The sequence below is a fragment of the Nocardia sp. 348MFTsu5.1 genome, assembly GCF_000383535.1.
GTDB lineage: Bacteria > Actinomycetota > Actinomycetes > Mycobacteriales > Mycobacteriaceae > Williamsia > Williamsia faeni.
In genome coordinates, this window is record NZ_KB911511.1 from 1 (window position 1) to 57,671 (window position 57,671).

The window sequence follows — 57,671 nt, forward strand, 5'->3', positions numbered from 1 at the left end:
GGGATCTGGGTCGCCGCAGCGGTCATCGCTGCAGTGAATTGTCCCTGATCCCGAGCTTTGATCCAACGTCTGACCGTGTTGTGCCCAAGGCTGTTCTCCCGCAGCAACCGCGTCTTGGCACCCCGCTCGACGGCCTGATCCCAGGCCTGCAAAAACTCGATCTTATAAGCGACGGTCATGGACCGCCTGCCCGTTGTGGTACGACCCACTGGCTCACTGAGCATCACATACTCCGATTCCCCACACCGGTCACCAGGTGTCTCACAAACATCCTGGCAACCGGCGTATTTGTGGCTCGTCTTCGTATTTCTGGCTCGCCTGCTGGGTGGGGCTGGGGTCAGGGGGTGGGCGCCGGTGCTGCGGGCGGTGCTTCTTCTGTTGCCGGGGCCGGGGTCACCGATTCAGGGGCCGCCGAAGGGGGTGGCACCGGTACGGTCGAGGCACCGTTTTTGTCGGCCTCGGTGGCAAGTCTGGCCTTCACCGAATCATCGGTCAGGATATCGATGTTCGAGACCAGCCACTTGTCCCCGGACTTCTCCATCGAATACTCCAGCCGACTGGCCTCGATCGACACCAGATCCTTGCCACCCTTGGTGACGGACTGATTCATGAAGATCAGGATCAGCGCTGTGTCCTGGGTGGAGTTGACCACCCCGGCCTCCTGGATGGTCACCTCAGATTTGACCTGCTGATCTTTCACCGCGACAACAAGATTCGCGTTGGTGATGATCTCGTCGTATTCCTTCTGCGCCGCGCCGGTGAGCAGTGTTTTCGTCTGCTCCACCTGCTGCGCGACGTTGTCCGGCTCATACCCGAACATCATTGTCGCCGCATGTGTTCCGGCTTCGAGCGACTCACCCCGGGCATCTTCGGTCAGCTTGGTGTCGCGGTAGTGCAGACCGGTAATTGTCGTGATGACCACGCCGGCAACAAGAATCACAACGGTCAGCACAGAGACCGTCCACCACCAGAATTTTCTCGACATGTCTACGTCACCCACTCGAAGTTGGTCAGCTTGAGTTGCCCGTTGATCCGGGTGATCTCGAGCTTCCAGCGGAAGGTTTGCAACACGGTTTGCTGCTCGGCGACGTTGGGCTGGTTCATCTCCCAGCTCGACACCAGGATCACCGTTCCGGCATTGGGATCACTTTCGGTGACGGCCTCCGAGATGACGGTTCCCTTGGTGGAGACGTTCTCGGACTTGATCATGTTGACCGTCTGCGCCATCGACTGACTGGTCTGCTCCATGGCCTTGCCGCTGGTGCTGTCCTGAAAGGTCTTGATGGCGCCGTCGATGTTCTCTGCGTTCAGAGTTGTCAGGTTGGTGATCATCTGACTCGCGAACGCCGAATACTCGGCGCGTTGGTCGTTGGTCTCGTCGATCTCGTTGGTCCCCTTGATGAACAAGACGGAGGCGACGACCATGCCCGAGATCAGGCCGATGGCGACGACCGCCGCCAGGACGACGCCCAGTCCACGCAGGTTGCCCCGCGTGCGGGGCGAACGACTCGTATCTGCCGGATCCTTGTCCCCCGCGCTGCCCCGACGTTTCCTCTTCCTGCGCAGATCCGTCGTGCGCCCACCACCGCGCCGATCGCGATAAGACACCCCGCGCGACACCGACGCCGTTCCGAACGACTGCACCGCGGTGTCGGAGTCGATCCCGCCGGTTTCGCCGGCGTCGGACGCGGCGATCTCCGGTTCGGCCTTGTCGAGCGTCACCGGTGGATCCACCGGCGCGACAGCGGTCGCCTTCGCCTTCGGCTTGCGGCCCAGCGGAGCCGACTTCACCGGTGTGCCGGCGGCTTTGCGGGCCTTGCCACTCGGTGCGCTGATACTCGCCGACGACTCGGACGCCGGGGCGGCGACTTCTTGCGGTGGGCCCGCCGGGCGGCTGGCCCGGCGACGTTGCGGTTTCTGTGGTGTCGGTTTCTGGTCGGTTGGTGTCTGGGCCGTCACTGAACGGTCCCCGTGATCAGGCTCTGCCATTGACTCTTGTCTTTCCTCTTTTCCCCGCTACCACCTGTACCAGATGTCCCGGACGACGCCGCGGTTCCGGCGTTGTAGGTCTTGCCGTCCGGACCGATGTAGTCACCACTGACAGGGTCGTAGCTGGTGGCGTAGACGGCGGGACTGCCGTCGTCCGCGCCGGGTGTGCCGGACGTCAAAAAGCCTTGTGGCAGATCAACTCCCGGAAGCCCGTTCGGGAAGGGCACGTTCTCGCCGATCGGCACGTAGCCGGTTCGGCATTCGGCCGGGGTCGAAGCCCGGCGGCCCGGTATCTCCACGCACGGGAAGTTGCGGGTTCCGCGGACCGCGACATTGGAGTCCTGCGGCACGCGGCACAACAAACCGGGTGGAAGATCGCGAGGGGTCTGTACATCCGCACCACGATCCGGTGTGAAGGGCATGAAGCCGACGGTGCAGGTGCCCGGATCCTGGAACCCCAGCGCGAAGTCGACGTTGGCACCTTTGCGGTAGTCCTCGCTGTTGAGTGCGGTGATCAACGAAGCGATCAGGCGGGGGTAGATCACCACAATCTGTTGCAGGTTGGGATGGTAGATCGCCAACGTCCGGGAAACGGTGTTGAGATTGGAAAACAGTAACGGCAGTGACTGATTCATCGAGGCGAATAGTTCTTGGCTCTGCTGCGCGACCCCCGGCCCCTTGTCCAGAATCCCCTGAATCTGAGGGTCGTTGGCCCGGAGCTGATCGGTGACCTGGGACAGATTTGCCGTCCACGCGCGGATGTCACCGACCGTGGCCGTCTGCGTCTCGAGCAGTGGAGCCGCCTGGTCGATGAGCTTGACGATGGCCTCGGAGTTCTCGTTGGCGTCCCCCACGAGGAGGGTCATCGAATCGAGAAGTCGTTGCAGATCTTCACCGGTGCCGTTGAACGCGTTGAACGCCTCGTTCATCAGTCGGCGCAATTTCGTGTCCTGAATCTCTGTGAGCAGCGCATCGGCCTGATCGAGCAGTGTCCCGACCTCGACGGGTACCGTCCCGTTCTCGACCACCGCCCCGTCTTCCAGATTGCCGGTGGATGGCGTCTCGGGGTCGGGTGTGAACTCGACGTACTGCTCACCGACGGCGGAGACGCTGCGGACGGCAGCCGTCGAATTGTTCGGGATCTCGGTGTCACTGTTGATCGACAGGGTTGCCACGACACCGGTTTCGGTCAGTGCCACCGACTGGACCTTGCCGACATCCACACCCCGGTAGCTGACATTGCCGTTCTGATAGAGACCGCCGGTACTGGGCAGACCCACCTTGACCGTGTACTCACCGATCCCGACCATGCTGGGAACCCGGATATAGAAGACGGCCACGGCGACGATCGAGATGACCGTGATGATGGAGAAGATGATCAACTGCATGCGGACAAACGGTGTGATGCTCATGAGCCTCCCTCCGCGTTCGGCATCGGTGAGGGCAGACCGTTGTCGACCGGTACCTCGGAGGTCAGCGGACCGGTGAACGGATCGCTGCCATGGCCGGCTGCTCCGGCCGGAGCCCCGAGCATTCCTTCGGGGCCGTAGAGCTGACTCGGCCCGCCGAGGCTGGCCAGCGCACCACGCTGCAGACGCCCGAACGTCAGGTCGAGGTTGATCTCACCGTTGAGGTAGTCGCCGCGGACAACCTGCGGGATGACCTCCTCGGCGAACGGGAACGTCAGCAGGATGCCCAGCGACTGGGTCAGGGCCGGCCCGGTGGACTGCAATTGGTCGAGCACCGGGACCAGATTGCTGACAATCACCGTGATGTCTTCCGAATTCGCTTGCAGAATGTCATCGGTGGTGCGGCTCAGGGTGCTCAGCGACGCCAGAGCGTTGGTGAACTGAACCCGTTGATCCACCAGCAATGTCAGGATCTTCGGGGCGTCGGCCAGCGCCTTCTCCACCACCGGCGTCTGCGCGTTGATGTTCGCGGTCAACCGGTCCAGCCCTTCCATGGCGAGAATGATGTTGTCCCGCTGCCCGTTCAGCTCGGCGACCAACGTGTTGAGGCGCGGAATCAACTTTTGCAGCACGTCTTCGCGCCCGGCCATCGAGTTGTTGAGCTCGGTGACGATGTCGCCGACCTGGGCCAGTCCACCGCCGTTGAGGACCACCGACAGGGAGCTGAGTACCTGCTCGGTGGTCGGGTAGGTGCACTCGGACACCTGTTGTGCGGAGTTGATATCGGGGATCGGCTCCTGGTTCTGCGGCTCCACGATGTTCGACTGCTCCGGACAGCTGGCGGCCGGGATCTCATCGCCCGGCTGCAGGGTGCCCGCATCGGCGTTCTCCGGCTGAACGATCTCCAGATGTAGCGAACCCAGCACGCTGGTCATCCCGACCATCACATGCGAGCCGACCGGAACCTGTGTTCCCTCGTTCAGCCGCAGCGTCAACTGTGCTTTCCAGTCCTTCACCGAGATGGTGCCGACGCTGCCCACGGTGGCGTCGTCGATCATCACGGGAGCGTTCTGAACCAGGTTGGCGGCGTTGGGAATTGTGGTTGTCAGTTCGTAGGATCCGGAACCTGTCCCGTCGGCGCCGGGTATCGGCATCGAGTTGAGTCCGTCGAATCCACAACCTGACGCCACCAGCGCGGTACTGACTGCGGCAACCCCGATCATGTTGCGGGCAAAGGCCTTTCGACTCCACGTTTCGCTCATCAGCCCTCGCCTCCGAACGGCACCAGCAGCTGTGCCAAACCAGGGTTGGCGTACTTGGACCGGGTCGCGGCGTCCTGATCGCGAATACCCTGCTGCGCCCGCGCTTTCACATCCGCATTCTGGTACGTGATCTGGTCCGGCGTGGCGATGATGCCCGACACCGGATTGGTCAGGAACGGCGGATAGTTCATACCGATCGTCCCGAAGATCGGGCCCAGGACGTCAACGCATTGTTCGACGAGGTCTTCCTGTTTCGGCCGGGCGGCGCCCGCCATCGTGCCACAGAGGAGGCTGACCAGGTTGCCGCCCATACCGAGACCGAAGATGCCCGACAACGAACCTTGCAACGGGTTGTAGATGTTGTAGAAGTTCGACAGCTGGGTCGGACCCGAATGCAGCAGGCCGCGAATCTGTTCGTCTTTCTGGGCAAGCACATTGGTGGCATCGGCAAGCTGCGCGACCGAGTCACTGAGCGTTGCCCCGTTGGTGTTGATGAACGTCTGGACGTCGCTCAGCGCCGTGTCCAGGTTGGTCAACGCACCGCCCAGACTGTCGGTGTTGTCGGCCAGGACCTGACTCACCGACGCGATCCGACCATTGAACTGCACCAGTTGCTCGTGGCTCTGCGAGAGCGCCTCGGTCAGTGTCTGAAGGTTGCGGATCGACCGGAAGAGGTTGTCGCGGTTGCCCGCGAGCGTGGTGGTGACATCCGACAGCTGCTGGATGGACTGACGGATCGCGGTGCCGTTGCCGTTGAGGTTCTCATCGAAGACGTCGACCGCGCGCGCCACCGATCCGGGGTCGGCGCCCTTCGGCCCGACTGCCTCGGACAGCCGGCTCAGCTCTGCCTTGATCTCATCCCACTCCACGGGAACAGCCGTGCGCTCCGTGGGGATGTCCCCTCCACCGCCGAGGGTCGGACCCCCTTCATAGACCGGGGTCAACTGGACAAACCGTCCCGACACCAAGGACTGCGCGACCACGATCGCCTGGACATCGTCGGGCAGCTTCCGGTCGCGATCGACCTTCAGTTCGACCCGGACATCGTTGTCCCGCGGGGTGATCGACCCCACCGAGCCGACGTTGACCCCCAGGATCGTCACCGCGTCACCCTCATACAGTGCATTCACGCTCGGGAAGTACGCGGTGTAGGTCTTGTAGTTGACCTTCTGATAGCCGTAGTAGACGGCTCCGATCGCAACCACGGCCACGACGATGATCGCGATGGCCTGCCAGAACCTCTTGCCCAATTTTCCCATCGCCATCACCCGGTCGGTCCGCTCGGATACGAAGGAGCCGGCGCCGGCACGTTCGAGTCGGGTGAGTGCTCCATGTCGGGGCGCACGATGATCGTCGGTGGGATCTTGAACGCGTACTTGGTGAACGCCTCGAAGGCTTCTGGATACTTCTGCTGGAAGACCCGCATGAAAATCGCGGTGTAGTCACCGAACGTGGTGAGACCGACCAGCGACGAGAAGTACGGCCCGCTGGAGACCGCTTCACCCAACACGTTGGCGTAGGGCCCGAGTTCGTCCAGGGTCACCGCGAGATTCTCCTGGTTGTCCTGCAGAATCGCGAGCACTCCGTTCAGCTGTTCGAGCACTGGTGTGAGCTGCGCATTGTTGTTGTCGATGAACAGGCTGATCTGCGCGGTGACGGCTTCGGTACCGGTGATCAACTGCCCCAGCGCGACCCGGCGGGCCTGGACCTCCCCGAGCAGGGAGTTCGCGTCGACGAGCAAGGTGTTGATCTGTCCGCTGCGCCTCGCCACCACATCGGTGACGCTGCCCGCGCGGTTGAGCAATTGTGACAATGACTCGTCACGATCAGCAATCGCCTTGGACAACCGGGCCACCCCGTCGACGGCGGACCGGACCGAGTCCGGCGTGTGGGAGAAGGTGTCCGACAAGGTGTTGAGCGCGGCGTTGAGCTGATCGGTGTCGGTTTGCTCAATCGTGTCGGTGGCGCCTTCGAGGGCGTCGGTCAGCGAGTAAGGCGCCACGGTCCGCTCCACCGTGTCCCCTGGCATCAGCTTTCCGGTGCCCTCGGGAACAAGTGTCAGATTGCGGCGGCCCAGAACGGTCTCCGTCTTGATGATGGCCGTGCTGGCGTCGCCGACGCGGACCGTGTCGGCCATGTTGAACGTGACCTTCGCCTTGGTGCCGTTGTCGGTGTCAGCCAGCGAGATGCCCTGAACAGTACCGACATTCACGCCTGCGACAACCACGATGTCACCAGTGGCAAGACCGCCGGCATCGTCAAAGAGTGCGGTGTAGACGCTGCCGTTCGACAGGAACGGGAGCTTGTCCATCTGCAGGGCCACGATGACCACCAGTGCGGCGATCACCACACCGATGAAACCCACTCGGGCACGGTCGGGTTCGCCGCGCTTCTTCCGCCTGGCCTCCTCGGCTTGGTCGCTCGCGGTTCGCTCACCTTTGAACAGTGCAGCCATCACAGCGGATTACACCTCCCTCCGGGGTTGGTGTTCGGTCCGGTGGCATCAACAGACCGCCAGATGATCTCCTGCCCGTCGGGGCCGGTGAAGATCAGGTTGACCTGGCAGAGCCAGATCTGCAGCCAGGCACCGTAACTGCCGAGATTGGACAGGGCCTTGAAATCGGACGGCAGACGGCCGAGCAGGCCACGTACGTAGGCCTCACTTTTGAGTACCTCTTGTGACACCTGCCCGGTGGCAGTGATGAGCGACTGCAGATCGGACTGGTTCTCGGACAGTACGCCATTGAGGTCGTTGGTCAGTTCGGAGGTGTTGGTGATGGCTTCACCGATCACGCTTCGCTGCGAATCGAGTCCCGAAATCAGCTTCTGCAGCTGATCGAGCGACGTGTCCAACCCTTCGTCATCGGCCTCGATTGTGCCCAATGTGGTGTTCAGGTTGTCGATGACCTCCCCGATCAGCTGATCGCGATCGGCCAGTGAATCCGTGAAAGTCGCCGTGTTCTCGAGCAATTCGTTCAACGCCGGACCCTGCCCCTGGAACACCTTGACCAGGGACGCGGAGAGTTCGTTGACCTCTTTCGGATCGAGTGTCCGGAACAGCGGCTTGAAACCACCGAGGAGGTTGTCGAGATCCAGCGCCGGTTCCGTCTGCGTGACGGGAATCGATCCGTCGTCCTTCAACAGCTCGGCCGGGTCACCCGTGCCCTCTTGTAGTTCGAGATACCGGTCGCCGGTGAGGTTCTCGTAGCGGATCAGCGCCTTCACCGAGGAAGGTAGCCGGTACTTCTCATTCACGTCGAACTCGACGACGGCCTTGTTGTCGGGGTTCAGTCCCACTGAACCGACTTTGCCGACCTCGACGCCGGCGATACGAACCTTGCTGCCGGACTTCAATTGCGAGGCGCTGGTGAATGTTGCCTTGTAGCCGTAGCTCGAACCACTGCGGTACTGGCTGAAAACGACCACCAGGACGACGAAAATCAGCAGCATCACCACGGCGAACGACCCGAGTTTGATGACGGTGGCGCGAAACGCGCGCTCTCTGGATACTGCCATCTCACACCTCCCGTTCCCTACCTGTTGACGGCTGCAAGCCTGTTGCCGATCGACTGATGAACCGGTGTTCCTTATCCACGCGGCACCGGACCGAACATCACATCAAAAATTTTGGACGGATCGAGCTTGGCGGTGGTTCTCGGCTGATACGGAACCGCCGCGTTGTCACCGACGTAGAAACCGGCGTGCTCACGCGAACTCGGATCGCTGAGCCCGTACTCACAGGTGGGTGGGCCGTCCATGTTCACCCTCGGCAGATCCTCGGGGTAGCGATACGGCTCCTTGCCGGGAAGCACGCCCGCATTGAGGTGCACCCGGGCGTCATCGATACCGAACACCGGCAGCGCCTTCTGTCCGGCACTTGCGGTGGCCGTGATGAAGCAGGCCAGACCCGGGGCCTGATAGCCGAGCAGTGTTGCGGTCGGGTTCAGATTCGCCAGAGTCGAGATGATGTCGGCCTTCGCCGGTGCGATGACACCGTTGATGGTGTCGGCCATCCCGGTCACGTTCACGAGCAGCGCGTCGAGATCGGAGGAGTTGTCCACCAACGTATTACCGGTGACTGTGAAGTTGTCGACGATCCTCAGCAGGTCGGGCATCACGTCGGCGTAGACATTGGTGACCTCCGCTGTCCCCTCGATGTCCCGGCCGAGTTCGTCGAGATGCGGTTCGACCTTGCCCAGCAGCTCCGACAGATCGGCGAAACCCTGACCGATCTGATCACCACGGCCGGCCAACGCGGTGTCGATCGCACTGATCGTGGCGTTGAGCTTTTCGGGCTGGACCGCGGCCAGCACGTCGACCAGACGCTGATAAATCGTGTTCAGTTCGACCTCGACGTGATCGGCCGCGATCGTCGACCCGCTGTGCAGCGTCTGGTCGCTGGGATCCTCGGGGATCTCGAGGTTGACCGACTTGGCGCCGAAAACGGTGTTCGACTTGATTTCTGCGTTGACGTTGGCCGGGACGTACTCGAGCTGGTCCGGATTCATGTCCAGCACCAGCGTCACACCGTCCGACGACTCGGTGATCTCACCGACGCGACCGACCACGACACCACGCAACCGGACCTTGGCGTCCGGACTCATCACCAGGCCGGCCCGATCGGCGGTCAGTGTCACCGGCACGGTGGAAGCGAAGGAGCCAAGGAACTGCAGGGATGCCAGCGCACACGCCAATATCAGCGACAGCACCAACACGGTGGCCGCGATCTTCTTCGCCCAAGCGGGGCGTTCGGTTTTCTGTGACATGACCTACCCCGAGAGGTTGAACTTTCCGTCGACGCCGTAAATGGCCAGTGAGAGCAGCAGTGTGATCACGACAACCACCACCAGCGAGGCTCGCACCGCGTTGCCGACGGCGATACCCACACCAACCGGGCCACCCGAGGCGTTGTACCCGTAGTAGGTGTGGATCATCATGACCGCCACCGCCATACAGATCGCCTGCACAAACGACCACAGGATGTCGGTGGGGATGAGGAACGTCGAGAAGTAGTGGTCGTACACACCCGGCGACTGGCCGTAGAGGAAGGTCGTCGCGAAACGACTGGCCAGGAACGAGGCCACCGACGCGAGTGAGTACAGCGGAATGATCGCGATCAGACCGGCCACGATCCGGGTGCTGACGAGATAGGGAATGGACTTGATCGCCATCGCCTCGAGCGCGTCGATCTCTTCACTGACGCGCATTGCGCCGAGCTGTGCCGTCGCACCGGCGCCGATCGTTGCCGCCAAGCCGATTCCGGCGATGACCGGCACCGCGATTCGGACGTTGATGAATGCCGCGAAAAATCCGGTGAGCGATTCGACACCGATGTTCGACAGCGAGCTGTAGCCCTGAACGGCGATGGTGCCGCCGGTGAAGAGCGTGAGGAAACCGACCACGACCACGGTGCCGCCGATGACGGCGAGCGCTCCCGAGCCCATGCTGATCTCGGCGATCAGCCGCAGCGTTTCCTTCTTGTACGCCCGCATCGCGCGGGGGATGTTGATGAGGCTGTCCCAGTAGAAGAATGCCTGGTCGCCGATGCCGTCCCAGCCGGAATTGGCACGTCTCAACGCGTTGCGCGTTGCGCGTAGCCGGACTGTGTGAGGAAGGATCATCTGCGCTTACCCTGCAGTCGCTTTGAGGCCGACCGCGGTGACCACAACATTCACGACGAACAGCGCCATGAACGAATAGACCACGGTCTCGTTGACGGCATCGCCGACGCCCTTGGCGCCACCGGCCACGTGCAGACCGCGATAGCAGCCGACCAGGCCCGCGGCGAGGCCGAACAGTGCGGCCTTCACCATCGAGATCATCAATTCGGGAAAGCCGGTCAGCAGAGTCAGGTTTGAGATGAAGGCGCCCGGGTTCACGTCCTGCAGGTACACCGAGAACACGAAGCCACCACCGATACCGATGGTGCACACCAGGCTGTTGAGGAGGATCGCGACGAGGGTCGAGGCGATGACGCGGGGTACGACGAGGCGGTGGATGGGATCGATGCCGAGGACCTGCAAGGCGTCGATCTCTTCACGGATGGTGCGGGCACCGAGGTCGGCACAGATGGCGGTTGCTCCGGCACCGGCGACGATCAGCACCGTGACGATCGGGCCGATCTGGGTGATGGTGCCCAACGCGGCGCCGGCGCCCGAGAGGTCCTGGGCACCGAGCTCGCGCAGCAGGATGTTGAGCGTGAAGCTGACGAGGACTGTGAACGGGATGGCGACCAGGACGGTCGGGACCATCGACACCCGCGCGATCGCCCACGACTGTTCGATCGTCTCTCGCCACTGAAACGGCGCCCGGAAGAGCTCGCGTGCGGCGCTGACGCTCATGGCGACAAAATCTCCGACGCTCTCAAACGGGCCTGCCAGTCTGCGGTTCACCAACTCTCCTTCAGCAAAAGATTTCCCCCGGACCCGACTGAGCTGTCTGATCATAACGTGTTCTAGTTGTGAATTTGGCGATTCCCACTACTTGCCAACAGGAACTTTCCACTTGAGACGTCCCCCTTGCAAGTTCCATATTGGAACACGTTCTACCTATGGCCATGCCACCTCGCTCCCCAACGGAGGCCTGCCAGTTTGACCGCGAACCTATCACACGTCCAGTTCACAAAATGGGTGTAATCGACATGGACACACAGGTGTCGAAATCGTTATCCGAACAGGGCTTTACCAGCAGAAAACGTGTCGGCGGGATCGCGGCCGACGAAGTATTCGGCCAGGCTCTTGGTGAGGTCGCCGCGATCCCAGGCATCACCGCCGGCAACGAAGTCCTGCTCCACCGTCGGCGGCGCCATCAACGTGACCTTGGGTCCGTAGACCACGAACACCTGTCCGTTCACGCCATCGGACTCCGGGCCCGCCAGGAACTGCACCAGGGTGACGACGTGATCGGTGGACAGCGGATCAACCGCTCCCTCGGGGGCATCCCCGAAGGTGCCCTCGGTCATCGCCGTCCGGGCCCGCGGGCAGATCGCGTTCGAACGCACACCATAGGCGGCCAGGCCGCGTGCGGCGGTCAACGTCAACGAGGTGATCCCCGCCTTGGCCGCGCCATAATTCGCCTGACCCACCGGACCGGACAGCCCCGCCTCGCTGGACGTGTTGATCAACCGGCCGAACACCGGCCCGCCGGCGGCCTTCGACTGCGACCGCCAGTACGCCGCCGCGTTCCGGCACATCAGGAAATGTCCGCGCAGATGAACCCGGATCACCAGGTCCCAGTCGTCGTCGGACATGTTGAAAAGCATCTTGTCGCGGACCAGGCCCGCGTTGTTCATCACCACATGCAGTCCGCCGTGTTGTTCGGTCGCGACTCGCATGATCTCGGTGGTGGTGGCCGCGTCGGAGATGTCGCCGGCCACGGGCACACCCACACCGCCGGCAGCCTCGATCTCGGCGAGCACATCGCTACGGTCGAGCGCACCGGCGAGGTCGTTGACGATCACCGTGGCGCCGAGGGCACCCAGTCCGATCGCCTCCGCCCGGCCGAGTCCCGCTCCGGCACCGGTAACCACTGCCACCCGGCCTGCCAGGTCGGCCCCGGCCCCCGGATCTTGCTCGACATTCGAATTCGCGCCCACAGATCCTCCACTCGATGTCACCAAACCGGCAAGGCCTGGGGCCCACGCCGGGTGCGTCGAGTCCAATGTAGAACGTGTTCTCGATTTGGGGCAACTATCGGGTCTGCGAACTCAGGTTCCGATATCCGGTGCGCCAGACTCGGCACACCGGATATCGCACGTCACTCCTCGACGGACAATGCCGACTTGGGGCAACTGCTGACCACCTGACGCATCTCCTCGCGCCGCTCTTCAGGAACGTCCTCTTTCAATATGACCAGGTAGTCGTCGTCATCGAGATCGAAGACATCCGGTGCCATGCCCACGCAGACACCGTTGGACTCACACAGGTCGAAATCAGCCTTGATCTTCATCGCCACGAGCTTCCTTCCCTTGCCGCCTGAGCGGCCCCAGTATTGACGGACACCAACCAACACGTTAGAACGTGTTATAGAAGGGCTGCGACCGGAACCCCGGACATGACCCCGTCAAGCCACCCGAAACCCTGGAGCACCGATGCGCATCGCTTACACGGACCAGCAGCAAGAGCTACGGCGCGAACTCCGGGCGTACTTCTCCCATTTGATCACGCCGGAACGCCGATTGGCACTGTCTTCCACCAGTGGAGAGGTCGGCGAAGGCAACGTCTATCGCGAGGTCGTGAGTCAGATGGGCCGCGACGGCTGGCTCGCACTCGGCTGGCCGAAAGAGTACGGCGGCCAGGAGCGGTCGATGATGGATCAGCTGATCTTCACCGACGAGGCAGCCATCGCCGGAGCACCCGTCCCGTTCCTCACGATCAACTCGGTGGCGCCGACGATCATGCATTTCGGCACCGAGGCGCAGAAGGCAAAGTACTTGCCCGCCATCGCATCCGGTGACGTCCACTTCGCGATCGGCTATTCCGAACCGGGTGCCGGCACCGACCTGGCGTCGCTGCGGACCTCCGCGGTCCGCGACGGCGACGACTTCGTCATCAACGGCCAGAAGATGTGGACCAGTCTGATCCAGTACGCCGACTACATCTGGCTTGCCTGCCGCACCGATCAGGAGGCGAAGAAACACAAGGGCATCTCGATGCTGATCGTGCCCACCGACGTCGAGGGCTTCTCGTATACGCCGGTGCACACGATGTCGAGCGTCGACACCAGCGCCACCTACTACCAGGACGTACGGGTGCCGGCCGATTCGTTGGTGGGTGAATTGAACGGCGGCTGGCCACTGGTCACCAACCAGCTCAACAACGAACGCGTCTCGCTGTGTAGCGCCGCTCCGATCCAGACCGCATTGCGCGAAACGATCGAGTGGGCCCAGAACACCAAGGATGCCCGCGGTGGGCGGGTCATCGATTCCGAATGGGTCCAGATGAATCTGGCCAAGGTCCACGCCAAGGTCGAGTTCCTGAAGTTGATCAACTGGAACATCGCGTCTGAGGCGACCGGCGGTGGATCACCGTCGCCTGCCGATGCATCGGCGACCAAGGTGTTCGGCACCGAGTTCGCCACCGAGGCCTACCGGCTCCTGATGGAGGTTCTCGGACCGGCGGCCACCCTGCGGCCGGGCAGCCCGGGCGTCCACCTGCGGGGCCGTCTCGAACGCTTTCACCGATCATCGCTGATCCTGACCTTCGGCGGCGGTACCAACGAAGTCCAGCGGGACATCATCGCGATGCTCGCCCTGGGCCAACCCCCCGCCCGCCGCTGACTCGAGGACAAGGAACAACACCATGGATTTCCATCGCAGCGAGCAGAGCGCAGACCTGGCCGGTCTCACCCGCGACATCGCCACCAAGCTGGTCACCCGAGAACGACTCGAGACACTGGAACACCGTGGCAGCGCGCCCGGTGCCCACCAGGGCGACTTCGACCCTGACCTGTGGGCCCAGCTGGCCACGTCAGGACTACTTGCCCTCGAACTCGAGGACGGCCTGACCGTCCTCGACAACACCGCTGTCGCAGAGGAATTGGGCCGGGTTCTGGCACTCGTCCCCTTCGGTCCGGTCGCCTTCGCTGCGGTCCCGGCCATCGCCCGCTTCGGCACCGACACGATCAAGGAGCGCTGGCTCCAGGGGTTGTCCGACGGCACCTCGATCATCACCGTCGGTCTCGACGAGGACATCGCCGACGACCCGCTGGCCCCGGTTGCAAGCGCCACCGTCGACAACGACACGTGGACACTGGCCGGCGCGAAACTGAATGTGCCGTATGCCGAATACGCCGACGCCATCATCGTGAACGTCGCGGGTCCGCAGGGTGTGGCGGTGTTCATCGTGCCGACCGATCGCGAAGGTCTGACCATCACCCCGACCCTGTCGACGGGTCAGGGTCCCGGAGCCTTCGTCGAACTCGACGGTGTCCGCGTCACCGCCGACGACCAGCTCGGTGAGGTCGGGGCACCGGTGACCGAGTTCCTGCGCGACCGGATGACCCTCGCCCTGTGTGCCGAACAGACCGGCATCCTCGAACGCGCACTGGAACTGACCGCCGAATACGGCCGTGAGCGTGAACAATTCGACCGCAAGATCGGTTCGTTCCAGGCCGTCGCGCAGCGCCTGGCCGACGCGTACATCGACGTCCGGGGTCTCAAACTCACCACGTTGCAGGCGGCCTGGCTGCTGTCCGAAGGCCTCGACGCGGGCAAAGAACTGGCCACCGCGAAGTTCTGGGCGGCCGACGCCGGCCACCGGGTAGCGCATACCGCTGTCCACATCCACGGCGGCGTGGGCATCGACGTCGATCATCCGATTCATCGATACTTCCTGCGGGCCAAGCAGAACGAGTTCAACCTGGGGTCGGCACCGGTGCAGTTGCGGCGGATCGGTGCGGCCCTTGCCGCCGAACCCGCCTGAGGTGATGAGTACGCCGAATCATGGCCTTCCGGCACCGGGGACGGTCGGCGCCTTGCTGGCACCGCTCCGCGAGACGACCGACTCCGGTCTCTACTTCGAAGACGAGTTCGTTTGCTGGCGTGACCATCTGAGGTTGTCGGCCACGCGGGCGGCGGCGCTGCGCGGGCTGATCGATCCGGACCGTCCGCGGCATGTGGCACTGCTGCTCGAGAACATCCCCGAGTTCAGCTATCTGCTGGGGGCAGCCGTTCTGGGTGAGCTCGTCGTGGTCGGTCTGAACCCGACGCGCCGCGGTGCGGCTCTGGCAGCCGATATCGCCACCGCTGATTGCCAGGTCGTGATCGTCGAGAATTCCACGGCACATCTCCTCGACGACATCGACGAGACTGACGTCGAGTTCTTCAACGTCGATGACCCGGGCTGGGAGCAGCTGCTCGCCCCGTACATCGATGTGGACCCCGAGTTCGGGTGCGGGGACCCCGAAGCGCTGCTGATGCTGATCTTCACATCCGGCACCAGTGGCGACCCGAAGGCAGTCCAGTGCAGTCACCGAAAGCTCGCGGCGAGCGGGACGATGCTGTCGAAGCGGTTCGACCTGGGTCCCGAAGACGTTGTGTACCTGTCGATGCCGATGTTCCACTCCAACGCGATCATCGCCGGATGGATGGTGGCGGTCGCGGGCGGTTCATCGGTGGCCCTGCGCAGGAAGTTCTCGGCGGGCGCCTTCATCGATGACATCCGCCGATACCGTGCCACGTACGCAAACTATGTCGGCAAGCCGTTGTCGTATGTGCTGGCCACCCCGGCCCGTCCCGATGACACCGACAATCCACTGCGGATCCTGTACGGAAACGAGGCGTCCGCGGCTGACATCGCCGCCACCACAACCCGATTCGATGTCCGGGTGGTCGACGGCTTCGGTTCCACCGAGGGTGGTGTCGCCATTGCCCGGACCCCGGATACGCCGCCGGAGGCACTCGGTCCGCTGGTCCCACCGAATCAGGTACGCAATCCCGAAACCGGTGAGGTCTGCGCCGTCGCCCGCTTCGACAGGTCCGGGCGGCTCGTCAACGCCGACGAGGCCGTCGGGGAAATAGTCAACAGTTCCGGCGGTGGCCTGTTCACCGGCTACTACCGCAATCCGCAGGCCGACGCCGAACGGATGCGGGGCGGCATCTACCACAGCGGCGACCTCGGCTACGTCGACGACCGCGGATACGTGTATTTTGCCGGGCGCCTGGGTGATTGGGTTCGGGTCGACGGCGAGAACATGGGCACCGGACCCATCGAGCGAGTGCTGTTGCGGCACCCGTCGATCACGATGGCGGCGGTCTACGGCGTCCGCGCCGATGTCGGCGACGAATTGGCCGCGGCTCTCGTCGCCCCCGACCTGAGCGCCGAACAGCTGACGAGTTTCCTGGCCGCACAACCGGATCTGGGACCCAAGCAGTGGCCCACTTCCATCCGGGTGGTCGACGACCTCCCCCGAACCGACACGTTCAAGATCCTCAAACGCACCCTGGCCGCTGATACCACCAACCCGACCTGGGTCCGCCCCGGCCGCACTCTGGAATACGTCCCCGCCCCCAGCGTCCCCTGACTGCCCGAACCCGATGATGTGCCCTTATTGCGTTGCCCACCTGGGCTTTTGTTCGCAAGAAGGGCACATCATCGGGTTTGGGGGGTCAGCTTCGGTTGACCCGGGCCAGATATTTGGCGCGTTCGGTTTCGTCGAACTCCATGAACATGGTGTCGAAGGCGAAGTATTTGCCGTACAGGTTCTTCATGAACCGCGGCGTCACCATCCAGCCGAGGACGGACATGCTCTGACGCGGGACCACCACGCGGTCACGGTTCAGCTCGATGCTCCGGACGATCTCGCGCGCAACGTCATCGGGCTCGATGGGCGGCATCATCTTGGTGGTCTGGAGCCCGTCGATGAGTCCGGTCTTGGTGAAGTTCGGCATCACCGCGAGAACGCGCACACCGCTGGGCTTCAGTTCCCCGTCCAGCGCCTCTGAAAACGCGATCACGCCGGCCTTGGCGGCACTGTAGATGCTCAGTCCGGGAAGGGGAACGAGTCCGGCGACCGACGAGACGTTCAGGATCTGACCGGAACCCCGGGCCACCATGCGCCGGGCGGCAAGTCGAGTGCCCCGCACCACCGCGAGCAGATCGATCTCGAAGTTGCGGGCGATGACCGCATCGGAGAAGTCGAGGAACGGACCGGTCGGCATGATCCCCGCGTTGTTGATCAGCACGTCGAACTTGCCGAACTCGGCGTCGACGCGATCGAGGAAGGCAGCAAAGGATTCGTCGCTGGTGACGTCGAGCGGATAGCCTTCGCACCCCAGATTGGCCGCTGCCTTGGCAACAACCTCTTCGTCGATGTCACCGAGCACCACCTTCGCGCCCTTGCCGTGCAGCTTGGCCGCCGTGGCCAGCCCGATACCGCGTGCACCACCGGTGATCACAATGACCTTGTCCTGCAACGAGATCGCGGTACCCCTGCGGCTCCGAACCATTGCTCTGAAGTTTCCAGGCGTCCCCATTTGATCCCTCACTTCATCTGCTTGCGGCCACGATCGATGACCGCTTCACGCGCCTGCGCCACCGAGGCCGGATCGAACTGGGCCATCCAGGCGGCGGAATGCGTTGCCTCGACGTCGAGTTCCGGTCCGAGCCCCTGCTGCTGGGCCTCACGATAGGAGGTGAGCAATGCAGAGACGGCCTTCGTGTTGTTGCCGCCGATGTCGGCGGCCAGAGCCAGCGCTGTCGGCAGGAGTTCTTCGTGGGCGACGACCTCGGTCACCAAACCGACCCGCAGTGCGGTCTGGGCATCAACGAAGTTGCCGCTCATACTCATCCGCCGGGCAAAGCCCCAACCGACCGCGGCCGGCAGACGTCCGGTCAGACCCCAGGCCGGGACCATCCCCACGCGCGCATGGGTGTCGGCGAAGCGGGCCCGATCCGAGGCGATGAGAAAGTCACAAGCCAGGGCGAGTTCCAGACCGCCGGTGACCGTGGCCCCGTTGATGGCACCGATGACAGGTTTTCTCAGCGGGATCCAGGGGTAGCCGGTGGGCGGACCCGCGACGCTGATGTCGTCCCAGCCACCTTCTGAACCGAGCGCTTTCAGGTCGACACCGGCCGAGAAAGCCGGGTCCGAACCGGTCAGCACCACCGCACCCACCGAATCGTCGGCGTCCGCCTCCGCCAGTGCGGCACGCAGCTGCGTGATGACCGCTCTGGTCAAGGCATTCCGTGCTTCCGGACGATGGAGTGTGACCACTGCGGTGGCACCCGCGTCGGTCTCGATCCGCGCCCTGAGCACCACATCTTCACGATCGGTCATACCCCGTACCTCCTACGCCCCGAAATCCCCCGACGGCTGTGACCATATCTGATCACAGCCGTCGGCAAAAAGGGTTGACGGGTCCCTATCGGGCCTTCTGCATCCGCTCCACGGCCACGTCGTACTCACTGACCAGGTCGTCGATCAGGTCCGCGGTGGGAGTGATGGCATTCATCCGCCCGACGATCTGCCCGGCCGGCATCGCCACGACCCCCGGATCGTCGGCAGCCGAGATCCGGGCATGGGCCTCGGCTACCAGGATGTTCTGCAACGGCATCGGCAACGCCTCGGGAGCGCCGGGGGCGTCCCACGCATCGGTCCACTTGGTCTTGAGCAGCCGGGCCGGCTTACCCGAATAGATCCGTCGCCGTACGGTGTCCCGCGAGGTGGCGTTCAGGATCGCCTGCTGTATCACCGACGGACCGGCACCCCGGACCCCGAGCTGGTATTCGGCGGCGGTAAGCCAGTAGGTACCCATCCAGACCCCGCTCGTGCCCATGGCCAGTGCGGCAGCGATCTGACGACCGCTGCCGACCCCTCCGGCCGCCAGCACATGCGCGGAATCCCCCACCGCATCAACAATTTCCGGCCACAGGATCATCGACGTGACCTCACCGGTGTGACCGCCGGCCTCGTAACCCTGCGCGATCACCAGGTCCACACCGGCGGCAACATGGCGCAGCGCATGTTCTTTGGCGCCGGCCAAGGCCGCGACTTTCACCCCGTGCGAGTGGACGTTGGCGATCACGTCATCCGGCGGCGAACCGAGCGCATTGGCGATGAGTTTGATCTGCCCGTACTTGTCGGCGTGGGTCATCGACACATCGACGTGGGATCGGGCCACCGAATGCAGCCATCCCAGAACGCCGGCGTTGACACGATCGCCGTCGGGCAGCGGCGGAACGCCGAGATCGTCGAGGGTGCGCTCGACGAATGCACGGTGTTCCGGCGGGATCATCGCGTCGAGGTCGATCTGCGAGCCCTCGGTCGGGATCTTCGCGGGCATCACCACATCCACGCCGAACGGTTTGCCGTCGGTGTTCTCGCGCATCCAGTCGAGGGTGGCGTCGAGTTCCTCCGCCTCGTTGAACCGGACGCAGCCCAGGACACCGAGACCACCGGCCCGGCTGATCGCCGCGGCCACATGCTCGGAGGGGGTGAACCCGAATATCGGGTATTGGATTCCGAACTCGTCGGACAGTGAAGTACGCACTGGCGTCAGGCCTTTCGTGAGCTGGTTGTCAGGTTTTCATCGGCGGGCCGGGAAGCCGCGATCTCTGCGCCCCATCGGTAATTCGGTTTGCCCGCCGGCGAGCGCTTGATCTCGTCGACAAACCACACCGACCGCGGGCACTTGTAGCCGGCGATGTCGCGGCGGGCCACCTCATTGATGTCGGCGAGTAGCGGACGGGCTCCGTCGCGGGTGGCGATCACGGCGGCAACCCGCTGGCCGTACCGCTCGTCGGGGACTCCGACCACCACGGTGTCGAAGACATCCGGGTGTCCTTTGAGCGCGGACTCGACCTCTTCGGGGTGGATCTTCTCGCCACCGGAGTTGATGCACACCGACCCGCGGCCGAGCATGGTCACGGTGCCGTCGTCCTCGACCCGCGCCTGGTCACCGGGGATCGAGTAACGAATTCCGTTGAACTCCCTGAAGGTTTTGTCGGTCTTGACCGGATCGTTGTAGTACCGCAGCGGGATGTTACCGGTCCGGGCCAGGATGCCCACCTCACCGGAACCGGGTTCGATGATCGAACCATCCTCGCGCAGAACAACTGTGGATCGATCCTTGTTGACCCGCGGGCCGCCGCCGGTATGCGCGGCGCCCTTGGAGATCACGCCCATGCCCGAGAAGCCCGTCTCCGACGAACCGATGGCGTCGATGATGACCGCGTTCGGGAACTTCTCGACGAACTGGTCTTTCACGCTGGCCGAGAACAACGCGGCGGAGGACGCCACCGAGTACACCGAACCGAGGTCGTAGTCCTTCTCCTGCAATGCGTCGATCATCGGGCGCCCCATGGCATCTCCGGTGATGAAGATGACGTTCACCTGGTGCCGCTCGACGATCTCCCAGGTCTGATGAGCACCGAACTCGGGATAGACGATGGCCTTGCCCCCGGCGAACAGTGCCTGGAACACCGCCCATTGCGAGCCGCCGTGGATGAACGGGGGAATCGGGAACCGAACCAGCTGACCGCCTTCGGCACCGCTCTTGGCGAGCTGCCACTCATCGGACAGGGGTTCCCCGGTGTTGAAGTCGATGCCACCACCGAGGACCCGGAACACGTCCTCCTGCCGCCACACCACACCTTTCGGGTTCCCGGTGGTGCCGCCGGTGTAGAGCATGTAGACGTCGTCATCGGAGCGCGGCCCGAAGTCGCGCTGGGTGCCGCCGTCGGCGACCGCCTCTTCGTAGGGCACCCCGTTGATACCGGCGAAGTCCAGATCCGAGCCGTCCTCGATGACGATCACCGACCGCAGCTTGGGTGCTTTCGGTAACACGTTCGCGACCTTGTCGACGTACTGCCGCTCGACGATCAGTGCGACCATGTCCGAATCGGTGAAGATGTGTTCGAGTTCGCTCTCGACATAGCGGAAGTTGACGTTGACCATCACGGCACGGGCCTTGAAGATCGCCACCATCGATTCGACGGCCTCGATACCATTTCTGCTGTACAGACCGACCGAGTCACCTGGCGCGACCCCCAGCTTCCGCAGGGTGTGCGCCAGGCCGTTGGCCCGTTGGTCGAGTTCGGTATAGGTCTCGCTGCGCCCGTCTGTTTCCAGCGCCACCCGATCGCCCATCAGGTCGACGGCGTGCTCGATGAGGTCGGCAATGTTGTAAGCCATACCCACAAAACTAGAACGTGTTACCGTTTGATGGCAAGGCCCCCAGAGATACAGGTCACAGGCGCCCGCGGGCGCCCTGCCATGCGAGAAATCAGGAGCACATCATGTCGGACGCTGCCCCCCACTGTCTTGTCGAGAAGCGCGGGCACACGTTGATCGTGACGATGAATCGTCCCGAGGCACGCAACGCCCTCTCGAGCGACATGCTCGCGATCATGAACCAGGCCTGGGATCAGGTCGATTCCGATCCCGACATCCGCGTGGCGATCCTCACCGGCGCCGGCGGCTACTTCTGCGCGGGCGCCGACCTGAAGAGCATGAACAAAAAGGCTCCCGGCGACTCCTTCAAGAAGGGCGGCTTCGACCCGACGATGCTCGACGCGCTCCTCAAGGGCCGCCGCCTGACCAAGCCCCTGATCGCCGCCGTGGAGGGACCGGCCATCGCCGGCGGTACCGAGATCCTGCAGGGCACCGACATCCGGGTCGCCGGTCAGAGTGCGAAATTCGGTGTGTCCGAGGCCAAGTGGGGGCTGTACCCACTGGGCGGATCGGCCGTCCGGCTGGTGCGGCAGATCCCGTACACCGTCGCCGCCGACATCCTGCTCACCGGACGTCACATCACCGCAGCCGAAGCGCTCGACTACGGCCTGATCGGGCACGTGGTCGCCGACGGGACAGCCCTGGACAAGGCGCTCGAGCTCGCCGATCAGATCTCGGCGAATGGTCCGATCGCGGTGCAGGCGATCCTCAAGACCATCCGGGACACCGAGGGCATGCACGAGCAGGACGCGTTCAAGATCGACGCCGACCAAGGCATCAAGGTCTTCGTCAGCGACGACGCCAAGATCGGTCCAAAAGCCTTTGCGGAGAAGCAGACCCCCGAGTTCACCGGCAAATAGGACAGCGACCTTCAGACCGTGGGCGTGCCGTAACACAGAAATCCGGCCACGGTCTCGACGGTCGCCTCCACATCGAGCTCGGCGGTGTTGTCGAGCATCCGTGGCAGGACGGCGCCGAGGAGGCACGACACCATCGCCTCTCCGGCGAACTCGATGTCGAGGTCCTCGCGGAGGTAGCCGTCAGCGATTCCTTGCCGGAAGTACTGTCCACACAACTGACCGAATCGAACGAAGGCATCGGTCAGTAACTCGAGCGATGCGTCGTCGACACCGGGGGCTTCCATCACCACGAACGTCAGCACATCGGGGCGCTCGTTGACGTAGTCGACGAGCCTGCGGACCAGTGACTCCATCGCGCCGGTGAACTCGGTCGCGTCGCGCGGGCGCGGGTGGTGCAACTCGGCGATCGCGGTGAGCTCGGCGAGTTCACGCTCGAGAACTGCGTCGAGCGCATCCCGCTTGTTGTCGAAGTAGTTGTAGAACGTGCCGTGGCTACATCCGATCCGGGCCACGATCTCAGCGACTCCCACAGCGCTGTAACCATTTTCGATGAACGTCTGCAGAGCGGCATCCAGCAGCTGGCCACGGCGGATCCGGGTCCGCCGGGTGTCCGAGCGAGTTGTTGGTTGGCCCATCACTCCCTATCGTTTCCCGGCAGGACGCTTCATCGTTCCATGGAACGCCAGGTCCATTGCCCCGCCGACGAAGCGCGCGCGTTTCTCCGGATCGTTCTCTCCGCGCAGCGCCATGACGAGTCCGGGCAGCACCAGCATCATGAGCTGGCGGGCAACGATCTGCCGCTGGGGCTCGCCCAGCGCAAACCATTCATTCTCCACCGCCCGTTCCAGCGCCTTGACCATGAGCGAATTGATCAGGGACTCGATCCCGACCACCCGCGCCTTGAGCTGTTTGTCGATCGCACTGGACTGGATACCGATCAGCTTGAGCATCGCCGGGTCCTCGTCGACCAGGCGGTTGAGACGGTCGCCGATGACCCGGACGTGCGCCGCCATCTCCGGCGCAGTCGCGGGGTCGGCGGCCAGCAATTCGTAGGGATCGATCGTGGCGAATATCCGCTCGACCGCCCAGTCGAAGACCAAATCGAGCAGTTCCCGCTTGCTGTTCACATAGCGGTAGACGGTGCCCTGACCCATCCCTGCCCGTTGCGCGATCTCCGCGATACTCGTTCCGTCGTAACCCTTTTCCGTGAGCACCTCGAAGGCGGCCTCGACGATCTGGGTACGACGTTGATCGGCAAGCCCCACAACCTTGGGGCGTCCACGACCTCGGTGTACGGGAACGTCGGAGGTCATTGCCGGATGATCACCCTCAAATGACACGGCTGGCGAGGAAACCCAGGTACCCCACCAGACCGATGTAGCCGAATCTGCGGGTCCGCTTGTTCGCGATCGCCAGGCCGATCAGGGTCTCGCTGGCACCATTCGTATAGGTCCAGCGGGTGGTGTTCTCCGGAAACGCCGGCTTGGTGATCGGCTCGAACAGCTTGGGGCTGACGAAGTGCGCAATCCCGGTCGCCGCAAGCCCGAGCCCTGCCACTGTCAGCAGGACCCCCTCACGTGGCGCGGCCTCAGTGCGTGGCGCGGCGGCAACGACATCTTGTTCCAGAGCGTTTGACATTCTTCACCTTTCGTTGGGTCCAACACTATCGAAGCCTTTGCCCGAGCGAACTCTGTCCGAGTCAGGGATTTTCGATTCGCCCGGCAATCGGATTGGCGCACTCCGGAATTCGTAGTCGTCCAGGCAGGGGTTGCGACTCTCCCGGCGGGCCTCGAACAGGCTGGTCGGCCGGATATACGGCATGTCGCCCTGGGAGTTCACGTAGTAGGTGCGCAAACCCTTGTTCAACGTGCCGAAGTAGTACGCGATATTCGCCCCCTGTTCGCGCACTTTTCTTTGATAACTCTCGTGGGCCACCTGCGACACTTCGGCGACGACGTACCCCGCCCGGCGTGCATGATCGATCACATTGACCGCATGACCTGACGAAATCTCCACCAACTCATGCCATCCCGTTCCGATCCACGAATACGGACCGACGAGCATCCACCGGTTCGGCAGTTTCGGCACCGCCACGGACTGGTATGCCTGCAGGCCTTGCGTGTTGTAGAAGTCGGCGAGGTCGAAGTGGTCGCGGCCAAGAACCGCACCCCGGCGGTAGCTCTCGGGGTCGGAGAAGAGTTCGTATCCGGTCGCCAGGACAATCGCGTCGACATCCCGCTCGACTCCGTCCGCGGTGCGGATCCCGTGCGGAGTCACCCCGGTGATGGCACTGGTGACCAATTCGACGTTGTCCCGGTTGAAGTTCGCGACGTAGTCGTTCGAGAGGGTCGGACGTTTCCCGAACACCCCATACGCCGGCGCCAACCGCGACCGCGTCTGTTTGTCCCTCACGATCGCGCGGAGATATGTTCGGTATAGCGCCCGTCCGAGAACATCGAAAACCCTTGCACCAGGCCGGAACAGCGCCCTCGGTGTCTGGTAGACGATACGCAGAAAGGTCTCGATGACGACGTTCGAGAAGAACGCCAGTGAGGCTCCGACACCGGGCATCCGCAAACCCCGCTGCATCCACGGCTTCATCGGCATATCCGGTTTCGGCAGACACCAGACGGGTGTGCGCTGAAACACCGAAAGGTGCTGTACCACCGGCGCTATCGACGGCGAGATCTGCACCGAGCTCGCGCCGGTGCCGATCACTGCCACCCGCTTGCCGGACAGGTCGTAGTCGTGATCCCAGTTGTCGGGCCGCAGGATCTCGCCCCGGAAATCACCGAGACCGTCGATACCGGGATCGGCCTTTGCCTGGATGTACGCGCCGATGGCGGAGATGACAAACCGACCGGTGATCACCCCATGACCGTCGGTGTGGATCTCCCACCAGTCGTTCGTCTCATCCCAGACCTCGCGGACGACACGCACCCCGAACCGGGTCCGCGAACCGAGTTGAAAGTCGGCTGCGACCTCCCGGTGGTAGGCCAGCACCTCGGCACCTCGGGGGAACATCCGACTCCAGTCGGGGTTCTTCCGGAACGAATACTGGTAGCAAAACCCCGGAACATCCACACCCAGCCCCGGATAGTGATTATCGCGCCAACTTCCCCCGAAACCGTCACCTCGATCGAGGATCAGAAAGTCCTCGATGCCTCTCTTGACCAGCTGAGCTCCGGCACAGATACCACCTGGACCTGCACCGATGATGATCACCTCATAATCGGGCCGATTCATGGCCACCCCTCCCTCGCATCCCCTATTTAGAAGACTGACACATCAGTTTTGTGAAGTCGAGGGGTATCCGGTCGGGCCGCGGACCGGGCGACAGCTCCCCTGAAATCAGTTGGATAGGCGGCTGCCGAGGGCAAATGGCCCTCGGCAGCCGCCTATTGAACAGTTTTCAGGGTGGTTCAGGCGCAGGCCCAGATTTAGAACACGTTCGCCCTAGACCAGGGCACCGAGCCGGGCGATCTGATCGGGGTTCCGGTTGGTCACCATCAGCATGGTGACCCCGGCCTGCTCCCACCGTTTGATCTGGCGTCGCACCTCATCCTCGTCGCCCACGATCATGGTCTCCAGGACCATCTCGTCGGGTACCGCCGCAACGGCTTCCTCTTTGCGCCCCGACAGGAACTTCTCACCGATCTCGCGAACCACGTCGCCGTACCCCATCCGGGTGTAGACCTCGGCGTGGAAGTTCTGGCCCTTCGCGCCCATTCCACCGACATAGAGGGCCGTCGAAGGGCGGTAGGCGTCGACGACCGCGGCGACGTCGTCGGTGATCTCGACCTGAACTGTGGCGGCCACCTCGAAGGTGTCGCGGATTCGCCGCGCCCCTGGCCGGGCGAAGCCTTCGGCGAGCCACGATTCGTACATGTCCGCGAGCCGCGGCGTGTAGTAGATCGCCAGCCATCCGTCGGCGATCTCGGCGGTCAGGGCAACGTTCTTCGGACCCTCCGCGCCGAGCCAGATGGGCAGGTCAGCGCGGAGCGGATGGGTGATCGGCTTGAGCGATTTGCCGAGCCCGGTCGACCCGGCGGCGTCCGGCGGATAGGGCAACGGATAGTGCTGGCCGGCGTTCGCCACCCGCTCTTCGCGGGCCAGCACATCCCGGATCACCTGAACGTATTCACGGGTCCGCGCGAGGGGCTTGGCAAACGGCTGGCCGTACCAGCCCTCGACGACCTGAGGGCCCGATACCCCCAGCCCGAGAATGTGCCGGCCGCCGGACAGATGGTCGAGGGTCAGTGCCGCCATCGCCGCCGATGTCGGGGGCCGCGCCGACAGCTGCGCGATGCCGGTCCCGAGCTTGATCGTCGACGTCTGCGACCCCCACCACGCCAGTGGTGTGTAGGCGTCGGACCCCCACGATTCAGCGGTGAATACGGCCTCGTACCCCGCGGCTTCGGCGGCGGCGATCAAAGCCGGCGCATCGGAGATCGGTGAAGCGCCCCAGTACCCCAATTGCAGACCGAGCTTCATGCCTGACGACCTCCCGTTCGAGCTAGTCCTTGCGCGACAATCTAGAACCTGTTCTACTCGATTCTGTGAGCGTGAGCCAGATATCCGCAGGATTTGCCGCCGTAGTCGCACCGATCGAGAACCCCGACGACCCAGTTCTGTCCGCACCATTGCACAACGCCTTCGATTACACCCGCTCGCTCGGGCCGGTCCTGGGACGTTTTGCACTGGGGCTTCTGGACGGCAAAGTCATCGGGGGCCGAAGTGCCGACGGAACCGTCTACGTCCCCCCGGTCGAGTTCGACCCCGTCACCCGCAGTCAGATCGACGACTTCGTGGAGGTGTCATCCGTCGGCACCGTCACGTCGTGGACCTGGATGGCACAGCCCCTCGAGGGACAACCACTGTCGACGCCGTTCGCGTGGGCTCTGATCAAGCTGGACGGCGCCGACACCGCGCTGCTGCACGCCGTCGCGGCGGACGGGCCGGGCGAACTGAGCACCGGTGCCCGCGTGCACGCGGTGTGGAAGTCCGAGCGCACCGGCCGGATCGACGACATCGACCACTTCGCACTCGGTGATACGCCGGAACCGGCGTCTCCCAACAGCGCCGAGCCATCGGACAAACACGGCGTGATGATCACGACGCCGATCGAGTTGACCATCGACCACACCGCGTCCATCGAGGAGACCTGGTATCTCCAGGGCCTCAAGGAGGGCAAGCTCTACGGCGGACGCACCGGTCCGGGTGCGCCGGTATATTTCCCGCCTCGCGGCGCCGACCCGACCAACGGTCATCCGACCGGAGAGAAGGTCGAACTCTCCGACAAGGGCGTGGTGACCACGTTCTGCATCGTCAACGTCCCGTTCCTCGGGCAGCAGATCAAACCGCCGTACGTGGCGGCCTATGTCCTGCTCGACGGCTCCGACATCCCGTTCCTGCACCTCATCCTCGATACAGAGGCGGCCGACGTGCACATGGGTATGCGGGTCGAAGCCGTCTGGCGACCTCGCGAGGAGTGGGACCACACGTTGCGCAACATCAGCCATTTCCGTCCGTCGGGTGAGCCCGACGCCGACTACGACTCCTACAAGGATCACCTGTGACCAGCACCTATCAGCAGTTGCCGCCGATCGCTGTCATCGGCTTTGCGCACAGCCCCCATGTCGACGAGACCTTTGGCACCACCAACGGCGTCGAGATGTTGGTGCCCTGCTTCCAGAAGCTCTACGCCGACCTGGGGATCAGCCGCACCGACATCGACTTCTGGTGCTCTGGATCCTCGGATTACCTTGCTGGGCGCGCCTTTTCGTTCATCTCGGCGATCGACTCCATCGGAGCGGTCCCCCCGATCAACGAATCACATGTCGAGATGGATGCCGCCTGGGCGCTCTACGAGGCCTGGGTGAAGATCGCCACCGGCGAGGTCGACGTTGCACTCGCCTACGGGTTCGGAAAGCCGTCGGCCTCCAACCCCGATCAGGTGCTGGCCCTGCAGACCGATCCACACACCGTCGCCCCGCTCTGGCCCGACGCCCGGTCGCTGGCCGCGCTGCAGGCCCGGGCCGGCCTCGACTCCGGCGCCTGGACCGAAGCCGACATGGCAGCGGTCGCCGCCCGGCATACGGGCGCCTCGGTCGATGAACTGCTCAAGTCCGATTACGTCGCCGATCCCCTTCGCGCCCATGATGTCTGCCGCTACACCGACGGTGCCGCCGCGATCATCCTGGCCAGCGAACACCGGGCCCGGCAGCTGGTCGCACGTCCGGCGTGGATCACCGGTTGGGACCATCGCATCGACACCCCCAACTTCGGCGCCCGCGATCTGACGAAGTCCCCGTCGACGAGGCTGGCCGGTGACACCGTGCTCGGCAACAACCGCAAGGTCGACGTCGCCGAGCTCCACGCGCCGTACAGCCATCAGGAACTGATCCTGAAGTCCGAACTCGGACTGGATGATTCGGTGATCATCAATCCCTCCGGCGGAGCGCTGGCGGCCAATCCGCTGTTCTCGGCCGGACTCGAACGCATCGGCTTCGCCGCCACCACCATTCTGGGCGGCAATGCCGACACCGCGCTGGCACATGCCACCAGCGGTCCGCTGTTGCAGCAGAACATGGTCGTCAGCCTCGCCGGCGGCGATCCTCGTTCATTGAAAGGCGAAAACTGATGGGGCGCTATCGTGCTGCGGTGCTCGGCACCGGGCAGACCAAATACGTTGCCAAACGCCATGACGTGTCGATGGCCGGCCTCTGCCGGGAAGCCATCGACAAAGCGCTGGCCGATGCCCAGGTGTCGATGGACGACATCGACGCCATCGTGATCGGCAAGGCACCCGACCTGTTCGAGGGCACGATGATGCCCGAACTCGCGCTCGCGCAATCGATCGGCGCCGAGGGCAAGCGGCTGATCCGGGTCCACACGGCCGGATCCGTGGGTGGTTCGACCGCAAACGTCGGGGCCTCGCTGGTCACCTCCGGCATGCACCGCCGCGTGCTGGCGATCGCATGGGAGAAGCAGTCGGAGTCGAATGCCATGTGGGCGTTGTCGATTCCGGTTCCCTTCACGATGCCGGTGGGCGCCGGTGCCGGCGGCTTCTTCGCCCCGCACATCCGCTCGTACATCCGTCGTTCCGGCGCCCCCGACCACATCGGCGCGATCGTCGCCGCCAAGGATCGTCAGAACGGCGCCCGCAATCCCCTCGCGCATCTCCACCAGCCCGACCTCACCGTCGAAAAGGTGATGAGCTCGCAGATGTTGTGGGATCCCATCCGCTACGACGAGACCTGCCCGTCGTCGGACGGCGCCTGCGCGGTGGTCATCGGTGACGAGGAGACCGCTGACAACGCAGTGGCCCAGGGCATTCCGGTGGCATGGATCCACGCCTCGGCGATGCGCACCGAACCGCTGTCCTACTCCCACCGCGACACCGTCAGCCCTCAGGCCGGGCGGGATGCCGCCGCGGCGCTGTGGAAGGCCGGTGGGATCTCCAATCCGCTCGAAGAGATCGATGTCGCCGAGATCTACGTCCCCTTCTCGTGGTTCGAACCGATGTGGCTCGAGAACCTGGGCTTCACACCCGAAGGCGAGGGCTGGAAGCTGACCGAGTCCGGGGGCACCGCCATCGGCGGGAAACTGCCGGTCAATCCGTCCGGCGGAGTGTTGTCGTCGAATCCGATCGGAGCCTCCGGCATGATCCGATTCGCCGAGGCCGCCATCCAGGTCCAGGGCAAAGCCGGCGATCACCAGGTGCCCGGCGCGCGCAAGGCGCTCGGTCACGCATACGGTGGAGGTTCGCAGTACTTTTCGATGTGGCTTGTCGGCTCCGACAAGCCCACGCACTGATACAACCATCGTGACAACCACTGAGACGATGCGGACTCACATGACGGAGACATCATGACCAAGGCAGAACCGGCCTACATGAATATCGACCGCGCCAACAATCCCGCAGTGGTCGCGGGCCGGCTGTCCCGCGAATACGTGGGCTCCCGAAACAAGGCGGCGTGGGTGAACCTATTCGCCGAAGACGGGATCGTGCAAGACCCGGTCGGCCCCTCGATGTTCGACGAAGAAGGCATCGGCTTCACCGGCCACGACCGCATCGGCCAGTTCTGGGACATGTCGATCGCTGCCACCGAACAGATCGAGTTCATCTTCGACGAAGAGGTCATCTGCGGCAACGAGGTCGCGTACATCGGAAAAATCGTCTCCCACATCTCAGGCCACGTATCCGAGGCCCGGGGTGTCTTCACCTACCGCGCCAATCCTGACGGCAAACTTGCTGCGCTACGGGCGTTCTGGGAAGTCGAGAAGACGATCAACTCGATGCGCAAAGCCTGACCCACCCTCCGTCGAGCGGGCCGAAACCGCCGAGCGTGCCGAAACCGCCGCCGAGCGTGCCCATATCACCGTTGACCGTGCCGAAGTTGCTCTCATAGTAGAGTTTTCGGCACGGTCAGTGGTCTTTTGAGCACGCTCGGCGGTGGTTTCGGCACGCTGGGCGGTGATATGGGCACGGTCGGTGGTGATATGGGCACGCTCGACGAAGGCGGCTGGCTGGTTTGGCACGCTCGGCGGCTCGGCGGCGGTGGACACCCCCAACAGCAGTGTGGCCCCACCCTTTCAAAGGATGGGGCCACACTGCTGGTTGTTATTAGTGCGCGACGGGGCAACCGGTTCCGTAGTTGACCGACATTTCCTTGACGCCGTTGATCCAGCCCGACCGAAGGCGGCGGGGCTCGGCGATCTTGGTGATGTCCGGCATGTGGTCGGCGATCGCGTTGAAGATCAGGTTGATCTCCATGCGGGCCAGATTCGCTCCGACGCAGTAGTGGGCACCGTGACCACCGAATCCCACGTGCGGGTTGGGATCTCGCAGGATGTTGAACTCGAAGGGCTTGTCGAAAACCTCTTCGTCGTAGTTCGCCGAACCGTAGAACATCCCGACGCGCTGGCCCTTCTTGATCTCGACACCGCCGAGAACCAGATCGTGACGGGCGGTGCGCTGAAAACAGTTGACCGGGGTCGCCCAGCGGACGATCTCGTCGGCCGTGGTCGACGGACGTTCCCGCTTGTACAGCTCCCACTGTTCCGGGTTGTCGATGAAGGCATTCATGCCGTGGCTGATGGCATTTCGGGTTGTTTCGTTGCCGGCCACCGCCAGCAGCAGCACGAAGTAGCCGAACTCGATCTCCTCGAGCGACTGCCCGTCGATGTCGGCCAGGACCAGTGCCGAGACGATGTCTTCTTTCGGGTTCTGCTTGCGCTGTTCGGCCATCGTGTAGGCGTATCCGAGCAGTTCGGCCGAGGCTATCTGCGCCGGAGTCAGCTCCTCGCCCTCGACGGGCTCGTTGAAGTCAGGGTCGTCGGTGTTCATCATCGTGTTCGACCAGTGGAACAGGCGCTCGCGATCTTCCGCGGGAACGCCGAGCAGATCGGCGATGGCCATCAGTGGAAGGTTGACCGCCACATCTTCGACGAAGTCGCCTTCCCCCTTGGCGGCCGCATCGCGAGCGATCTTCTGAGCCGCCTCTTCGAGGGACTCCTCCAACGCATGGACGGCCTTGGGCGTGAACAGCTTTGCCACGAGCTTGCGCAGGCGGGTGTGCTCCGGCGGATCGTGATTGATCAGCAGCGCCTTGGTGATGTCGAGTTGCTCGGCCGTCATCTCGTCGTCGAACCGCATGATCACACCGTTTTCATTGGTGGACCAATCGTCGTTGTTCTTCGAGACCGCCCGAATGTGCTCGTGCTTGCTGACAACCCAGTAGCCGCCGTCATGGAAGCCACCGCCCTTGCCCTCCTCCTGGGCGTTCCACCAGACGGGCGCGGTCTTACGTAATTCCGCGAACTCCCGGACCGGGATGCCTTGCTCCAACAGGTCAGGACTGGTGAAGTCGAACCCCTCAACGAATGGGCACACCTTCTCGGCCTGCGTCATTGCATTCCCCTCATCCTCTACATGAACGTGTTCTAGTCGATCGTAGAGCACAATGGTCAGCGAGGCCACTACCTGCTGTAATAGGACTTGTGTCCAGTTGACAACTTGTTCTAGTTTCGTATGGACAACGCGCTTTTCGCCGCACGAGAGGAAATGACATGGGAACACCGGTGATCGTCGAGGCGACCCGCTCCCCGATCGGCAAACGAGCAGGATGGCTCTCCGGGCTGCATCCGGCTGAACTGCTCGGAGCCACCCAGAAAGCACTGGTGGAACGTGCGGGCATCGACCCGAACGAGGTCGAGCAGGTCATCGGCGGCTGCGTGATGCAGGTCGGTGCGCAGTCGAACAACGTGACCCGCACCGCGTGGCTTCACGCCGGGCTTCCCTGGCAGACCGGGGCCACGACGGTTGATTGTCAGTGCGGTTCGGCCCAGCAGGCCAATCACCTGATCGCCGGCCTGATCGCGACGGGAACCATCGACGTCGGGATCGCCTGCGGTGTCGAGTCGATGACAACGGTGCCGCTCGGCGCCAACGTGATGCTCGAAGGGGCCGGAACCCGCCGTCCCGCTTCGTGGGACATCGACATGCCCGACCAATTCCTGGCCGCCGAACGTATCGCGACCCGTCGCGGGATCACCCGCGCCGACGTCGACGCACTCGGCGTGCGCAGCCAGCAGCTCGCCAAACGGGCGTGGGACGAGGGCCGCTACGACCGGGAGATCTTCTCGCTGAAGGCTCCCGAGCGGACCAAGGAAGGCGAGCTGACCGGCACCGTCCTCGATGTCGCCCGCGATCAGGGTTTGCGTGAGACGACCCTGGAATCTCTGGCCAAACTCAAGCCGGTCCTGGAGGGCGGCATCCACACCGCGGGCACCTCGTCGCAGGTCTCCGACGGCGCCGCCGCCGTCCTGATCATGGACGAGGACAAAGCCAAGGCACTGGGCCTGCGGCCTCGTGCGCGTTTCGTCGCTCAGGCGCTCGTCGGCGCCGAGCCGTACTACCACCTCGACGGACCGGTGCAGGCGACCGAGCGGGTTCTGGCGAAAGCCGGCATGTCGATCTCCGACATCGATCGTTTCGAGGTGAACGAGGCATTCGCGTCGGTGCTGCTGTCGTGGGCATCGGTGCACAACCCCGACATGGACAAAGTCAACGTCAACGGCGGCGCCATCGCGCTCGGACATCCGGTGGGATCCACCGGCGCACGCCTGATCACCACTGCACTGCACGAATTGGAACGTTCCGATTCGTCGACCGCCCTGATTACGATGTGCGCAGGCGGAGCGCTCTCCACCGGAACCATCATCGAACTGATCTGAGGTCTCGTGCTCCCGCAAGAAACACCCAAGGCCCTCAATTCCAAGGCCGTCAGCACCGCGATCAAGCTCGGGTCCCGTCTCAATACCCGGGTCTACAAGATGAGCGGGGGCCGGTTCGCGTCGAAGTGGCGGGTCGCCGCCGGCTTCAAGAAGCCGGTACCGATCGTCCTGCTGACAACGATCGGCCGTAAATCCGGGAAAGCCCGCACCGTCCCACTGATCTACCTGCGCGACGGCACCGACGTCGTGGTGGTCGCTTCGCAGGGCGGCTTGGCATCGAATCCGGCCTGGTATCTGAACCTGACCGCCAATCCCGATGTCACCATCCAGGAGGGTGCCACGACAACGGTGATGCGGGCCCGTGAAGCGACCGACCTCGAGCGGCAGCGGCTGTGGCCGCAGCTGGTCGAGCTCTACGCCGATTTCGACACCTACCGGGGCTGGACCGATCGCAAGATCCCGGTGATCATCTGCCAGCCGAAATGAGCTGATCACCCCGGCCGCAGGGGGTCCAAACCGCCAAGAGTTCATCGGCGCGTCGACGAGAATTCTTTGCGAAGGTCATCAGACGGTATCGCCGGGGCGGCCAGGTATGCCAGGATTTGTCGGCCATGACTAGAACCTCAGATTCCCAGCCCCCAGCCCCGAACACCGGCTGGGCTCAGCCGTCACGTCGCACGTTTCTCGGCGGAGCCGCCGCCGGGACCGTCGGCGTCCTCGGGACGGTCTATGCCGGACGCGCCACCGCCGGTGGTCAGGCACCCGGTGCCGTGTTCCGGCACGGCGTCGCGTCGGGTGATCCGTTGCCGGATCGCGTCATCCTGTGGACCCGCATCACGCCCACGGACGACGCGACACCGGGCTCGGGGCGCGGCAGCGCCACCTCCGTGGCCTGGGAAGTGGCAACCGATCCCGGATTTGCTTCGGTGGTCTCCTCGGGAACGGCCGCTACGAGTCCCGCATCCGACCTGACCGTCAAGGTCGACGCCGGTGGGCTGGCTCCAAATACCCGGTATCACTACCGTTTCCGCGTGGTCAGCGGTTCGGCGGCAGGCGTCGTTTCCCCGACCGGTCAGACAAAAACCGCTCCCGCAACCGCCGCGGACGTGGCGCGGGTGCGATTTGGTGTCGTCTCCTGTGCCAACTGGGAGGCCGGGTACTTCAGCGCCTACCGACATCTGGCCGCACAACCCGACCTCGACGCGATCGTCCACCTCGGCGACTACATCTACGAATACGGCGTCGGTGAATACGGCGGCCACGACGGAACGGTGCGAGCGCATCAGCCGGCCCACGACATCGTCTCACTCGCCGACTACCGAATCCGTCACGGCCAGTACAAATCTGATTCCGACCTGCAGGGTGCACACCAGAATGTGCCGTGGATCTGCACCTGGGACGATCACGAGTCGGCCAACGACTCCTACGCGTCGGGCGCCGAGAATCACACTGCCGCCGAAGGTGATTGGTCTGTGCGCAAGGCGAACTCCGAACAGGCCTACTTCGAGTGGATGCCGGTGAGGCCCGAGTCCGATGCCTCCGGGCGCCATATCTATCGGCGTCTGCGTTTCGGCAATCTGCTGGAGTTGAACATGCTGGATCTGCGGACATACCGCAGCGAACAGCAGTCGATGACGTCCGCGAAAACCGATGACCCGTCCGCGACCATCGCCGGCGCGGCGCAGATGTCCTGGCTGACCAACGGCATCGTCTCGTCACCGACCACGTGGCAGATCATCGGCAACCCGGTGATGATCAGTCCCATCCTGATTCCGCCGCTCGAGCCCAGCACCACCGCGGCACTCACCGAATTGCTCGGTGTTCCGAACGCCGGGATCCCGCTGAACTCCGATGCCTGGGACGGCTACACCGCCGACCGCAAACGGCTCTACCAAGCGCTACACGACAACAACGTCGAAAACGCGGTATTCATCACCGGTGACATCCACATGTCTTTCGCCTGCGACCTCCCGGTCGACGCCGCGAACTATCCCGGCGCCGGCACCGTGGGAACCGAACTGGTGGTGACGTCCGTCACCTCCAACAACGTCGACGACATCGTCGGGGTACCCGAATACACCGCCGGCGCGGTCGCTGCCGGCGCCCTGACCACGATCAACCACCATCTGCGCTGGGTGGACACCGACGCCCACGGCTACGCGGTTCTCACCGTGACCCCCGCCGCCACCCAGATGGATTGGTTCTTCATCACGAGCCGGGAGGATCCGGGTTCAGGTCAGCGATATGCCCAGTCCTGGCGGGTACCCAACGGTGCCCGGCACGTCCAGCCCGCCACCGGTCCGGCGCTCACGTAGGTGCTCCACATGCCCTGCCGCACGATCACGAATAGGATCGACCCATGACTGATCCAGACCGCGCCGCCATTCGCCGCGACATCACCGCCGCTCTCGAAGCCGCGTTCGAACAACGCCACGCCGTCCTCGATGCGATCGTCGAAGCCGAAGACCGCCCGGCCGCCGTCGCAGCCATCGCCGAACTTCTCTCGGTGCCTGCCATCGGCGCGGAAGCCGTCCTCGGAATGGCGTTCGATCGACTGACGGTGACGGCACGACGAGCCAACGCCGCCGAACTCGAGGACCTCAACAGCAAGCTGACGTTCACCCAGACCGATCGTCCGGCCGCGACCGCCGAGACGCTCACCCTGCGGCCGTTCAACGAGAGCGACGCCGACTTGTTCGCCGCCCGAACCGCCGACGTGGGTGCGGCCGGCGACGGCAGCGGAACCCCCGCCGACGACATCAGCAAAGAGATCTCCTGGGCCAACAGCCGGATGGACAACGAGGAAGCCGTGTGGCTCGTTGCCCTCGAAGGTGGCTCGAAGGTCGGCATCGTCTTCGGCGAACTGTCGGGCGGAGAGGTCGACGTCCGGATCTGGATCGCGCCCGAGCACCGCAAGCACGGCTACGGCACCGCGGCGTTGCGGCGCAGCCGTTCCGAACTCGCCGCGTACTTCCCCGGTGTCCCGATGGTCGTCCGCGCCCCCAGTTCATAACCGATAGACACTTCGTCTATGAAGATGCTCCACAAGACTTCTTGTGGGGCGTCTTCGTATTTGTGGAGCAGGCCGCCACCGAACCCGGTCCCGCCATACCGGCGTTGAATGGCCGTGGCACACCTCGATCGTGACCCCGATTCGATCATTGAGGAGGATGCGGACGGAGGCTTCCGTCCGCCTCCTCACGCCACTGCCGAACCGGAACCGCGCGCGCCGACGGCCAACTGCCCGAGCTGATCAGCCGAGCCACTTCGTCCGAGATGATCTCCCCGATCTTGATGGCGAGACCCCGGGGGAGTTCCAGATGCGCGGTTGCCGCCATACCGAGCTGTTGGGTCAGCACCGGAGCGACGAGCGGGGCATAGATCAGACGCCCGGCCTCGACTTCGCCCCGGCACGCCGAGAGGGGCAGGATTCCGTATCCGTGGCCGGCGACGATGAGTTCTTTCGTCACATCGAGCGAGTCCGTCACAAATTTGGCCCGAAGCCTCATCTCGTGTCGCAGGGCCGTGTTCGACAGCGTGTTCCCGATCCCGGTTTGCGAACTCGGCAAGACCAGAGGGTGGTCAGCGAGTTCGCTGAACAGCACGGGCCGGGCGGGATCCAGGGTCGAGGACAGGCCACCCACCACAAAAAGCTCCTCTGCCAGCAGGTCGCTGTAGAAGATCCGGTCATCTGTCACGGGGTTCATGATCGCGAGGTCGACAGAGCCTTTGAGCAAATCACCTAACAGCCGGTCTGTATTGGCAACTGCCACATGGAAAGTGACGCGGGGAAAGGCAGAACTCAAACTCCCCAGAAGCGGCACCGACAACACCTCGGCCGCCGTTGCCGGCAACCCCAGGAACAGGCCCCGCTCGATACGCGCCAACGGAGAACCCGCGTATGTGATGGCCCGCTCGAGTTGCCGCAGAGGCACAGCGGTCGCTGAGCGCAGCCGTTCGCCCTCCTCGGTCAGCACCACGCCGCGCGACGTTCGACGGAACAGAGTGACGCCGAGGTCCTCCTCGAGCAGCCGTATCTGACGACTTAGCGCAGGTTGGGCGATCCCCGCCACCTTCGCGGCCCGCGTCACCGAGCCCTCCTCCGCGACCTGCAGGAAATATTTGAGCCGGTGAGTGTCCATAACGTGTCCAGATGTACCAGCCATGCCAAATCGGCATGACTGAATGGCGAGATTGATATTGGCGCGCGGTGTGATGGCCGTCATAGCCTTCCTCTAAGGCACACCCATACGGATCCGCGAATGCAGATGATCTTCATCAACTCATCACCACCCATCCCGGGCCGACAGACAGCAGAGGTCAACGATGACTGAAACCGATCAACTACTGGATGTCGCGGTGACGCGTACCGGGCTCACCGATTTCGGAGACGATTCGTTCCGCGACGGTCTCGATGTCCTGGTCACCTCGCTCCGCGACGAGGCACAGCTCAATGATCTCGGCGAGAAGGTCATCTACGACCGGATCATCGGGCACCTGGCCCAGCGCCTGCAGGTCGAGGACTGGTACCGCCGCCATCCCGAAATCGACGATGAAATGATCAAGGACCCACTGATCGGGATCGGATTGCCGCGCACCGGATCGACCGCGCTTTCGATCCTGCTGGCCCAGGACCCGTCTGTGCGGTACCTGCGCCGATGGGAATCCGCCACACCGTGTCCGCCGCCGTCGACCATCACCGGAGACGACCCCCGCATACCCAAGGGGATGGACTTCAAAGTCGGATCGCGCCACCATGTTCCGGCCGACATCCATGGACCGATGGAATGTCTCGAGCTGATGTCGCTGGACTTCAAATCGAGCCTCTTCCAGTCCTTCGCCCAAATACCCACGTATTCGGACTGGTTTGCGAACACGGCCGATCTGACCACCACGTTCGAGTACCAAAAGCGGGTGATGAAACTCCTCCAATGGGGTGAACCGCAGCGCCCTTGGCGTCTCAAGTGTCCATCACACGTCCTGTTCCTCGACGAAATCACCAAGGTTTTTCCGGATGCACGGTTTGTCATGACCCACCGTGATCCCACAGACGTGATTCTCTCGGTGGCCGACCTGTACCGCGACATCATTTCGTCATTCACGGACAAGGTCGACTTGCACTACATCGGGAGGCTGAACGTCGAGCAGTGGTCGCTGGGCATGGATCGGACACTCGCGTTTCGCGCAGCAGGTGCCGAGGACCGGTTCTATGACATCGATTTCGCCGCTATGCAGAACAATCCCATCGGTGAGGTCGAAGGACTCTATCGATGGTTGGGCGAACCCGTCAGCGAACAGTTCAACAGTCAGATGCGCAACTGGTGGACCGAAGCAGCCGCCGTACGCGAACCGAGTTCGCGCGCGGATCCGGCGGAATTCGCCATCGACCTCGACCAGCTTCGACCCCGGTTCGCAGAGTATGTCGAGGCAGCACGCCTCTGGACGAAGCACTGAATCCCCCAACGTAGAAAGAGAAATCAATGACTGTTGATCTCACCGGCCGCATCGATCCCGCCCGCGAGAACGTCTTCGCCGTCAAGCCCGAAAACCCGGAAATGCGCGATTCGGTTAGCTTCTGGGTGCTGGACGACCGCGGTGAAGTGGCATTGCCCCGAATCGGGGTCGAGGCGGTGTCCAACAACTGGGACAACCACGATCTCCAGGTCAACGTGGCGCTCGCCGACGGACGCGTCTACCGGCTCCGCGACGGTGGGCCCTCTTGGCCGGTCGAGGACACCGAGGGTCGCCCGCGGGTGCTCGGTGCGGGTGGCCTGGGGTTCCAGTGCGTCGATCCGTTCAACAAGTGGACGATGACCTACGAGGGGAAGGCGGTACAAACCACATCCGCCGGTCTGCTGGAGGGCAAGATCGACGGCCCCCTGGTCAATGTGAGTTTCCGGGTCGAGGGGACAATGGCTGCGCCACCGTGGATTCAGGGCTCGCTGCAGGCTGAAGCCGCCGACAAACTGAAAAACTCGGTCGAAGGTGGCCTCATGGGAGGCGATCGCTACGAACAGCTGTTCCGCGCCAGTGGCGAACTGACCATCGATAACGAAGAGACACATACCTTTTCGGGCAATGGACTCCGCATCCGACGACAGGGCGTCCGCCAGCTCGCAGGTTTCTGGGGCCATTGCTGGCAGTCGGCGGTGTTCCCCAGCGGGCGAGCCTTTGGATACATCGCGTATCCACCCCGAGCCGACGGGCAGCCGACCTTCAACGAAGGATTCATCTTCTTGGGCGACGGAAAGCTGATCCCGGCACGAATCACAAAGGCTCCGTGGCTGTCTCGACTGCGAACCAGGGGTGAAGACGTTTCGCTCACTCTGGAGACCGCCGACGGTGTCTACGAGATCGCCGGCGAGACCGCGATCTCGACGCACGATGTGCACCACAGCGACAAGACCAACTCGATGAAGGCGCTCAAGGCAGAGATGCCGGACTTCCCGGTGCTACAACAGGCTTCAGTTCGCTACACGTGGGACAACGAGCAGACCTACGGGATGCTCGAGCGTTCGATTCCGCGTGAAAAGCTCGAGAGCGACTGACAATCCACACACCAGAGACGAACTGAGTCACCGGAACCTCGACCGCCGAAGTCGCCCTGATTCTCATCGATGCGCGCAAGGGCGTGCTCGAACAGACGCGCCGTCGGACAGAGCAAGGTCCTCCATTTGGGTACTCACTTTCAGGTCGATTGCCTGAATGTTAAGTCCTTCGACTTCACTTTGTCCTGCATGGTTTCATTGTTAGATGTCAATACCCCCAATCGGTCGGTCCGCCAAACAGCAACTGGTCCTCACCGCTGAGCGCCTTTTCGCAGTCCACGGCATCGATGGGGTTCCACTACGCCAGATCGGGACCGCTGCAGGGATGGCCAACAAGTCGGCCGTTCAGTACCACTTCGGCTCAAAAGAAGGCCTGGTCGAGGCCATCCTGGTCAACCGTCTCGACGACCTGGACCGTCGGCGAGCGCTCCTCCAGGCGCGAACCTCCGCCGACGACCTGCGTGGAGTAGTCGAAGCCCACCATCTACCGCTGATCGAACTGGCCGAAGACGAAGACTGCTACTACCTGCAGTTCCTCGAACAACTCGGCCATCTTCGGCAAAAGGTCCACCCCCTCGACCGCCTCCCCCCTTCCAACAGGGCCTTCGAGGACGCCTATAAGGAACGGCTGACATCACTACTCGGCGACATTCCTGAACCTCTACGCGAGATACGGATCCGACAGGCGTCAGCGACAAGCCTCCACGTATGCGCAGATCGGCACCGGGGAAAGAATCTGGGCGCACCCGTTCCGCCCTATGCCGTGCATGTGAGTCAGCTTCTCGACAGCCTGATTGCGCACCTAATCACACCGCCGTCGGCCGAGACGCTCGCGGCCCTGGGCGCGTGGACAGAATCGAACGGCCGAAGAACCACAACTGCGACGCCCAAAAGGAATGGCCACTCGTTGCCGAAAGTTGCCCCCGCGGGCGATTTACACCGGCCCCTGAGTATGACGAGTTCAGCAGGTCATCGCCGACAGAGCAGCACCTCCGTCACCCAAACCGAATCTCTGGTCAAACAACACCAGACGCCTGGCGCGCCGGCTGACGCTGGGCGTCCATTGAAATCACATCCCGAATCTGAACCAGAAAGAAGGTAAACGAGATGGAATCCCTTACGAAGCGGACCGTGGTCATCACGGGCGCAGCCAGCGGCATCGGCCGCAGCACTGCAATGTCAGCGGCGAGAAAAGGCGCAAACGTCGTTGTCGCCGACTGTGACCATCTCGGTGCAGAAGCGGTCGCCACAAGCATTCGCGCAACCGGCGCGGGAGCAATATCCGTACAGATCGACGTGGGCGACGACGCTGCATTCGAAGTACTTCGGGATGCGACGCTTGCGGAGTTCGGAAGCGTGGACGTCATCATGAATAATGCCGGTGTGCTCACCAAAGGGCTCCCGGAACACATTCCGGTGGCGGAATGGGAACGCGTAATCAATATAAACTTGATGTCCGTGGTCCGCAGCAACTCCGTGTTCCTGCCTCTTCTCCTTGAACAGGGAACCGGCCATATGGTGAACACGGCGTCATTCGCCGGCCTGTTCGGTTACTCATTCGACCGCCTCCCCTATTCCGCTTCGAAGGCCGCGATCATCCAACTCTCCGAAGGACTCGCTTTCTATTTGAAACCCAAGGGCATTGGTGTCACGGTCTTATGTCCGGGACCGGTTGCGACAAACATTGCTTCAACGATCAAGTCTTTTGGCCCCGACACCGGCACCCGAGGACCGGGTGCCCAGTTCAAGGTCAGATCAGCGGACGAGGTCGGAGAGATGGTTGTGGACGCCATACTCTGCAATCGCTTCATGCTTCAAACCGATGACCAGGTTGTTCCTATTTTGCAGAGTCGAGCAAGCGACTGGGATTCTTTCATCGATACAACAATTTCCTCATGGGATACCCAATCGACCAAACCGACAGGAACAGGTAAATGACCAGTGCTCGCGTCTAGGCCTCCGCATCTTCCGAGCACCACGCTTATGTACCGCGTGTCTGGTGCCGCCGCGGAATTCCAAACCTCGCGACGATCTTGAGGATCCGGCCAGTCTCGTCGAACTCGAAACTCTCGGTCACCAAAGCGCTCAGCCGCAACGGCTTCGGATGCACGTGCACATAGAACGTGCTGTGGACGACACCGTCAGTGACTGTTGCGGTGAAGTCACCGATGGTGTGGATCAAACGGAATTGCGGTCCACGAGCCAGACCGCGCCGCAAGTGGTTTCCGTTGCGACCGGTTTTGAGGCCCATCTCGATACGGACGCAGTCGGGATGGAACGGCACCTGCGACGGATCATGACTGACCAGCGCATCGACGTACGACTTCGCCGCTGCGATCAGCTGATCGTCGGTGGGTGCCGTCATCGTGCCCCGTAGACCGGCATCGGTGTCGGTGCCTGCTCCAGGATGTCCTTCACCACCGGGCCCAACTCTGCCGGATCCCAGCGAGACCCCTTGTCACGCTTGATACTTCGCTGCCAGCCATCGCTGACCGAGATGGTGCCGCCCTCGACCTCGAAGACCCGTCCACTGACCTGAGCCGACTCCTCGGACCCCAGCCAGACCACCAGTGGTGACACGTTGGCCGGGTCCATCGTGTCGAACGAGCCGTCTTCGGGTACCGCCATCTGCGCAGCCATGGCGTCACCGGAACCGGTCGTCATCCGCGTCCGGGCAGACGGCGCAATGGCATTCACCGTGACCCCGTAGCCGGCCATCTCGGCTGCCGCCTGGATGGTCAGTTCGGCGATCGCCGCTTTGGCCGCGGAGTAATTACCCTGTCCGACCGAGCCGTACAGCCCGGCACCCGACGAGGTGTTGACGACACGAGCCGCCCGCGCCCGGCCGGCCTTCGACTCGGCCCGCCAGTACGCCGCGGCATGGCGCAGCATCGCGAAGTGCCCCTTGAGGTGGACCCGGATGACGTTGTCCCAGTCTTCTTCACTCATCATCACGAGCATCTTGTCGCGCAGGAACCCGGCGTTGTTGACCAGCACGTCGAGTCCACCGAACTCCTCGATCGCGGTGTTCACGACATTCTGGGCGCCGGCCCAATCGGCCACATCGTCGCCATTGACGACGGCTTGCCCACCCGCAGCGACGATCTCGGCGACCACCTGTTCGGCCGGAGACTCTCCGGTGGCCGTTCCGTCGAGGCCGGCACCGATGTCGTTGACCACCACCTTTGCGCCCTCTCGGGCAAAGGCCAAGGCGTGCTCGCGGCCGATCCCCCGGCCCGCACCGGTCACGATCACAACGCGTCCGGCAACAATTCCACTCATCAGTTGGCTCCTCAGTCAGTTCAGGTAGTGATGTTCAGGTGGTGGTGGGGGTGACGGAGTTCGCGGCGGTGGCGGCGTCCAGGAACGCCAGCCTCTCGCCGCCACCGTGCACGGTCAGGGTAGAACCGGTGACATAGGATGCCAACGGGGACAACAGGAATGCGACGGCGTTGCCCACATCTTCGGGTGATGCCAGGCGGCCCATCGGGATGGTCTTGCCCACCGCATCCACCCCGGCCGCGTCTCCGTAGTGCAGTTCGGCCAACTCGGTGCGTACCGCACCGGCGACGACCGAATTGATCCGGACGATCGGCGCCCATTCGGCGGCCAGCGATCCCGTCAGCGAGTCGAGTCCCGCCTTCGCCGCGCCATAGGCCGCGGTTCCCGGTGACGGGCGATGACCGCTCATGCTCGACACGTTCACGATCGATCCCCCGCCGGGCTGATCCCGCATCACCTTCTGCGCCGCCTGCGCAACGATCAGCGGCGCAAGCATGTTCAGCTCGACGATCTTGGAGTGGTACCGCGGTGACACGTCGGCGGCGAGGGCAAACGGCGCGCCGCCCGCATTGTTGACCAGCCCGTCAAGGCTGCCGTGACGTTCGACGATGCCGGTCACCATCTCGGCGACCGCGTCGGCATCACGGATGTCGCACACCACGAAGTCGATGCGCGGATCGGCCGCTTCCGCCGGCCGCCGCGCGCAGGCCACCACGGTGGCACCCAGGTCGGCGAGTACGGCACTGATGCCGGCACCGACCCCACGTACGCCACCGGTCACCAGTACCACCTGGCCTTGCAAGCCGAGGTCCATCCACGCTCCGTTCCGAGTCCGCACTATGAGTGTTAAGGTACCAAGCAATTGCTTGGTTGGTCTACACCAGGACAGTACGCGAGGAGCATTGATGCCGATCACCACATCTACGGTCGAACCCGGGATTGTCACGGTTACCGTCGACTTTCCGCCGGTCAACGCCCTGCCTTCGGCGGCATGGTTTGAACTCGGGGACGCAATAATCGCCGCCGGACAACGTCTCGACACCCACGTGGTGATCCTGCGAGCCGAGGGCCGGGGGTTCAACGCCGGAGTCGACATCAAGGAAATGCAGGCCACCGAGGGCTACGACGCCCTGATCGCCGCCAACCGCGGCTGCGCGGCCGCCTTTGCCGCCGTGTACGACTGCGCGGTCCCGGTGATCGTCGCCGTGAACGGATTCTGTGTGGGCGGCGGCATCGGCCTCGTCGGCAACGCGGACGTGATCGTGGCCTCCGACGACGCGGTCTTCGGGCTGCCCGAAGTCGACCGCGGAGCCCTCGGCGCCGCCACCCACCTGGCCCGGCTCGTGCCTCAGCACACGATGCGCACCCTGTACTTCACCGCGCAGAACGTCACCGCACAGCAACTCCTGCACTTCGGATCGGTTCAGCGGGTGGTGCCGCGCGATCAACTCGACGAGGCCGCGCTGGAGATCGCCCGCAAGATCTCGGCGAAGGACACCCGCGTGATCCGGGCGGCCAAAGAAGCCATCAACGGCATCGATCCGGTGGATGTGAAGACCAGTTACCGGCTCGAACAGGGTTACACCTTCGAACTGAATCTTGCCGGCGTCGCCGACGAACACCGCGACGCCTTCGTCGAAACCGGCCGACCCAAATCCAAGACAAACGACACAGCCACATCCACCAGTAAGGGGGCCTGACCACAGATGGCAACCGACAAGACCAGCAGCCTCGACGACATCATCGGCGAGATCAGCAGCGGCATGACCATCGGCATCGGCGGCTGGGGTTCGCGCCGTAAACCGATGGCCCTGGTGCGAGCACTCGCCCGCTCCTCGGTCACCGACCTCACGATCGTCACCTATGGCGGTCCCGACCTCGGATTGCTCTGCGCGGCAGGCAAAGTCAGCAAGGCCTACTACGGGTTCGTCTCACTGGACTCACCGCCGTTCTACGATCCCTGGTTTGCCAAGGCCCGGACGACCGGCGCGATCACTGTGCGCGAGATGGACGAAGGCATGGTCAAGTGTGGCCTCGAGGCCGCCGCCGCCCGCCTGCCGTTCCTGCCGATCCGGGCCGGCCTCGGCTCCGACGTCCCCAACTTCTGGGACGGGGAACTGCGCACCGTCACCTCGCCCTACCCCGACGACGACGGCCGCCATCAGACGCTGATCGCCATGCCCGCACTGCAACTCGATGCGGCATTCGTCCACCTCGACCTCGCCGACCGTCATGGCAACGCCGCATACACCGGCATCGACCCCTACTTCGACGACCTCTACTGCGCCGCGGCCACGCGACGCTACCTCGAAACCGACCGCCTGGTCACCACCGAGGAGCTGGTGGAAAAGGTTCCGGTACAACGTCTTCTGCTCAACCGGCTGAACGTCGACCGCGTGGTCCACACGCCGAACGGCGCGCATTTCACGTTTGCCGGCGAGTACGGCCGCGACGAAGCCTTCCAGCAGTTCTACGCCGAGTCGGCCAAAACCCCCGAAGCCTGGCAAGCGTTTTCCGATCGGTTCCTGACCGTGCCCGAAGACGTCTATCAGACCGAGGTCGACAAGTGGAACGCCGAACGAGAGGACGCACAGTGACAACAGGACACGCAGGGAGCACCCCCGACCCCTCGGCTGATGTGACCCGCGCCGAGTACTGCGTGATCGCCTGCGCCGAGATCTTCTCCGGCGCGGGAGAAACCATGGCGTCCCCGATGGCAACGACCCCGTTGATCGGCGCCCGGCTCGCACGACTGACAACCGAGCCCGATCTGCTGATCACCGATGGTGAGGCACTGATCTTCGCCGACACCCCTGCCGTCGGAAAGTCCGGTCCCATCGAGGGATGGATGCCGTTCCGCAAGGTCTTCGACGTCGTCGCCTCCGGGCGGCGCCATGTTGTGATGGGCGCCAACCAGATCGACCGGTACGGCAATCAGAACCTCTCCGCATTCGGTCCGCTCCAACATCCGACGCGACAGATGTTCGGCTCCCGTGGGGCTCCGGGCAATACGATCAATCACCCGACCAGTTACTGGGTGGCCAAACACTCGGCCCGGGTCTTCGGTGGTGTGGTCGACGTGGTCTCCGGAGTCGGTTACGACAAGATCGACGCCGACAACCCGGCCTTCAAATATCTGAACATTCCCCGGGTGGTCACCAACCTCGGCGTCTTCGATTTCGAGGGACCCGATCACACGATGCGTGCGGTCTCGCTGCACCCCGGCGTCGATGCGGCCGAGGTCGCCGAGAACACGGGCTTCGAGGTCGCAGGCTTGGCCGATGCCGGGGTCACCCGCGCACCGAACGCCGAAGAGTTGCGTCTGATCCGCGAGGTCATCGACCCGAAGGGTCTGCGGGAGAAGGAAGTCAAGCCGGTATCGACCAGCAGGACAGCACGATGACTGCTGCGCCTATTGCGACCCGGTTCACCGAACTGGTCGGCGTCGACTACCCGATCGTCCAGACCGGTATGGGCTGGGTGTCGGGACCGTCGCTGACGTCGGCGACGTCCAACGCAGGTGGACTCGGGATCCTGGCATCGGCAACGATGACCTACCCCGAACTCGAAGCGGCCATCGCCAAGACGAAATCCCTGACCTCCAAGCCGTTCGGCGTCAACCTGCGGGCCGATGCGACCGATGCACCCGAGCGTATCGATCTACTCATCCGTGAAAAGGTCAAGGTCGCGTCGTTTGCCCTGGCGCCCAAACCCGACCTGATCGCGAAGCTGAAAGACCATGGGATCGTCGTCATCCCGTCGATCGGTGCCGCCAAGCACGCCGTGAAGGTCGCCTCGTGGGGTGCCGATGCGGTGATCGTCCAGGGTGGTGAGGGCGGCGGGCACACCGGCCCGGTGGCAACAACCCTGTTGCTGCCGAGCGTGCTCGATGCGCTGGGCCCCGACGGGATCCCGGTGGTCGCGGCCGGTGGATTCTTCGACGGTCGCGGACTCGTCGCGGCGCTGTCCTACGGCGCCGAGGGAGTCGCGATGGGAACCCGCTTCCTGCTGACCTCCGACAGTGCCGTGCCGGACGCGGTCAAGGCCCAGTATCTCGAGCGGGGCCTCGGCGACACCGTCGTCTCCACAAAGGTCGACGGCATGCCCCACCGGGTCCTGCGTACCGAGTTGGTGGACAAGCTCGAATCCGGCAACGGCGCAACCGCTCTGGCGGCAGCGGCCAAGAACGCCAACAGGTTCAAGCGGATGACCGGGATGAAGTGGTCGACGATGCTCAAGGACGGCCGCACGATGCGCAAGTCGGGCGAACGGACGTGGCAACAGGTGATCATGGCCGGCAACACCCCGATGTTGTTGCGGGCCGGGCTCGTCGAGGGCAATACCGAAGCCGGGATCCTGGCGTCAGGTCAGGTGGTCGGCATGATCAACGACCTGCCCAGTTGCGACGAACTCATCCAGCAGATCATGACCCAGGCCCGCGACCGCCTGGACCAGCTCGGCAAGTTCTAGCCGCTCACGGTTCGCGTTGCCACCGGTGGCCGGGCTCCCGTCCGGCCAGCAAGCGGGCGCGATACGCCGACACCCTCGTCCAGATCACCTGTTGCACCGCCAGCGTCATCCAGCCTGCGACAGCCATCCCGGACAGGTTGACCACCAACTGGAGACTGCTCCCGACGATTTCTTCACGGAGTCCGAAGGCCAGGCCCAGCGCGACGTTTCCGGCTGCCGGAATGGTTGTCACCGAGATGAAAACGCCCGACAGACCGCCGAGTCGGGACGACGTCAGGGACAGCACCCCGGCGACCCCGGCAACCACGGCGACGATGAATGACCATTTGTCCGGGGTGTAGATGAACGCGGTGTCCGGCCGGGCCTCGGTCACGTCGGTCTCCGTCACCCAGCCGAGCCCGCGCGCGATCAGGGCCGCGATGGTCGTGGCCACGATGCTGAGCGTAAATCCACCGACGAGTGTCAGCAGTGCACGCCCGAGCAGCGTCATCCGCCGCCGTACCAGCGCGACTCCGAGCGCCGCGACAGCCCCGAACTCGGGCCCGAGGACCATCGCACCGATGAGCAGGATGCTCGAATCAAGGACGATGGCGATCGCAGCCAACAGCGTCGCCAGAACCATGAAACTGGCGAAGATCCAGTTGAATTCGGAGTCGTCGTAAGCCTTTTGGGTCACCTCGGCCCAGACGACCGCATCGGCGCTCGCCCCGGGCGTGACCCGCTCTGCTTCCAGCCCCTTCTCAGATATCCAGATGGGTACCTGGCCCAGGTGGATGGTGCCGAAGCGATGGATATCCAGTTCACGGAGTGCATCGATGACCTCGTTCGCGCCCTCGCGCGCGATGTCGGCCTCGATCACGTCGCCTTCGGGTTTCATCGACGCGCCACGATAGACGGTCACGTTGCTGACCGCGGGGTCCTCACAGAGAAGTTCTGAGATGCGGTCGGAGTATTCACCTGGAGCGATGACCCGTATCTGCAGCATTCCGACAGCTTCCCACGGCACGCCACGCCAACACCGTCACTCGATCAGCGTGGCACGATCCCGTCGAGCACCACGCTCAAGTACTGCTCGGCGACCTGGCGGGCCGTCCGATCGCCACCGGGCCGGTACCAGCGCACCGCGACCCAGACCGTATCGCGCATAAAGCGGTACACCAGTTCGGTGTCGAGGTCGGGGCGGAAACTTCCGTCGGCCATGCCCTTGGTCAGTACATCGCTCCACAGGGTGCGGAACTCGACGTTGCGATCCTGGATGTACGAGAACCGATCCTGGCTCGCGAGCCGCTTCGCCTCGTCCTGATAGATGGCCACGGCCGAATGGTCGCGGTCGATACTCTCGAACGACGCAATCACCAAGCCGGTCAGCGTCTCTCGTGCGGGCAGCCCCGCCTCGACCACCTCGTGGTACGTATCGAAGAGCGAATCCAGGAACGACCTCAGGATCTCGTCGACCATCGACTCCTTGGAGTCGAAGTGGTGATACAGACTCCCCGACAGGATGCCGGCCGAATCGGCGATGTCACGAACCGTGGTGGTGCGGACCCCGCGCTCGGCGAACAGCCCACTCGCCACCGCCAGCAACTCATCGCGCCGCGTCACCCGGGTACGCTCACCCGAGGTCATCTCACTTCGTCTCGCTGCCACCCACTCAGCCTAGCAAGCGCTTGGTTGCTAGGTCTGTTCGCTGGTCGTGCTCCCACGTACCCGCCGCCTCCGAATGTCCGGCATCGGAGACGGCGGGTGGCACCGAGAGTGAGCCCTACTTGTGGCCGAGCTTCTTACGAGCGCGATTGTTGAAGAACTTCCACAGCTTCAGCTGCATGTTGGTGTTCTTGGTGTCTTTCGCCGTGAACGGTGCCGACATCATCTCCGACACCGCGACCTTCAGGGTCGAGAACGCCACCGCGCGGGTGTGCGAGAACGTGTCAAAACCGTATTTGCCGTGGTAGCCGCCCATCCCGCTCTTACCGACGCCACCGAAGGGCAGGTCCGGACCGAACATGTTGATGGCGAAGTCGTTGCCGTTGATCGAACCCGACTGAGTCGAATCTGCGAGCTTGTAGAAGCGCTCGTTGCGGTCACCGTGCCAGTACATCGTCAGAGGATGCGGGTGGCTGGTGATGTGCGTGATCGCCTCGTCGAGTTCGCGGTACGGGTAGACGGTCAGCACCGGACCGAAGACCTCGTCCTCTTCGATCTTCATCCCGGCCTTGACCCCGGTGAGCAGCGTCGGCGGGATCTTGCGAGCGTCGGCGTCGGGCAGCTTCTCTCCGGCGGGGATCACCTGATGCTTGGTGGCACCCAGTGATTCGGCATCGTCGATGAGATCGACGATCCGCGAGAAGTTCTTCTCGTTGATGGTGGAGGTGTACTGCGGGTTGTCTTTGATCGACGGCAGGTTGGTGCGCCAGCGGGCCAGCACCCGGTCGGTGAACTCACCGAGCTTGGCCTCGGGAACCCACACGTAGTCGGGGCACAGGCACACCTGACCGCCGTTGACGAGGCGGGCGTCGGCGATCCGGGTGGCAGCCTTCGCGATGTCGGCATCGATGTCGACGACAACCGGGTTCTTGCCACCGAGTTCGAGGGTGACCGGGACCAGGTTCTTGGCGGCCTCGGTGGCCACCGAGGCGCCCACCTCGGGAGAGCCGGTGAAGAACATGTGGTCGACCTTGAGCTTCGCGAAGTCCGAGCCGCCACCATGGGCACTGGTCAGCACGGCGAGCTCTTCGAGATCGAAGTAGCGGGGAGCATGCTTTGCCAGGACCGCAGTGGTTTTCGCGGTGACCGACGACGGACGGATCAGCACCCGGTTACCGGCGGCGAACGCCGATCCGGCCGGGACGATCGTCAGGTTCAGCGGGAAGTTCCACGGACCCATGATGCCGACGACACCCTTGGGGTCGTGGCGGACCTCCTGCCGGAAACCCGCACGGGCAAGCACCTTGCCCGGCGTCGAGGTCTCCATCCACTTGGTGACGTGCTTCTTCTGGTGCGCCAGGTCGACCATGCAACCGGCGATGTCGGCGGCGATCGACAGCTCGCGCGGACGTGATCCGAAGTCCGCGGCGAGCGCCTCGGCGAGTTCCTCCGCGTTGTCGAGGAGCAGCGCTTGCAAGCGGACGATCCGATCGATGCGGGTCTGGGCATCAGGGATTCCGTCGCGCAAGAACGCCGCGCGCTGCAGTTCTAGCAACGCCTGCAAAGTCAGAGTGTCCGCCGATTTCTCGTCTCGGACCTGCTTCTTTGCCACATCTGCCGGTTTTGTCATTGCGCGAACCTCCACGAGCCGTTGGTCATTTGCGGGACTTTGGAACGAAAATCCAAGTCTGTCGCAAACCAGTATGCGCCAACTCACACCGGAGGCGCCAGCGGCAGCTCCCCACCCCCCGATGATGTGCCGTTTTGGCGGAGCTCACCTGGGCTTTTGTTCGCCAAAACAGCACATCATCGGGGTGGGGGGGCCAGGGGCTGGGGCTAGAGGCGCTCGATGATCGTGACGTTGGCGGTGCCGCCGCCCTCGCACATCGTCTGGAGGCCGTAGCGGCCGCCGGTGCGTTCGAGTTCATGCAGCAGTGTCGCGAAGAGTTTTGCGCCGGTGGCGCCGAGTGGATGTCCGAGCGCGATGCCGCCGCCGTTGGGATTGACCTTGGCCGGGTCGGCGCCGGTTTCCTTGAGCCAGGCCAGGACGACCGGGGCGAAGGCCTCATTGATCTCGACGACGTCGATGTCGTCGATGCTCAGGCCGGCCTTGGCGAGGGCGTATTTGGTGGCGGGGATGGGGGCCGACAACATCATCACCGGGTCGTCGCCGCGCACCGAGATGTGGTGGATCCGGGCGCGGGGGGTCAGGCCGTATTCCTTGAGGGCTGATTCCGAGACCACCAGCGACGCGGACGCGCCGTCGCAGATCTGGGAGGCGACCGCCGCGGTCAGCGACGACCCTTCGGCCAGCACCTTGAGGCCGGCCATCTTTTCCAGCGACGTCTCGCGCGGGCATTCGTCGACCAGACAGTCACCCAGGGGCACGGTCTCGGCAGCGAACCTGCCTTCGTTGATGGCCCGCAGTGCCCGCTGATGCGACTGCAGGGCCCACTGCTCCATGTCTTCGCGGCTGATGTCCCACTTCTTGGCCATCATGTCGGCGCCGACGAATTGGGAGATCTCGGCGTCGCCGAACCTCTCATCCCATCCCACCGACCCGGCGAAGGGGCTGGTGAATCCGTACTCGGCTCCGGCGATCATCGCCGCCGAGATCGGGATGGCACTCATGTTCTGAACCCCACCGGCGACAACCACATCCTGCGTACCGCTCATCACGGCTTGTGCCGCGAAATGGATTGCCTGCTGCGATGATCCGCACTGACGGTCGATCGTGGTGCCCGGGACGCCGAGAGGCAACCCGGCGGCAAGCCATGCCGTCCGGGCGATGTTGCCGGCCTGCGGGCCCACGGTGTCGACGCAGCCGAAGATCACATCGTCGACCACGTTCGGGTCGATGCCGTTGCGCTCGATGACGGCCTTGATGACATGGGCGCCCATGTCGGCCGGGTGCACCTTGGCCAGCGATCCGTTGCGCTTGCCCACGGGGGTCCGCAGGGCGTCGACGATATAGGCCTGGGGTGAAGACATGTTGTGCTCCTTGAAATGTGAGGGGTGTCAGGCGTGTTGGCTCGAGATCGAGACGACCTCGCCGGTCAGGTAGGTGGTGTAGTCGCTGGCGAGCATGGCGATGGTGGCGGCGATCTCCCAGACCTCCGCGGCCCGGCCGTACGCCTCGCGAGATGCCAGGTCCGTCAGCAACTCTTCGCTGGTGACCTTGGCCAGGAACGGGTGCCTCGCGATGGACGGGGCCACCGCGTTGATCCGGACCCCGTATTCGGCGGCCTCGATCGCGGCGCACCGCGTCAACGCCATGACACCGGCTTTGGCTGCCGCGTAATGGGATTGGCTGTGCTGCGCCCGCCAGCCCAGCACCGAGGCGTTGTTGACGATGACCCCACCGTGCGGCGCATCCCGGAAGTACCGCAATGCCGCGCGGGTGGCCCGGAAAGTCCCGTTGAGGGTGATGTCGATGACCCGGTCCCATTCGTCGTCGTCCATGTCGACCACGGGTGTCTCACCACCGAGTCCGGCATTGTTGACGAGGATGTCGATCCGGCCCAGTTCATTTGCGGCAGAGTCGATCAGCGCATTCACCGCGGAGGTCTCCTGCACATTGCACACGACCTGCGCGACGGTCCGGTCGCCGAACTCGGCACGCAATTTGTCCGCGGTCTCCCCCAGCCTGCGTTCGTGCCAGTCACTGACCACCACATCGGCGCCTTCGAGCAACGCACGCCGCGCGGTGGCGAATCCGATGCCGGTTCCGGCTGCCGCTGTGACAACAACTTTCCGTCCGGCCAGGAGTCCGTGGCCGGGAATTTCTTCCGGGGCCGTCGCCAGCGGGTTGGGGCGATGTTCAACTGTCACGATCGAGCCTCTCGAGGTAGTCCGAGCACACGCTCGGCAATGATGTTGCGCTGCACTTCATTCGACCCGCCGTAGATCGTGTCGGCCCGGGTGAACAGATACAGACGCTGCCACCTGTCGAGTTCAACGTTCCCGGGGTCGAAGATGTTGTTCGGCGCGCCCTCGCTGGTCGCGTCGGGGGCGATCAGGGATGCCGCGCCCTGGACGGCGACCGCAAGCTCGCCCAGATCGCGATGCCAGTTGGCCCACAACAGTTTTGCCACCGAGGCCTCACCGCCGGACCCACCGGTGTCGACTGTTGCGAGTGTGCGTTGCACGTGGGCCCGCATCACCCGGAGTTCGAGCCAGGCGCGGGCAATCCGCTCACGGATGACCGGGTCACCGGCCGCACCGTTCGACTTCGCCATCTCCACGATCTCGCTCAGCTCACGCGAGAATCCGACCTGCTGACCCAGCGTGGACACGCCGCGTTCGAACTGCAGCAGTCCCATCGCAACCTTCCAGCCGTCGCCCGGCTGCCCGACGACAAGGGAGGCGTCGGTGGTGGCGTTGTCGAAGAAGACCTCGTTGAACTCCGACGTTCCGGTGAGCTGCTGGATGGGACGCACCGTCACACCGGGTTGATCGAGTGGGACCAGCAGAAAGCTCAGTCCGCTGTGGCGGGTCGAACCGGGTTCGCTGCGGCACACGACGAACGCCCACTGCGCGACGTGGGCCAGCGACGTCCAGATCTTCTGGCCGTTGATGACCCACTTGTCGCCCTCGAGCCGGGCGGTGGTCGAGATGTTGGCCAGGTCCGAACCCGCACCGGGCTCGGAATAGCCCTGCGCCCAGAGCTCGTCGACCGTCGTGATCGGCGGCAGGAACCGTTCCTTCTGCTCCTGGGTCCCGAAAGCGATCAGCGTGGGGCCGAGGAGTTCCTCGCCGACGTGACTCACCCGCGCCGGAGCTCCGGAGCGTGCGTACTCCTGATGGAATGCAATCCGCTGCTCGATGGTGGCCCCTCGGCCACCGAACTCGGTGGGCCAGCCCAGGCAGGTCCACCCCGCCTTCGCCAGCAGCCGATCCCACGCCAGCCGGGGGCCGAAGAATTCATGTTCACTGCCGGGGCCACCCCGCGACTTCAGATGCTCGAACTCACCCGTCAGGTGCTCGTCGAGCCAGGACCGTACGGCGCCCGAGAACTCGGCCGCCGATCCGTCCCATCGTCCCAGGTCCACGCCTCGGTCAGCGAGGTTGATCGACGTCATGCGAACCAGACTAGCCGACCAAGCACTTGCTTGGGTACGTCACCCAAGCAAGTGCTAGGTTTTTGTCGATGAGGCCTGTTGCCCCGGCACAGGTATTAGCCTTTTTAAGCAGGTCAGAGCACCAGGAGGAATTGTGTCCGTGACACCGGAACAGTCAACAGGCTCCGAGTTCGACGAAGTGAAGACCACACCCCAGGCATTGATCCGCGCCGCCCGACTCTGGCCCGATCAGCCCGCCATCATCGACGATCAATGGGGCGAGACCGTCACCCTCACCTGGTCCGGACTACTCGCCGCGGTCCGCACCGCTGCCACGGCCCTGATCCAGCAGGGTGTCGATGCCGGTGACCGCGTGGCGATCTGGGCACCCAACAGCTACCACTGGCCGATCGCGGCACTCGGGGTGCACTTCGCGGGCGCCACGCTGGTCCCACTCAACACCCGCTATACAGCGGCCGAAGCCCTCGAGATCATCCAGCGAACCCGGGCCACCGCCTTGGTGATCGCCGGGACCTTCCTGGGTGCCGATCGCCTGACCGAACTCACCGCACAGGCCGGCGGTGACCTCACCGCCGACACCGAGCTCTGTGCCGCCCTGCGGATCCGACTGGACCCCGACGACACGCGCACCGCAGGCAGCCTCGACTGGGACGATGCCCTCGACTCCGCCGGGGAACTCGACCACAGCGAGGCAGACCGCCGCGCCGCCGCGGTCGCCCCCACTGACATCTCCGACGTCTTGTTCACCTCCGGCACCACCGGGAAGTCGAAAGGCGCGCTCGCCGAGCATCAGCAGTCCATCGCAGGTGCCGCAGCCTGGGCCGGAAACGGCGGCCTGGGTCCCGGCGACACCTACGTGATGGTCAATCCCTACTTCCACACGTTCGGATACAAGGCCGGCATCCTCGCCTGCACGCTCACCGGGACCACCATGCTGCCGTTGGCGGTCTACTCCCCCGACAACGCCATGCGGCTCGTCTCGCAGCGCCGCGCAACTGTCTTCCCCGGCGCCCCCACCATCTTCCAGACACTGCTGGACGCACCCCGCCGCAGCGAGTTCGATCTGTCCTCGCTTCGCCTGGCCGTGACCGGCGCCGCGATCGTCCCTGTCGTCCTGGTCGAACGCATGCAGCACGACCTGGGCATCGACACGGTCATCACCGCCTATGGACTGACGGAGGCGAGCGGTTTCGTCACCACATGCACGCCGGACGACGACGACACCACCGTCGCCAACACGTGTGGACGGCCATTTCGGGGCATGGAGATCCGGCTGTCCGACGACGGCGAGGTTCTGGCCAGGGGAAAGATGGTCATGTCCGGATATCTCGACGACCCGGCCGCCACCGCGGAAGCCATCGACGCCGACGGATGGCTCCACACCGGCGATATCGGGACCATCGATGCAGCCGGCAACCTGACCATCACCGATCGTTTGAAGGATATGTACATCTGCGGCGGATTCAATGTCTATCCCGCCGAAGTCGAACAAGTGTTGTCCCGAATCCCCGGCGTGACCGAAGTTGCGGTGGTCGGGGTTGCCGATGAACGCCTCGGAGAAGTCGGCCGCGCCTATCTGACAATCGCACCGGGGGCTGATATGGACGAATCCTCAGTTCTGTCACACGCCCGCGCGAACCTGGCAAACTTTAAGATCCCACGTTCTGTGGAGTTCATCAAAGATTTCCCGCGCAATGCCGCCGGGAAGATCCTCAAGCGCGAACTCGACTGACAATCCATCGCATTTGCGAGGGTTTCAGCATTTCAACCAGATGCTTCAAATCGAATAAGGCGAAGGGCTCGAATCAATTGTTGCCAGACGCTCAGAAGTACTGCCTAAAGTGCAAAAGTGATCGCCACGATCATTTTTGTTAAGTGTTTACTGAGAAATCGTTCAAGCAATGCTCCCGGGGAAGCGGGCAAACAAAAAGGCGGGCGGTCCGGTTACCCGGGCAGCCCGCCTTTTCAGACAGTTCTCGAAAACAACTCGAAGCGTCAGTGCGCCTCGTTGTAGGCATCCACCACACCAGCCGCTATACGGCCGCGAGCCGACACCGGGTGTCCGTTACGGCGCGCCCAGTCACGAATCGCTGCGGTCTGCTCACGGTCCACTGTGGGCTTACCTGCGACACTGAGGCCCTTGGCACGCTTACGGCCTCCCACCCGACGGGCATGTTCTGCCCACCGTGCAACATCGTCACGCAGTTTGTCTGCATTCTTGGTCGACAGATCGATCTCATAGGTGACACCGTCGACACCGAACTCGACAGTCTCATCCGCAGTTTTACTATCGTCAACATCGTCGACCAGCGTGACTGTAACCTTCTTAGCCATAATGCTCCATTCTTGATGGCTCCCCGACCAAGACGGTTCTCAGAACACAACTCGTAACGAGCCATATTCGTGGTGGCCGCCTATTGGCCGCCAGCATAGCGCGAATATCTAGTTCGCGCTAATAACTCGCTTATGTGTTTAGAAGGTTTTCAATGCTGCGGTTTCACGAGTGGAAAGAGGATCGTTTCCCTAATCCCTAGACCGGTAAGTGCCATGAGAAGTCGGTCAATCCCCATTCCGGTGCCCGTGGTCGGAGGCATCCCCTGCTCCATGGCGGCCAGGAACTCTTCGTCGAGGACCATTGCCTCGTCATCGCCGGCGCGCGCAAGCCTGGCCTGATCCACGAACCGCTCCCGCTGAATGATCGGGTCGACAAGTTCCGAATAGCCGGTCGCCAATTCGAAACCGCGAACATACAGGTCCCATTTCTCGCTGACACCCCGCACGGTCCGGTGCTCGCGGACAAGTGGTGAGGTCTCCACCGGGAAGTCCCGGACGAAAACCGGCCCGGACAGCGTCTCACCGACCTGGTGCTCCCACAGTTCCTCGACGAGCTTCCCGTGGCCGTACCCCTTCCCCTCCGGGATCTCGAGGCCGACCCGGGCGGCGACCGACAGCAGGTACTCCACGGTGGTGTCGGGTGTGATGTCCTCCCCGAGTGCCTTCGACAGCGACGGATACATCTCGACCGAGGTCCACTCGCCGCTCAGGTCGTTGATCGTTCCGTCTGCCATCTCCAGCTGCAGGGTGCCCATCGCACCGAGCGCAACCTCTTGGATGATCTCCCGGATCATCGTGGCCGAGTCGTCGTACGTGCCGTAGGCCTCGTAGGTCTCGAGCATCGCGAACTCCGGCGAGTGCGTGGAATCGGCGCCCTCGT

Annotated in this window: 55 protein-coding genes (1 of these 55 running past the window's edge); 21 read left to right on the forward strand and 34 right to left on the reverse strand. The window is 63.7% G+C overall.

The window, feature by feature from the left end; translation table 11 throughout:
- Positions 1–337 precede the first annotated feature (337 nt).
- The 12 genes from H290_RS0106390 to H290_RS0106445 all read right to left on the reverse strand — a co-directional run bounded on the left by H290_RS0106390 (position 338) and on the right by H290_RS0106445 (position 12,607).
- Complete coding sequence (locus H290_RS0106390) at positions 338–985, reverse strand: hypothetical protein (protein ID WP_020105947.1); 648 nt, start codon at positions 983–985, stop codon at positions 338–340.
- Between the two features lie 2 nt (positions 986–987).
- Positions 988–1,959, reverse strand: a complete 972-nt coding sequence (locus H290_RS30110) for a hypothetical protein (protein WP_020105948.1) — start codon at positions 1,957–1,959, stop codon at positions 988–990.
- The gene (locus H290_RS0106400; RefSeq protein ID WP_020105949.1) at positions 1,956–3,401 is read right to left on the reverse strand and encodes an MCE family protein; all 1,446 of its coding nucleotides are present in this window, start codon (positions 3,399–3,401) and stop codon (positions 1,956–1,958) included. The genes H290_RS30110 and H290_RS0106400 overlap by 4 nt, the downstream gene beginning before the upstream one ends.
- Positions 3,398–4,660: an MCE family protein gene (locus H290_RS0106405; RefSeq protein ID WP_020105950.1), complete on the reverse strand. Its 1,263-nt coding sequence runs from the start codon at positions 4,658–4,660 to the stop codon at positions 3,398–3,400. Before H290_RS0106405 ends, H290_RS0106400 begins: the two co-directional genes overlap by 4 nt.
- Complete coding sequence (locus H290_RS0106410) at positions 4,660–5,925, reverse strand: MCE family protein (protein ID WP_020105951.1); 1,266 nt, start codon at positions 5,923–5,925, stop codon at positions 4,660–4,662. Before H290_RS0106410 ends, H290_RS0106405 begins: the two co-directional genes overlap by 1 nt.
- Positions 5,925–7,115, reverse strand: coding sequence for an MCE family protein (locus tag H290_RS0106415; RefSeq protein WP_020105952.1), 1,191 nt, complete (start codon positions 7,113–7,115; stop codon positions 5,925–5,927). The genes H290_RS0106410 and H290_RS0106415 overlap by 1 nt, the downstream gene beginning before the upstream one ends.
- Positions 7,115–8,176: an MCE family protein gene (locus H290_RS0106420; RefSeq protein WP_020105953.1), complete on the reverse strand. Its 1,062-nt coding sequence runs from the start codon at positions 8,174–8,176 to the stop codon at positions 7,115–7,117. Before H290_RS0106420 ends, H290_RS0106415 begins: the two co-directional genes overlap by 1 nt.
- 71 nt (positions 8,177–8,247) lie before the next feature.
- Entirely contained in the window at positions 8,248–9,426 is a 1,179-nt protein-coding gene (locus H290_RS0106425) for an MCE family protein (protein ID WP_020105954.1), read from the reverse strand.
- 3 nt (positions 9,427–9,429) lie between these two features.
- On the reverse strand, positions 9,430–10,281 hold the full coding sequence (locus tag H290_RS0106430) for an ABC transporter permease (RefSeq protein WP_020105955.1): 852 nt from the start codon (positions 10,279–10,281) through the stop codon (positions 9,430–9,432).
- Positions 10,282–10,287: 6 nt separating this feature from the next.
- Complete coding sequence (locus H290_RS0106435) at positions 10,288–11,052, reverse strand: ABC transporter permease (protein ID WP_028462873.1); 765 nt, start codon at positions 11,050–11,052, stop codon at positions 10,288–10,290.
- A gap of 272 nt (positions 11,053–11,324) precedes the next feature.
- Positions 11,325–12,254: a 3-oxoacyl-ACP reductase gene (locus H290_RS0106440; protein ID WP_020105957.1), complete on the reverse strand. Its 930-nt coding sequence runs from the start codon at positions 12,252–12,254 to the stop codon at positions 11,325–11,327.
- Between the two features lie 161 nt (positions 12,255–12,415).
- On the reverse strand, positions 12,416–12,607 hold the full coding sequence (locus H290_RS0106445; protein ID WP_028462875.1) for a ferredoxin: 192 nt from the start codon (positions 12,605–12,607) through the stop codon (positions 12,416–12,418).
- A 142-nt stretch (positions 12,608–12,749) separates the two neighbouring features.
- Between H290_RS0106445 and H290_RS0106450 the strand changes: the two genes are divergently transcribed.
- Genes H290_RS0106450 through H290_RS0106460 form a run of 3 tightly spaced genes read left to right on the forward strand, consistent with a single transcriptional unit; the run spans position 12,750 to position 16,681 of the window.
- Positions 12,750–13,937 carry an acyl-CoA dehydrogenase family protein gene (locus H290_RS0106450; protein ID WP_020105959.1) on the forward strand — a complete coding sequence of 396 codons (1,188 nt, stop codon included), beginning with the start codon at positions 12,750–12,752 and terminating at the stop codon, positions 13,935–13,937.
- Positions 13,938–13,959: 22 nt separating this feature from the next.
- The gene (locus H290_RS0106455) at positions 13,960–15,081 is read left to right on the forward strand and encodes an acyl-CoA dehydrogenase family protein (protein ID WP_020105960.1); all 1,122 of its coding nucleotides are present in this window, start codon (positions 13,960–13,962) and stop codon (positions 15,079–15,081) included.
- Between the two features lie 4 nt (positions 15,082–15,085).
- Complete coding sequence (locus H290_RS0106460; RefSeq protein WP_020105961.1) at positions 15,086–16,681, forward strand: long-chain-fatty-acid--CoA ligase; 1,596 nt, start codon at positions 15,086–15,088, stop codon at positions 16,679–16,681.
- Positions 16,682–16,766: 85 nt separating this feature from the next.
- On the opposite strand, the gene H290_RS0106465 is transcribed toward H290_RS0106460, so the two are convergent.
- The 4 genes from H290_RS0106465 to H290_RS0106480 all read right to left on the reverse strand — a co-directional run bounded on the left by H290_RS0106465 (position 16,767) and on the right by H290_RS0106480 (position 21,292).
- Positions 16,767–17,606 carry an SDR family oxidoreductase gene (locus tag H290_RS0106465; protein ID WP_020105962.1) on the reverse strand — a complete coding sequence of 280 codons (840 nt, stop codon included), beginning with the start codon at positions 17,604–17,606 and terminating at the stop codon, positions 16,767–16,769.
- Between the two features lie 35 nt (positions 17,607–17,641).
- Complete coding sequence (locus H290_RS0106470) at positions 17,642–18,436, reverse strand: enoyl-CoA hydratase (RefSeq protein ID WP_020105963.1); 795 nt, start codon at positions 18,434–18,436, stop codon at positions 17,642–17,644.
- 85 nt (positions 18,437–18,521) lie between these two features.
- The gene (locus H290_RS0106475; RefSeq protein WP_020105964.1) at positions 18,522–19,649 is read right to left on the reverse strand and encodes a nitronate monooxygenase family protein; all 1,128 of its coding nucleotides are present in this window, start codon (positions 19,647–19,649) and stop codon (positions 18,522–18,524) included.
- A gap of 5 nt (positions 19,650–19,654) precedes the next feature.
- On the reverse strand, positions 19,655–21,292 hold the full coding sequence (locus tag H290_RS0106480) for an acyl-CoA synthetase (protein ID WP_020105965.1): 1,638 nt from the start codon (positions 21,290–21,292) through the stop codon (positions 19,655–19,657).
- 104 nt (positions 21,293–21,396) lie between these two features.
- Here H290_RS0106480 and H290_RS0106485 point away from each other — a divergent pair, with 104 nt between their 5' ends.
- Entirely contained in the window at positions 21,397–22,191 is a 795-nt protein-coding gene (locus H290_RS0106485; protein WP_036518299.1) for a crotonase/enoyl-CoA hydratase family protein, read from the forward strand.
- An 11-nt stretch (positions 22,192–22,202) separates the two neighbouring features.
- Here the strand turns inward: H290_RS0106485 and H290_RS30115 are convergent, their stop codons facing one another.
- The 5 genes from H290_RS30115 to H290_RS0106505 all read right to left on the reverse strand — a co-directional run bounded on the left by H290_RS30115 (position 22,203) and on the right by H290_RS0106505 (position 26,685).
- On the reverse strand, positions 22,203–22,826 hold the full coding sequence (locus H290_RS30115; protein ID WP_020105967.1) for a TetR/AcrR family transcriptional regulator: 624 nt from the start codon (positions 22,824–22,826) through the stop codon (positions 22,203–22,205).
- A 6-nt stretch (positions 22,827–22,832) separates the two neighbouring features.
- Positions 22,833–23,504: a TetR/AcrR family transcriptional regulator gene (locus H290_RS30120; protein WP_051121911.1), complete on the reverse strand. Its 672-nt coding sequence runs from the start codon at positions 23,502–23,504 to the stop codon at positions 22,833–22,835.
- Between the two features lie 16 nt (positions 23,505–23,520).
- Entirely contained in the window at positions 23,521–23,829 is a 309-nt protein-coding gene (locus H290_RS0106495) for a hypothetical protein (protein WP_020105969.1), read from the reverse strand.
- 3 nt (positions 23,830–23,832) lie between these two features.
- The gene (locus tag H290_RS0106500; protein ID WP_020105970.1) at positions 23,833–25,437 is read right to left on the reverse strand and encodes an NAD(P)/FAD-dependent oxidoreductase; all 1,605 of its coding nucleotides are present in this window, start codon (positions 25,435–25,437) and stop codon (positions 23,833–23,835) included.
- A 210-nt stretch (positions 25,438–25,647) separates the two neighbouring features.
- Entirely contained in the window at positions 25,648–26,685 is a 1,038-nt protein-coding gene (locus tag H290_RS0106505) for an LLM class F420-dependent oxidoreductase (protein WP_020105971.1), read from the reverse strand.
- Positions 26,686–26,750: 65 nt separating this feature from the next.
- On the opposite strand from H290_RS0106505, the gene H290_RS0106510 reads away from it, so the two are divergent.
- The 4 genes from H290_RS0106510 to H290_RS0106525 are packed head-to-tail and all read left to right on the forward strand — an operon-like array spanning position 26,751 to position 30,507.
- Positions 26,751–27,770: a Zn-ribbon domain-containing OB-fold protein gene (locus H290_RS0106510; RefSeq protein WP_020105972.1), complete on the forward strand. Its 1,020-nt coding sequence runs from the start codon at positions 26,751–26,753 to the stop codon at positions 27,768–27,770.
- The gene (locus H290_RS0106515) at positions 27,767–28,834 is read left to right on the forward strand and encodes a thiolase domain-containing protein (protein ID WP_020105973.1); all 1,068 of its coding nucleotides are present in this window, start codon (positions 27,767–27,769) and stop codon (positions 28,832–28,834) included. Before H290_RS0106510 ends, H290_RS0106515 begins: the two co-directional genes overlap by 4 nt.
- Positions 28,834–30,009, forward strand: coding sequence for a thiolase domain-containing protein (locus tag H290_RS0106520; protein WP_020105974.1), 1,176 nt, complete (start codon positions 28,834–28,836; stop codon positions 30,007–30,009). Before H290_RS0106515 ends, H290_RS0106520 begins: the two co-directional genes overlap by 1 nt.
- Before the next feature lie 54 nt (positions 30,010–30,063).
- The gene (locus H290_RS0106525) at positions 30,064–30,507 is read left to right on the forward strand and encodes a nuclear transport factor 2 family protein (protein WP_020105975.1); all 444 of its coding nucleotides are present in this window, start codon (positions 30,064–30,066) and stop codon (positions 30,505–30,507) included.
- A gap of 313 nt (positions 30,508–30,820) precedes the next feature.
- Here the strand turns inward: H290_RS0106525 and H290_RS0106530 are convergent, their stop codons facing one another.
- Positions 30,821–32,107: a cytochrome P450 gene (locus H290_RS0106530; RefSeq protein ID WP_036518337.1), complete on the reverse strand. Its 1,287-nt coding sequence runs from the start codon at positions 32,105–32,107 to the stop codon at positions 30,821–30,823.
- Between the two features lie 158 nt (positions 32,108–32,265).
- Here H290_RS0106530 and H290_RS0106535 point away from each other — a divergent pair, with 158 nt between their 5' ends.
- The 4 genes from H290_RS0106535 (at position 32,266) to H290_RS0106550 (ending at position 36,445) form a co-directional block, all read left to right on the forward strand.
- A complete protein-coding gene (locus tag H290_RS0106535; protein WP_020105977.1) occupies positions 32,266–33,432 on the forward strand; it encodes a steroid 3-ketoacyl-CoA thiolase in 1,167 nt (388 codons plus the stop codon).
- 6 nt (positions 33,433–33,438) lie between these two features.
- Positions 33,439–33,918 carry a nitroreductase family deazaflavin-dependent oxidoreductase gene (locus H290_RS0106540; protein WP_020105978.1) on the forward strand — a complete coding sequence of 160 codons (480 nt, stop codon included), beginning with the start codon at positions 33,439–33,441 and terminating at the stop codon, positions 33,916–33,918.
- Positions 33,919–34,043: 125 nt separating this feature from the next.
- Positions 34,044–35,747: an alkaline phosphatase gene (locus H290_RS0106545; RefSeq protein WP_020105979.1), complete on the forward strand. Its 1,704-nt coding sequence runs from the start codon at positions 34,044–34,046 to the stop codon at positions 35,745–35,747.
- Between the two features lie 44 nt (positions 35,748–35,791).
- Positions 35,792–36,445, forward strand: a complete 654-nt coding sequence (locus H290_RS0106550) for a GNAT family N-acetyltransferase (protein WP_020105980.1) — start codon at positions 35,792–35,794, stop codon at positions 36,443–36,445.
- 145 nt (positions 36,446–36,590) lie between these two features.
- Here H290_RS0106550 and H290_RS0106555 read toward each other — a convergent pair whose 3' ends face one another.
- Entirely contained in the window at positions 36,591–37,574 is a 984-nt protein-coding gene (locus tag H290_RS0106555; protein ID WP_020105981.1) for a LysR family transcriptional regulator, read from the reverse strand.
- A 184-nt stretch (positions 37,575–37,758) separates the two neighbouring features.
- On the opposite strand from H290_RS0106555, the gene H290_RS0106560 reads away from it, so the two are divergent.
- The 4 genes from H290_RS0106560 (at position 37,759) to H290_RS0106580 (ending at position 41,918) form a co-directional block, all read left to right on the forward strand.
- Positions 37,759–38,886: a sulfotransferase gene (locus H290_RS0106560; RefSeq protein WP_020105982.1), complete on the forward strand. Its 1,128-nt coding sequence runs from the start codon at positions 37,759–37,761 to the stop codon at positions 38,884–38,886.
- 26 nt (positions 38,887–38,912) lie between these two features.
- Positions 38,913–39,980: a hypothetical protein gene (locus H290_RS0106565; RefSeq protein ID WP_020105983.1), complete on the forward strand. Its 1,068-nt coding sequence runs from the start codon at positions 38,913–38,915 to the stop codon at positions 39,978–39,980.
- Between the two features lie 205 nt (positions 39,981–40,185).
- Complete coding sequence (locus H290_RS30570) at positions 40,186–41,082, forward strand: TetR/AcrR family transcriptional regulator (protein WP_081631506.1); 897 nt, start codon at positions 40,186–40,188, stop codon at positions 41,080–41,082.
- 5 nt (positions 41,083–41,087) lie between these two features.
- Positions 41,088–41,918 (forward strand): SDR family oxidoreductase, encoded by an 831-nt coding sequence (locus H290_RS0106580; RefSeq protein WP_020105985.1) that lies wholly within the window; start codon positions 41,088–41,090, stop codon positions 41,916–41,918.
- A 43-nt stretch (positions 41,919–41,961) separates the two neighbouring features.
- Here the strand turns inward: H290_RS0106580 and H290_RS0106585 are convergent, their stop codons facing one another.
- From H290_RS0106585 to H290_RS0106595, 3 genes are read right to left on the reverse strand one after another with little or no spacing between them, the layout of a single operon-like run.
- The gene (locus tag H290_RS0106585; protein WP_020105986.1) at positions 41,962–42,345 is read right to left on the reverse strand and encodes a hypothetical protein; all 384 of its coding nucleotides are present in this window, start codon (positions 42,343–42,345) and stop codon (positions 41,962–41,964) included.
- Positions 42,342–43,262 (reverse strand): SDR family oxidoreductase, encoded by a 921-nt coding sequence (locus H290_RS0106590; protein WP_020105987.1) that lies wholly within the window; start codon positions 43,260–43,262, stop codon positions 42,342–42,344. The genes H290_RS0106585 and H290_RS0106590 overlap by 4 nt, the downstream gene beginning before the upstream one ends.
- Positions 43,263–43,296: 34 nt before the next feature.
- A complete protein-coding gene (locus tag H290_RS0106595) occupies positions 43,297–44,076 on the reverse strand; it encodes an SDR family oxidoreductase (protein ID WP_020105988.1) in 780 nt (259 codons plus the stop codon).
- Between the two features lie 91 nt (positions 44,077–44,167).
- Here H290_RS0106595 and echA20 point away from each other — a divergent pair, with 91 nt between their 5' ends.
- The 4 genes from echA20 to H290_RS0106615 are packed head-to-tail and all read left to right on the forward strand — an operon-like array spanning position 44,168 to position 47,732.
- Entirely contained in the window at positions 44,168–44,962 is a 795-nt protein-coding gene (gene echA20, locus H290_RS0106600) for a (7aS)-7a-methyl-1,5-dioxo-2,3,5,6,7,7a-hexahydro-1H-indene-carboxyl-CoA hydrolase (protein ID WP_020105989.1), read from the forward strand.
- 6 nt (positions 44,963–44,968) lie between these two features.
- The gene (locus tag H290_RS0106605) at positions 44,969–45,859 is read left to right on the forward strand and encodes a CoA transferase subunit A (protein WP_020105990.1); all 891 of its coding nucleotides are present in this window, start codon (positions 44,969–44,971) and stop codon (positions 45,857–45,859) included.
- Positions 45,856–46,665 (forward strand): CoA-transferase, encoded by an 810-nt coding sequence (locus H290_RS0106610; protein ID WP_051121912.1) that lies wholly within the window; start codon positions 45,856–45,858, stop codon positions 46,663–46,665. Before H290_RS0106605 ends, H290_RS0106610 begins: the two co-directional genes overlap by 4 nt.
- Positions 46,662–47,732: a nitronate monooxygenase family protein gene (locus H290_RS0106615; RefSeq protein WP_020105992.1), complete on the forward strand. Its 1,071-nt coding sequence runs from the start codon at positions 46,662–46,664 to the stop codon at positions 47,730–47,732. Before H290_RS0106610 ends, H290_RS0106615 begins: the two co-directional genes overlap by 4 nt.
- A 4-nt stretch (positions 47,733–47,736) precedes the next feature.
- On the opposite strand, the gene H290_RS0106620 is transcribed toward H290_RS0106615, so the two are convergent.
- The 6 genes from H290_RS0106620 to H290_RS0106645 all read right to left on the reverse strand — a co-directional run bounded on the left by H290_RS0106620 (position 47,737) and on the right by H290_RS0106645 (position 54,457).
- On the reverse strand, positions 47,737–48,717 hold the full coding sequence (locus H290_RS0106620) for a DUF389 domain-containing protein (RefSeq protein WP_036518343.1): 981 nt from the start codon (positions 48,715–48,717) through the stop codon (positions 47,737–47,739).
- A 44-nt stretch (positions 48,718–48,761) separates the two neighbouring features.
- Complete coding sequence (locus tag H290_RS0106625) at positions 48,762–49,358, reverse strand: TetR/AcrR family transcriptional regulator (protein ID WP_020105994.1); 597 nt, start codon at positions 49,356–49,358, stop codon at positions 48,762–48,764.
- A 136-nt stretch (positions 49,359–49,494) separates the two neighbouring features.
- Positions 49,495–51,006: an aldehyde dehydrogenase family protein gene (locus tag H290_RS0106630; protein WP_028462880.1), complete on the reverse strand. Its 1,512-nt coding sequence runs from the start codon at positions 51,004–51,006 to the stop codon at positions 49,495–49,497.
- 206 nt (positions 51,007–51,212) lie between these two features.
- On the reverse strand, positions 51,213–52,367 hold the full coding sequence (locus H290_RS0106635) for an acetyl-CoA C-acetyltransferase (RefSeq protein WP_028462881.1): 1,155 nt from the start codon (positions 52,365–52,367) through the stop codon (positions 51,213–51,215).
- A 27-nt stretch (positions 52,368–52,394) separates the two neighbouring features.
- Positions 52,395–53,207 carry an SDR family oxidoreductase gene (locus H290_RS0106640; RefSeq protein ID WP_020105997.1) on the reverse strand — a complete coding sequence of 271 codons (813 nt, stop codon included), beginning with the start codon at positions 53,205–53,207 and terminating at the stop codon, positions 52,395–52,397.
- On the reverse strand, positions 53,204–54,457 hold the full coding sequence (locus H290_RS0106645; protein WP_020105998.1) for an acyl-CoA dehydrogenase family protein: 1,254 nt from the start codon (positions 54,455–54,457) through the stop codon (positions 53,204–53,206). Before H290_RS0106645 ends, H290_RS0106640 begins: the two co-directional genes overlap by 4 nt.
- A 139-nt stretch (positions 54,458–54,596) precedes the next feature.
- Between H290_RS0106645 and H290_RS0106650 the strand changes: the two genes are divergently transcribed.
- A complete protein-coding gene (locus tag H290_RS0106650) occupies positions 54,597–56,189 on the forward strand; it encodes a FadD3 family acyl-CoA ligase (protein WP_051121913.1) in 1,593 nt (530 codons plus the stop codon).
- Positions 56,190–56,452: 263 nt separating this feature from the next.
- Here the strand turns inward: H290_RS0106650 and H290_RS0106655 are convergent, their stop codons facing one another.
- The gene (locus H290_RS0106655) at positions 56,453–56,791 is read right to left on the reverse strand and encodes an Lsr2 family protein (protein WP_020106000.1); all 339 of its coding nucleotides are present in this window, start codon (positions 56,789–56,791) and stop codon (positions 56,453–56,455) included.
- 149 nt (positions 56,792–56,940) lie between these two features.
- Positions 56,941–57,671 carry the 3' end of a lysine--tRNA ligase gene (gene lysS / locus H290_RS0106660; RefSeq protein WP_020106001.1) on the reverse strand. It continues 805 nt past the right edge of the window, so only the last 731 of its 1,536 coding nucleotides appear in the window; its start codon lies beyond the right edge, outside the window — the gene reads right to left on this strand; it ends in the stop codon at positions 56,941–56,943.

Bases quoted from the DNA above. Each gene is read 5' to 3' on its own strand.
- H290_RS0106415 (WP_020105952.1), bottom strand. From the start codon at position 7,115: ATGGCTGCACTGTTCAAAGGTGAGCGAACCGCGAGCGACCAAGCCGAG.
- H290_RS0106655 (WP_020106000.1), bottom strand. From the start codon at position 56,791: ATGGCTAAGAAGGTTACAGTCACGCTGGTCGACGATGTTGACGATAGT.
- H290_RS0106390 (WP_020105947.1), bottom strand. From the start codon at position 985: ATGTCGAGAAAATTCTGGTGGTGGACGGTCTCTGTGCTGACCGTTGTG.
- H290_RS0106480 (WP_020105965.1), bottom strand. From the start codon at position 21,292: ATGGCTTACAACATTGCCGACCTCATCGAGCACGCCGTCGACCTGATG.
- H290_RS0106620 (WP_036518343.1), bottom strand. From the start codon at position 48,717: ATGCTGCAGATACGGGTCATCGCTCCAGGTGAATACTCCGACCGCATC.
- H290_RS0106615 (WP_020105992.1), top strand. From the start codon at position 46,662: ATGACTGCTGCGCCTATTGCGACCCGGTTCACCGAACTGGTCGGCGTC.
- H290_RS0106460 (WP_020105961.1), top strand. From the start codon at position 15,086: ATGAGTACGCCGAATCATGGCCTTCCGGCACCGGGGACGGTCGGCGCC.
- H290_RS0106520 (WP_020105974.1), top strand. From the start codon at position 28,834: ATGGGGCGCTATCGTGCTGCGGTGCTCGGCACCGGGCAGACCAAATAC.
- H290_RS0106535 (WP_020105977.1), top strand. From the start codon at position 32,266: ATGGGAACACCGGTGATCGTCGAGGCGACCCGCTCCCCGATCGGCAAA.
- H290_RS0106605 (WP_020105990.1), top strand. From the start codon at position 44,969: ATGGCAACCGACAAGACCAGCAGCCTCGACGACATCATCGGCGAGATC.
- H290_RS0106485 (WP_036518299.1), top strand. From the start codon at position 21,397: ATGTCGGACGCTGCCCCCCACTGTCTTGTCGAGAAGCGCGGGCACACG.
- H290_RS0106465 (WP_020105962.1), bottom strand. From the start codon at position 17,606: ATGGTTCGGAGCCGCAGGGGTACCGCGATCTCGTTGCAGGACAAGGTC.
- H290_RS0106585 (WP_020105986.1), bottom strand. From the start codon at position 42,345: ATGACGGCACCCACCGACGATCAGCTGATCGCAGCGGCGAAGTCGTAC.
- H290_RS0106430 (WP_020105955.1), bottom strand. From the start codon at position 10,281: ATGATCCTTCCTCACACAGTCCGGCTACGCGCAACGCGCAACGCGTTG.
- H290_RS0106420 (WP_020105953.1), bottom strand. From the start codon at position 8,176: ATGGCAGTATCCAGAGAGCGCGCGTTTCGCGCCACCGTCATCAAACTC.
- H290_RS0106565 (WP_020105983.1), top strand. From the start codon at position 38,913: ATGACTGTTGATCTCACCGGCCGCATCGATCCCGCCCGCGAGAACGTC.
- H290_RS0106595 (WP_020105988.1), bottom strand. From the start codon at position 44,076: ATGGACCTCGGCTTGCAAGGCCAGGTGGTACTGGTGACCGGTGGCGTA.
- H290_RS0106500 (WP_020105970.1), bottom strand. From the start codon at position 25,437: ATGAATCGGCCCGATTATGAGGTGATCATCATCGGTGCAGGTCCAGGT.
- H290_RS30120 (WP_051121911.1), bottom strand. From the start codon at position 23,504: ATGACCTCCGACGTTCCCGTACACCGAGGTCGTGGACGCCCCAAGGTT.
- H290_RS0106550 (WP_020105980.1), top strand. From the start codon at position 35,792: ATGACTGATCCAGACCGCGCCGCCATTCGCCGCGACATCACCGCCGCT.
- H290_RS0106555 (WP_020105981.1), bottom strand. From the start codon at position 37,574: ATGGACACTCACCGGCTCAAATATTTCCTGCAGGTCGCGGAGGAGGGC.
- H290_RS0106545 (WP_020105979.1), top strand. From the start codon at position 34,044: ATGACTAGAACCTCAGATTCCCAGCCCCCAGCCCCGAACACCGGCTGG.
- H290_RS0106450 (WP_020105959.1), top strand. From the start codon at position 12,750: ATGCGCATCGCTTACACGGACCAGCAGCAAGAGCTACGGCGCGAACTC.
- H290_RS0106630 (WP_028462880.1), bottom strand. From the start codon at position 51,006: ATGACAAAACCGGCAGATGTGGCAAAGAAGCAGGTCCGAGACGAGAAA.
- H290_RS0106470 (WP_020105963.1), bottom strand. From the start codon at position 18,436: ATGACCGATCGTGAAGATGTGGTGCTCAGGGCGCGGATCGAGACCGAC.
- H290_RS0106425 (WP_020105954.1), bottom strand. From the start codon at position 9,426: ATGTCACAGAAAACCGAACGCCCCGCTTGGGCGAAGAAGATCGCGGCC.
- H290_RS0106405 (WP_020105950.1), bottom strand. From the start codon at position 4,660: ATGAGCGAAACGTGGAGTCGAAAGGCCTTTGCCCGCAACATGATCGGG.
- H290_RS0106455 (WP_020105960.1), top strand. From the start codon at position 13,960: ATGGATTTCCATCGCAGCGAGCAGAGCGCAGACCTGGCCGGTCTCACC.
- H290_RS0106635 (WP_028462881.1), bottom strand. From the start codon at position 52,367: ATGTCTTCACCCCAGGCCTATATCGTCGACGCCCTGCGGACCCCCGTG.
- H290_RS0106445 (WP_028462875.1), bottom strand. From the start codon at position 12,607: ATGAAGATCAAGGCTGATTTCGACCTGTGTGAGTCCAACGGTGTCTGC.
- H290_RS0106560 (WP_020105982.1), top strand. From the start codon at position 37,759: ATGACTGAAACCGATCAACTACTGGATGTCGCGGTGACGCGTACCGGG.
- H290_RS0106410 (WP_020105951.1), bottom strand. From the start codon at position 5,925: ATGGCGATGGGAAAATTGGGCAAGAGGTTCTGGCAGGCCATCGCGATC.
- H290_RS0106590 (WP_020105987.1), bottom strand. From the start codon at position 43,262: ATGAGTGGAATTGTTGCCGGACGCGTTGTGATCGTGACCGGTGCGGGC.
- H290_RS0106400 (WP_020105949.1), bottom strand. From the start codon at position 3,401: ATGAGCATCACACCGTTTGTCCGCATGCAGTTGATCATCTTCTCCATC.
- H290_RS0106530 (WP_036518337.1), bottom strand. From the start codon at position 32,107: ATGACGCAGGCCGAGAAGGTGTGCCCATTCGTTGAGGGGTTCGACTTC.
- H290_RS0106645 (WP_020105998.1), bottom strand. From the start codon at position 54,457: ATGACGTCGATCAACCTCGCTGACCGAGGCGTGGACCTGGGACGATGG.
- H290_RS0106580 (WP_020105985.1), top strand. From the start codon at position 41,088: ATGGAATCCCTTACGAAGCGGACCGTGGTCATCACGGGCGCAGCCAGC.
- H290_RS0106495 (WP_020105969.1), bottom strand. From the start codon at position 23,829: ATGTCAAACGCTCTGGAACAAGATGTCGTTGCCGCCGCGCCACGCACT.
- echA20 (WP_020105989.1), top strand. From the start codon at position 44,168: ATGCCGATCACCACATCTACGGTCGAACCCGGGATTGTCACGGTTACC.
- H290_RS30115 (WP_020105967.1), bottom strand. From the start codon at position 22,826: ATGGGCCAACCAACAACTCGCTCGGACACCCGGCGGACCCGGATCCGC.
- H290_RS0106525 (WP_020105975.1), top strand. From the start codon at position 30,064: ATGACCAAGGCAGAACCGGCCTACATGAATATCGACCGCGCCAACAAT.
- H290_RS0106505 (WP_020105971.1), bottom strand. From the start codon at position 26,685: ATGAAGCTCGGTCTGCAATTGGGGTACTGGGGCGCTTCACCGATCTCC.
- H290_RS0106625 (WP_020105994.1), bottom strand. From the start codon at position 49,358: ATGACCTCGGGTGAGCGTACCCGGGTGACGCGGCGCGATGAGTTGCTG.
- H290_RS30570 (WP_081631506.1), top strand. From the start codon at position 40,186: ATGTCAATACCCCCAATCGGTCGGTCCGCCAAACAGCAACTGGTCCTC.